Here is a 57,671-nt window from a genome sequence, read left to right on the forward strand (position 1 = left end):
CCAATGTCAGCCAGCTGACCGCGGGCGGCAACAACAGTTCGACGACGTTTTCAGGGGTGATCGGCGGCATCGGGTCGGTGGAGAAGGCCGGCACCGGTACCCTGACCCTCAGCGGGACGAACACGATCATCGGCGCCGTGACGATATCCGCCGGCACATTGGCGCTGTCCGGCGACTCGACGCTTCCGGACACGACGGAACTCACCCTGGCCACGGGGGCGACGCTGGAACTGGCGAATGGCTCACAGAGCGTGGTCAATCTGAACGGCACCGGAACGGTGAATCTCAACGCCAACACCCTGACAGTTGGCGCCAATAACGGCACCGGCATGTTTGCGGGTGCGATCACCGGCACGGGCGGCCTGACCAAGGTCGGCTCCCTCGCCCAGTTCCTCACCGGGACCAACACGTTCACCGGTCCCGTGCATGTGGCTGAGGGCAGGCTGTTCGCCCAGAACGGGTTGGCGATTGCCGATACCGTCGCGGTGACCGTCGATGCCGGGGCTGAGCTTGTCCTGTTCTATGGCCCGGAAACCATCGGTTCGCTTGCCGGTGCAGGCAATGTCGTGGCGGCGGGCGCGAATTCGGTGCTCACGACCGGTGGCGACAATACCAGCACCACCTTCTCCGGTACGCTTTCCGGGACCGGGGTAACGATCGGTTTGACCAAGTCCGGCACCGGCACGCTGACGCTCACAGGGAACAACACCTATACCGGCGGCACGACCATTTCCGGCGGCACGCTGTCCATTGGCGATGGCGGTCTGACGGGGGCGGTCGCAGGCAACATCGTCAACGACGCGGCGCTGGTGTTCAATCGTTCCAACGACATGACCTATGCGGGAGCGATCTCCGGCTCGGGGACGCTGCAGAAGCTCGGCGCGGGAACGCTGACGCTTTCCGGGGGCAGTAGCCACACGGGCATGACGACGGTATCGGCGGGCACGCTGAACCTGACGGGAAGCGTGCTGGGGGACGTGGAGGTCCTGTCCGGGGCGAATCTTGTCGGCGCGAGCACGGGCGGCGCCGGCGGCACGGTGAGCATCGGCGCGGACGGCACGCTCGTCGCGGAGGGCGGGGCGGCTTCGGCTTTCGCGGTGGGGGCGCTGGTTCTGGACGGCGGCTCTGTGTTCGCGGTGACATTGGCGGCGCCCTCGACCACGGGGGCGGTTCTGTCCAATGGCGACGTGACGCTGGACGGCACGCTGGAGGTGACGGCGGGCGCCGGCTTCACCTCGGGAACGTATCGTCTGATCGATTACGCGGGCGCGTTGACGGACAACGGGCTTTCGGTGACGTCGCCGGCGCATTCGCTCTATGCGGTCGACACCTCGACCGGCGGTCAGGTGAACCTCCAGGTCGCATTGGGCCAGTGGTGGAACGGCACGAACGTCACTGGCGGGTCGAGCGTGGCCGGCGGCACGGGAACGTGGAACGTCGCGGCTGGCACGAGCAACTGGACGAACGAGGCCGGGAGCGCGGCGGAGGCGTGGGGCCAGGGCGGGCTGGCGGTCTTCGCCGGCACGGCGGGGACGGTGACGGTGTCGGGGGCGACGGATCCGAGCGTCGCGGGCCTGGAATTCCTGGTCGACGGCTACAGGGTGGAAGGCGCTGGCGCGTCGAACGTGATCCAGTTGGTCTCGTTCGGGGGCGGCGTGGCCCCGGCGATTTCGGTGGCGGCCGAAAGCACCGCGACGCTCGATCTGGCGCTGGCCTCTACCCTCGGGCTTCAGAAGACCGGCGTCGGCACGCTGGTGCTGACGCAGGCCAACCCTTCGCTGGAGGGCGAAGTCACGGTGTCGGAAGGCACGCTGCGCTTCCAGGGCGCCGCGAGCGGCGCCGGCACCCTGACCGTCAAGTCCGGGGCGGAATTCATCGCGGCGTCGGGCGCGACGGGGGGCTTCGTCGGCGACCTGACGCTGGAGAGCGGTGGCGCGATGCGGATGGAGGCGGACGGGAATAGCCACCTGACCTTCGGCAGCCTGACCATGCAGGCATCGAGCGTGCTGACGGTGGGCCTGGGGGCGCCCTCCGCGACCGCAGCGCTGACGACGGCGGCGACCGGTGGGCAGACCGGCACCCTGACCCTGGCCGGCACGCTGAACCTGGCGCCGCGCGCCGGCTTCGGCTCCGGCACCTACCGGCTGTTCGACTATGGCGGGACGTTCACGGATAACGGCATTGCCCTCGGACCGGTGCCGCAATATTCCAAGGCGGTACTCGACACGGCGACGGCGGGCGAGGTCAACCTGCTGATGGCGGCGGCGCAGTGGTGGAACGGCTCCACCGTCGTCCTGGGCGGGGAGAGCGTGGTCGGCGGCGACGGCACCTGGAACGTCTCGGCCGCGACGACCAACTGGACCGATGCGGCCGGCGCGGCGGCCGATCGGTGGTCGCAGGGGAGTATCGCGATCTTCGCCGGAACGGCGGGGACGGGGACGGTGAGCGGGGCGACCGCCCCGCAGGTGGCGGGAATGTATTTCCTGACCTCGGGCTATGAGGTGACGGGCGGGGGAATCGCACTGTCCGGTTTCAATGGCGCGGCGCCGGCGATCACGGTGGGTGACGCGACGTCCGCGACGGCGGGCTTAAGCGCCGCCATCGGCTCGGCGCTGACCGGGACGGACGGGCTGGTAAAGGACGGGTCCGGCACGCTGACGCTGACGGGAAGCAACAGCCTCACCGGGGACACGGTGGTCGCGGCGGGATCGCTGGTCTTCGCCGGCGGCACGTCGACGGTGGCCAAGATCGACATCTCCCGCGCCCTCACCAGTACGGCGGGGCTGACAGTAACGGGGAGCGGGACAAGTCTCGATACCGGAGGCGCCGCGTTCAACGTCGGCTATGGAGGCACGGGAACGCTCACGGTTTCCGACGGGGCTCTCCTGTCCACGACAGGCGGGGCGACCATCGCATACCAGAATGGCTCGTCCGGCACCGCCACCGTGACCGGGACGGGAACGCATTGGAACCTGGGCAGCAGTTACATTTATATCGGCAATTACGGCACCGGCGAGATGACCGTGTCGGGCGGCGCGAGGGTGACTGCCGGCTCCGCCCTCGTCGGCTATGAGGCAGAGGGTGACGGGGCGTACGGCGCGTTGACGGTGACCGGCGCCGGCTCGACCTTCGATATCGGGGACGGCTATCTCGAAGTCGGCTATCACAATAGCGGCTCGGTCACCGTGTCCGCGGGGGGCACGCTCGTTTCCGGTGACGCCTATATCGGCCTCTATGGCGGCCATTACGGTTCCTACAGCGGCAGCGTGACGGTGACCGGCCCGGGGTCGAGCTGGACAGCCGGGGAGATCTATCTCGGCTACGAGTATGATGGCTCGACCGGCACGCTCACCGTCGCCGACGGCGCGCTGGTGACGGCGACGGGCGCCTATCTCGGTTATTACGACGCCTCGCAGGGCGAGATCACGGTGACCGGCGCCGGTTCGACGCTGGACTTGCATGGCGGGGACCTTTTCGCCAGCTATTATGGCAACGGCATCGTGACCGTTTCGGACGGCGGCACGATCCTGAGCGGTTCTGTCTATCTCGGCAACAATACCAATATGTCCGGTATCGCCACGGTGACCGGCGCGAACTCGAGCTGGAACCTCGGCACGAATGTGCTTCTGCTCGGCGAATATGAAAGTAACGGCACTCTTACGGTTTCGTCCGGCGGCGCGGTGATCGCGGGCCAGGTGGCGAAGGCGGGCGACGCGGGGACCGCCACGGTGACGCTGGGCGGCGGCACCCTGCGGGCTTCGAAGAGCGAGGCGGATTTCCTGTCCGGATTCGCGGCGGGTGACATCGTTCTTGCGGCCGGGGGTGGTCGGCTGGACAGCAACGGGTTCGATATTGGCGTTTCGAGCGTTCTGGACGGGGTCGGAGGCCTGACGAAGGACGGCCTTGGAACGCTGACGCTGACCGGTACCAACACCTATTCCGGCGGCACGACGGTCTTGGCCGGGACGCTTCAGATCGGTGATGGCGGGACGAGCGGCTCGGTGGCGGGGGCCATCGCGAACAGCGCGACGGTCGTGTTCAACCGCTCGGACGACGTGACGGCGTCCGGTGCGATCACCGGGAGCGGCTCGCTGGTGCAACAGGGGGCCGGCAAGCTGACGCTGACGAGGGCGAACAGCGCGGGTGCGGGCACCACGGTGGCCGGCGGGACGCTGGAGATCCTGAGCGGGGTGACGCTGGCGAGCAACATCGTGGTGCAGTCCGGCGCCACCTTGCAGGGCGAGACGAGCGGGACGGCCGGGGCGGCGGTCAACGGCACGGTGAGCGTGCTGGACGGCGGCACGCTGCGGGCGGCGCCCACCAGCACGGCGGGCGTGCATGGCCTGTCCATGACGTCGCTGACCCTGTCCAACAGCGCCAACCTAGACGTGATCCTGGGGGCGAGCACGGGGATCGGCGTGTACTCCGCCGGCAGCCTGACGCTGGACGGCATCCTCAACGTCACGAATGCGGGCGCCATGGCGCTCGGCGTCTACAGGCTCATCGACTACACGACGCTGACCGCGGACAACGGGCTGGTTCTGGGGACCACGCCCACCGACTTCGCCTACACCATCCAGGTGGTGCCGAACCAGGTGAACCTGTCTGTTCTGGCGAGCACCATGCTGTACTGGAACGGCTCGACCACCACGCCGGACGGCACCATCCACGGCGGCAGCGGTACGTGGTCGGCGAGCCCGTCGAACACCAACTGGCTCACGGAGCCGCTGAACCAGTCGCGGGCGTGGGACAGCACGTATGCGGTGTTCGCCGGCACGGCGGGCGACGTGACGGTGTCCGGAACGGTGTCCAACACCGGCATGCAGTTCATGGTGGACGGCTATACGGTCGATAGCGGCACGATCACGCTGGCGGCCATGTCCGACCAGACGCAGGTGCGTGTGGGCGACGGAAGCGCGCAGGGCGCCGGCTATGTGGCGACGATCGGCTCGGTGATCGACGGCATGACCGGCCTCGAGAAGACCGACCTCGGCACGCTGATCCTCACGGGTGCCAATACCTATACCGGCAACACGACGGTGACGCAGGGCCGGCTGCAGATCGGCAATGGCGGCACCACGGGCGTCATCCTCGGCGATGTGGCCGTGGCGGCGGGCGCGAGCCTCGCTTTCGATCGCAGCGACGTCCTGACGTTCGCGGGCGTGGTCTCGGGCGCCGGCTCCCTTGTCCAGGCCGGTTCGGGCACGCTGACGCTGACGGGGGCCAACACGTATACGGGCGGCACAACCATTTCCTCCGGCACGGTCCAGGTGGGCGATGGCGGCACCTCCGGGTCCCTCGCCGGCGACGTGCTGAACGACGGGGCCCTCATTTTCAACCGGTCGAACGCCAGCAGCTTCGCGGGAGCGATTTCGGGAACCGGCACGCTGGAGACGTCCGGCACGGGCACGTTGACCCTGTCCGGCACCAACAGCTTCACCGGGGCGACCACGGTCTCGGGCGGCACGCTGGCAATCATGGGCGGCGCGTCGCTGGCCGATGGCGCACGCCTGACCATCGCCTCCGGCGCCGCGCTGTCGCTGGTGGACGCGGACGAGACGGTGGGCTCGGTGACGGGCGCGGGCGACATCGCGCTCAACAGCCACTGCCTGACCACCGGCGGCGACGGGACAAGCTCCAGCTTCTCCGGCGCCATCTCCGGCTCCGGCTGCCTCAACAAGACGGGCGCGGGCACCATGACGCTCACCGGCACCAACACCTATACGGGCACGACGACGGTGTCGGACGGCGCGATCCAGGTGTCCACGGCGGGCGCGCTGGGCACGGGTCCGCTGGCCCTTGAGGGCGCCGGCGCCCTCGTGGCAAGCAACACCTTCACCTTCGCACGCAGCATCTCGCTGACGCCGGTCTCCGGCAGCGGCGGGGGGACCCTCTCCGTCGATCCCGCCAGGACGCTCACGGTGTCCGGGGTCATTTCCGGCAGCGGCGCGCTGACGAAGTCCGGCGCCGGCACGCTGGTGCTGAGCAGTGCGAACACCTTCTCCGGCGCCACCAACACGGATGCCGGGACGCTGCAGATCGGGGGCGGCGCCTCCCTCTCGGATACGGCACGCCTGACCATCGCCGGCAGCGCCTTCGTCAACCTCACCGATGCGGACGAGACGGTCGGCTCCCTCGCGGGCGCCGGGTCCGTGGGCCTCAACGGCCATTGCCTGACGGCGGGCGGCGACGGCACCAGTTCCACCTTCAGCGGCACCATGACGGGGCCGGGCTGCCTCACCAAGACCGGCTACGGCACGCTGACCCTGACCGGCGCGAACACCCTGACCGGCCCGACCACGGTGTCCGGTGGCGCTCTCCAGGTCTCCGCGGCCAGCGCGCTCGGCACGGGCGCTCTGGCCCTCCAGGAAGGCGGCACGCTGCGCGCCAGCGACACCTTCACCTACGCCTCCGCCATCTCGCTCACGCCCGTCTCCAGCGTCGGCGGCGGCACGTTCGAGGTGGATGACACCAGGACGCTGACCCTTACCGGGACGATCACCGGGACCGGTGCCCTCGACAAGACCGGCACGGGCACCCTCGTCATCTCCGGCGCGAACAGCGCCAGCGGGGCCACCACCGTGACGGCCGGCACCCTCATCGGCGAGGGCGGCAACGCGCTCGGCGATGCCAGCGCGGTCAGCGTCGCAACGGGCGCCACCCTGATCCTGCGCCCGAGCGGCACGGAGACGGTGGGCTCCATTGCTGGCGGGGGCACGATCACGCTCGACGGAGCGCGCCTTGCCACGGGGGCCGACAATACGTCCACGACCTTCTCGGGTGCGCTCGGCGGCACCGGGGGCCTCGACAAGACCGGCACCGGGACGCTCACGCTCAGCGGCGCCAATACCTATAGCGGCGATACCAACGTCAATGGCGGCACGCTGGCCGTGAACGGCAGCGTGGCGGGCGACATCTATGTGTATGACGCCGCGACACTGGCCGGCACGGGCTCGGTGACGCAGACGGTGCATGTCCTCTCCGGCGGCACGCTCGCGGGCGCGCAGCCTACCGGCCTCACCATGGGCGCGCTCGACATGCGGGCGGGCGCCAACATGAACGTCACCCTGGGATCTCCCACGGGCGGCGGCGTGTTCGCCGTGAACGGCAACGTGACGCTGGATGGCACGCTGAACGTGACGCAGTCGCCGGGCTTCGGCATCGGCATCTATCGCATCGCCAACTATACCGGGTCGCTCACCGACAACGGCATGGATGTGGGCACGCTGACGGGCGGGCTGCTCGGCGGTGTGCAGACCTCGGTGGCGGGGCAGGTGAACATGTTCGTGGACGATCCGAACAGCCCGATCCTGTTCTGGAACGGCACGAACACCACGCCGACGCAGGCGGTCCTGGGTGGCTCCGGCATCTGGACGGCGGGCAGCCAGACCAACTGGATCAACGCCTCCGGTACCATTTCGCGGGCGTGGAACAGCGGTTTCGCCGTGTTCCAGGCAACCCCCGGCACGGTCACGGTGGACAATGCCGATGGCCAGGTCTCGGCCTCCGGCATGCAGTTCGTGGATACGGGCTACGTGGTCGCCGGCGGGCAGATCCTGCTGACCGGTACCAGCCCCGCAACCATCCGGGTGGGCGACGGGACGAGCGCGGGGGCCTCGACCACCGCGCGGTTAGACAGCGTGCTCACCGGCTCGGTGGGGATCGACAAGGGCGACCTCGGTACCCTCGTGCTGACGGCGGCGAACACCTATACGGGCGGCACCACCATCTCGGACGGCACACTCCAGCTCGGCAATGGCGGAACCACCGGGTCGATCCTCGGCGATGTGGTCGACAACGGCACGCTTGCCTTCAATCATTCCGGCACCACCACCTTCAGCGGCGTGGTCTCGGGTAGCGGGTCCGTGGTGCAGGCCGGCACCGGCACCCTGGCCCTCACCGGCACAAACACCTATGCGGGTGGCACCAGCATCCGGCAGGGCACGCTGCAGGTGTCCTCCGAGCGGGCGCTGGGAACCGGCGGGCTCACCCTGAGCACGGCGGGAACGCTGCACGCGACCGGATCCTTTACGCTTGGCGGCGCAGTGGCGCTGGTGCAGCAGGGAAGCGGAACCGCGGGCACCGTGGAGGTGGATGCCTCCCAGACCCTCGCCCTCGCGGGCGTGATCTCGGGCGCCCATGGATTGACGAAGACCGGGACGGGCACCCTCGTCCTCACCGGGAACAATACCTATGCCGGCATCACCACGATCTCGGCCGGCACGCTGCAGATCGGCAATGGCGGCACCACCGGCTCGATCGCCGGCGATGTGGTGAACAATGCCAGCCTGGTGTTCAACCGCTCCGACACCTACGCCTTCACCGGCTCCATCACCGGCTCCGGCGCCGTGACCTTTACGGGTGGCGGGACGGTGGAATTCTCCTCGCCCTATACCGGCACGGTGGCGGTGGATGACAGCACGGTTCGCCTCCAGGCGGGCACCACCACGGCCTCCCCGTTCACGGTCAATTCCGGCGGCGTGCTCGGCGGCACGGCGACCATCGGCGGCCTGACGGTGAATGCCGGCGGCACCGCGGCGCCGGGTTATTCGCCCGGCACGTTGACGGTGAACGGTGCGGTCGCGTTCAACTCCGGCTCGATCTATGCCGTGGACGTGACGCCCGACGGGCAGCACGACCTCATCCTTTCCACCGGCACCGTGACGCTGTCCCCCGGGGCGAGCGTGCAGGTGGTAGCGGTGCCGGGGCGCTACAAGCCCAACAGCACCAACACCATCATCTCCACCACGGGCACGGTGAGCGGCACGTTCGGCTCCGTCACCTCCGACTACGCCTTCCTTAAGCCGACGCTTACCTATGACCAGCAGAACGTCTATCTCTCGCTGGTCTATACGGGCGCCGACTTCCTGGCATATGCGCAGACGCCGAACCAGGCGAACGTGGCCGTCCCCGCCCAGGCGCTGGGCGCGGGCAACCCGGTATACGATGCAATCTTCACCCTGCCCGACGGCTCGGTGGCCAATGCCTTCGACCAGCTCACGGGCGAGGTCTATGCCTCGGCGAGCACCGTCATCCAGCAGGAATCCATCTATCTGCGCGATGCGGTGGGCGCGCGGCTGCGCCAGTCCGTCACCGACGGATCCGGCGCGCTCGCCCAGGCCGCCCGGACGGCGGGGTCGGCCAATACGCTCCTCAGCCAGGACCTGACCCCCACCTTGTGGGTGCAGGGAACTGGAGGCTGGGGCAACAGCTTCGGCAACGGCAACGCGGCCACCATCTCCTCGTCCGTCGGCGGCTTCTTCGCCGGCCTGGACGTGGCGATCGCCGACAATGCCCGCGCCGGCATCGTCGCCGGCTTCAGCCGGACGCAGTTCGACGTGGATGCGCGCTCCTCGAACGGCTCCATGGACAATTACGACATCGGCTTCTACCTGGGCGCCCAGTATGGCCCGATCGGGCTGCGGGGCGGCGTGTCCTATGCCTGGCACGACGTGAATGTGGGACGCACGGTGGCTTTCCCCGGCTTCTCCGAAACCAACGATGCGGATTACACCGTGGGCACCGCGCAGGTGTTCGGGGAGGCGGGCTATCGCATCTCCATGGACGCCTATGAGTTGGAGCCGTTCGCGGGCCTCGCCTATGTGAACGTGTCGGGCGCCTCGTTCGCGGAAAGCGGGCTCGGTGGTTCCGCGCTCCAGGTGGATGTGGGCACTCAGAACACGCTCTACACCACGCTGGGCGTGCGGGCTGCCACTACCATCCAGGTGGGCGGCCATACGCTGACGCCGAGCATGACGCTGGGCTGGCAGCATGCGTTCGGCGACACCAACTCCGCCGCCAACATGATGTTCGCGGGTGGCGCGACGCCGTTCCAGATCCAGGGCGTGCCCATCGCCGAGGATACGGCCATCCTGGAAGCCGGATTCACCTATGCTCTGTCCGACATGGCGACCTTCAAGGTTAATTATACCGGCCAGATCGCTTCGGAAGCGAGCCAGAACGCGTTCACCGCACAGTTCTCGCTGAAGTTCTGATGGCCGCGCACGCTCGTCCGATCGGAGGTGGTTCCCGTCTCCGATCATCAAGAGGGGCAATACAGGCCCAACGGCGCCTGCCCAGCGGGCAGGATGGGTCCGGTCCCCTCTTCTGTGTCCATTTCTGTTTCGAGGTATCCAAAAGCAAAATGATGCGTTCATTTCCCCTGGGAGCGCCCCTCGGCGTCGCCCTCGCCGCCAGTGCGGTCCTGATGGTTGCCGGCTTGCTGGATATGCCCGCCCACGCGCAACAAACCCAACCGGCACCATCCGCCCGTCCCGCACCCGCGACCTCAACGGTGCCGGCGGCCGACACCTCCCAGCCGGGCGCCACCACAGCCACCTACCAGGACTGGCTGATGCGCTGCGTGGCGCAGGCGGACAAGGCGCGGACCTGCGAAGTGGTCCAGAATCTGCAGGTCCAGGGGCAGGGCGTAATCGCCAGCATCGCTGTCGGGCGCCCCGACCCGAAGGCGAGCATGAGCCTCGTTATCCAGCTGCCACAAGGCGTCTGGTTGCCCGCCGGGGTCAAGTTCCAGGTGAGCGAGAAGGCCAAGCCGCTGCAGTTGGACTACAAGCGCTGCGTGCAGTCCTGCATCGCAGAGGTCCAACTCGACGCGACATCCGTGCAGGCGCTGAAGTCCGCCACGGAGCCGGGCAGCTTCACGTTCGAGGACGGTGCGCGCAAGTCGGTGACCCTGCCGGTCTCGTTCAAGGGTTTCGGCCCCGCCCTCGATGCAAGTCTCAAGCCCTGAGCCTCAACCTCGAGTCTTGACTGCGCGCCGCTGTCGCCACTTCCGGCTGATAGCCCACAGATGCCTTGCCCATCAGAGAAAAGTTTCGCGATCATGTCCACAGCGACCGAGTCCCTCCCGACCCCCACCCCGCTCCCCCCCTTCTATCGCACCCCCGCGCTGCTGCGCTTTCCAGAGCATCGCCAGATCGGCATACGGGAGGTACCGAACTTCGGCTTCGCTGCCGACGCCCCGGCTCTTCCGCTGGTGATAGGCGAGTTTCTGCAGGCCCAGCGCAGCTATCCCATCGTGTTCTCCATGGATGCCGGTGCAGCACCCCTTGCCGTCACCAGCTTTGATGCTGGAAAGAACCTGTTCGTGGCGGCGGACGGGACCTGGGACAGTGGGCACTATGTTCCAAGCTATGTGCGACGCTACCCCTTCATCGGTATGACCGCCACGGAGGGCAGCACCACGATGCTCGGCCTCGACCTCTCCGCGCCCCATGTCAGCACCGATGCAGCGCGGGATGCAGCCCGCCCCCTGTTCGCGGAAGAGGGCGCCGCCACCGAGGCCGCCGCTGTCGCCATGGCCTTCTGCGACGCCTACGCCCGCGAGCACGAGCGCACCCGCGCGTTCTGCGAAGCCCTCGAAGCGTCCAAACTGCTCGCTGCTCGCGAGGCCCGCGTTACGCTCCCCGATGGAACTGAAAAGCTCGTGCACGGCTTCCGCCTCGTCGACGAAGCTGCCTTCCGCGCCCTCTCCGGCCCAACCTTAGAGACCTTCCATGCCTCGGGATGGACTGACCTCATCGTCCTCCACCTCGCATCTCAAAATACCTGGCAAACCCTCGCAACACGCGCAAACGCAAACAAAGAAAAAATACCCGATTGAAACAAACTTAACCAAACATCACACCCTTGGACGGGTCGATAAAATTCGTGCCGGACAGCCAAATCTTTGGTTCGTTCCTTACGAACGATCAGATCACCTACAAGGTCCGCCCGTATACGGCGCGGCGGTGACGGATTGTAGGGGCCTCTACAAGGCGACCGTGGCGGCCTAAACAGCTGCATCCCGCGTGGTCGGCAGCACGTGGCCGACCATGAAGGATCGGAGAGCGTTGCTTACCCGTTACTTAGTTGCAAAACGGGTGGCGACATCGGAGGATTTGCCGCAGTCCAATTTGTGACGCCTGCAAACGTGCCGTCCGGCGGCAATCCCCTGTCCGTTGAATGGCGTCAGATCTCCTGCCAAACCGTGCCAAATCGCGCGCCGCGCTACGGAAACGAGGCAGAGTTTATCTATCTCAAATCGCGCGCCGCGCTACAAATGCTTGGTGCTCGCGGCAGCCTCGATGCCATCGGAGGAAATCTCGATCAGGGGCCCGAAGGGGATTTTCGAGGAACATGGACGAAGGCTGCAGACGCGGACGCGCCGCTCGTCCTGATCATCCCCGGATCGGGCCCCACGGACCGGGACGGCAACAGCCCGCTGGGGATCGTCGCCGGCACCTACCGTCTTCTGGCCGAGGGTTGGCGCAGAAGGGGATTTCGGCGGTCCGCATCGACAAGCGAGGAATCGCGGCAAGCGCCGGTGCGGTTCGCGATGCCAATGCCGTTACGATCGACGATTATGTCAGCGACGCCCGAGCCTGGGTGGACGACATCCGGCGCCGGACCGGGACGTCATGCGTCTGGATCCTCGGACACAGCGAAGGCGGGCTCGTTGCCCTCGCAACCGCGCAGGAAAGCCCGGACATCTGCGGACTCATCCTCGTTGCAACGGCTGGCCGCCCCATGGGCGACGTGGTGAAGACGCAGCTTCGTGCCCAGCCTGCCAATGCGCCGCTGCTGCCTAAGGCCGACGCCGCAATCAATGCACTGGCGGCGGGCGAGCGCGTCGATGCAGACGCCGTGCCGCCCGCGCTGGCGCCGCTGTTTGCGCCGGCTATCCAAGGCTTTCTTATCAGCGCGTTCGCGCTGAACCTCGCGGACCTTGCCGGACGGGTGCAGAAGCCGGTCCTGATCCTGCAGGGCGACGGGGACATCCAGGTTGGCGTCCCCGATGCAACGGCGCTGAAGGCGGCGGCCCCGACCGCTGAACTTGCCGTGATTCCCGATGTGAACCACGTCCTCAAGGTGGTCTCGTCCGACGACGCCGCCGCGAACATCGCCACCTATGCCGACCCGGCCCTGCCCCTCGCACCGGGCATCATCGAGACGATCGCGGATTTCCTTGCACGGCAGACCGCCGCCGATCCGTTCTGATCGCACGCAGCCTTGGGGCAGGCTTGGGCCCGGCGGCAGCGGCGCCTGGCAGAAACGCAAATTGCCAGGCAGGATGGGCGTCGCCGTTAAAAGTCGATGTCGGCGTTCGCCGCCACGCGTATCGACGCTAGCGCGTATCGCGCCAGCCGCGCCCGAGCACGAAGCGTGCCATGACGGGCACGAGCACGAGCATCAGCAAAAAGCGCCCAAGCTGGTGGACCGCCACATAGGCCGGGTCGAGATCCATCATGAAGGCCAGCATGACCATCGCCTCGATGCCGCCGGGTGCGAAGGCGATCATCGTCTGTCCGAGCGGAATGGACAGGAGGTGCGAGGCCAGCATGGCCGTTGCCCCGGCAACGGCCAGCGCCACGACGAACGCGCCCAGCGAGGCCATCAGATTGCGCGCCACCTCGCGCGGGTGAATGCCCTGGAAACGCAGGGCGATATAGGTGCCGAGGATAATGAAGCCGCCCTCCATCATCCAGCGGGGCGGACGTCCGTGCACGACATCGGCGCCGTGCAGCGCGGCGCTGGCAAGAAAGGCGCCCACCAGCGCGCCGGCCGGCAGCTTCAGCCTCACTCCGATGAAGGCGCCGGCCAACCCTGCCAGGAACATGAGGGTCAGCTCGCCCGCGGGCGGCCCCTGCACCTGCGGCACCGCCGCATGGCCATGTCCGACCATCACGACGATGCTGGGCAGGATGGCGATCAGCAGGAAGACGCGCAGGCTTTGCGATTGCGCGACCCGGGCGACATCCCCACGCGCTTCCTGCATGATCGCAAGAACATAGGACAATGCGCCAGGTATGGCCGAGAAATACGCCGATTTGCGCTCCCAGTTCATGGCATGGACGAGATAGGCATAGACCGCCAGCGTCACGGCCACGGTGCCCAGTGCCATCAGGGCCAGGCTCAAGGGCCAGCTATGCGCCTTGGCAAGGGCATCGGGCGTTACGCCGGCGCCCATGGATACACCCAGGAAGGTGAACAGCAGGGTGACGGCCGGTGTCGGGATGCGCGCGCCGAACCCGCCGAAAAGGACCAGCAGGCCAGCGCCGACCATCGCCCCGGACAGCGACGCCGCCGGGACGCCGACCAGATGCGCGACACCCGCGCCGGACAGGGCTGCCAGGGCGATCAGGATCGCAGCCTGCCACCCGTCGCGCGGCAGCGCCACCTTTTCCGATCTGATCTCCTTGATGGACAAACCTGTCTCGATTCTCGTCTGCGTTGCCACGGGATTGTTGCCTGCCGAACAGGCTATATAACTGTTCCAGTTCCACAGGACTTCTCGTCTGGAGAAGGCCCCATCGCAAGGAAACAGGCCACGCATGAACCAGGGCTTCGATGCGGTGACGGCGCAACTGGTTCTGGCGCTGGCACGCGACGGCTCCATCGGACGTACCGCCGCCCGCGAGAATATCGCGCCCTCTGCCGTCAGCCGGCGCATTTCGGAGCTGGAGGCGCGCTTGGGCATAGCCCTGTTCGAACGGCTGCCGCAAGGCATGGTGCTGACCGCCGCGGGGCGCATCTACGCGGCCGGCTGTCGCCGCATCCTGCGCCGGATCCTGGACCTGGACGCCGAGATGCAGGCCATATCGCAGGGGCGCTCCGGGCTCCTGCGAATCGCCGCAACCACATCCGCCCTATCGGGTCGCGCCCCCGAGGTACTGGCGGAGTTTGCAAGGATGCATCCGGACATCCGGCTTGAACTGGAAGAGATGCCCGCCGTCACCAACCTTGCCGCGCTCGAGGACGCCCGCGTCGACATCGCCATATTGCCCGATAACCACGACATGTCGGCCTTCGATACCGAGCCGTTCGACGACGACAGGGTTTATGTCATCGCGCCGTCGGACCATGCCCTCGCCCCGACGCTCGTCGCCAGCCGGCCGGTGGCCTTTTCCGATATGCCGTTGGAGGAGATGGTCGGCTTCCACGAGCACGGAGCCCTCGACAGGCTGCTGACGGAGGCGGCGCGCAAACTGGGTCGAAACCTTGGAACGCGCATTCGCGCCGAAAGCTTTTCGGCCCTGGTGCGTCTGGTCGAGGCCGGGTTCGGCATCGGGTTCGTCCGGGCGACGGCCTTGCACCTTCTGGCCGGAACCGACGTCGCCGCCGCGCCGCTTTCCGACGCATGGGCGCGGCGCTTCCAGCTTCTCGCCTGCCGCCGCGCCAGCCAGCCCAACCCATCCGTCGAGGCCTTCCGGGAACTGGCGCGGCATGGCGCGCCGGTTCCCTGTACGGTTTGAGGCCGAGGGCCTGGAAATCCGCCGTCATCGGATCCGGCCCGATCCGTCCGCCGCCATCGTCCAGCCCGGCGATCCGCGCCATGTCCTCTTGCGTCAGTTCGAAGGAGAAGAGATCGAAATTCTCGGCGATGCGGCTTGCGGTCACCGACTTCGGTATGACGACGAAGCCGTTCTGGACATGCCAGCGCAAAATCACCTGTGCCGGCGTCCGGCCGAGGCGGCTTGCGATCTCCCCGATGGTCGCATCGTCCAGCATGGCGCCACGCCCGAGCGGGCTCCAGCTTCTCGCCTGCCGCCGCGCCAGCCAGCCCAACCCATCCGTCGAGGCCTTGCGGGAACTGGCGCGGCATTTCGCGCCGGTTCCCTGTACGGTTTAAGGCCGAGGCCCTAGAACTCCGCCGTCATCGGATCCGGCCCGATCCGCCCGCCGCCATCGTCCAGCCCGGCGATCCGCGCCATGTCCTCTTGCGTCAGTTCGAAGGAGAAGATGTCGAAATTCTCGGCGATGCGGCTTGCGGTCACCGACTTCGGTATGACGACGAAGCCGTTCTGGACATGCCAGCGCAAAATCACCTGTGCCGGCGTCCGGCCGAGGCGGCTTGCGATCTCCCCGATGGTCGCATCGTCCAGCATGGCGCCACGCCCGAGCGGGCTCCAGCTTTCGGTCAGGACGCCGCGCTCGGCGTCGGCCCTGGCCAACGCCGTCTGCTGGAAGCGCGGATGAAGCTCGATCTGGTTCAGCACCGGCGCGATACCGGTTTCGGCGATGATCCTGTCCAGGTGCTCCGCCGTGAAGTTGGAGACGCCGATGGACTTTACCTTGCCTTCCTCGCGCAGGCGGATCAGGGCGCGCCACGTATCGACATAGAGGTCGCGGCTCGGCGCGGGCCAATGGATCAGGTACAGGTCCACATAATCGAGCTTCAGCCGGGAAAGGCTTTCCTCGGCGGCCTTCAACGTCGCCTCGAAACCCTGGGCGTCGTTCCAGACCTTGGTGGTGATGAAGATGTCTTCGCGGGCGATGCCGCTGTCGCGCACGCCCTTGCCGACCCCTGCCTCGTTTCCATAGATCGCCGCGGTATCGACATGCCGGTAACCGGTCTCGATGGCGGTTCGAACGGCCGTGGCAGCAGCGTCGTCATCCGCCTTGAACACGCCAAGGCCGACCTGTGGAATACGCCGGCCGTCATTGAGTTCGAGATAGGTCTGGGAGGTCATGCGAATATCCGTTTCCTATGTCCCGGCCGGACAGGATGCCCCGGCCCCTGCCCCATAATTGGGTGCCGGGACGGCATTTCCAACCGCTTCGGGAACGCGTCGCTCGCTATTCCCGTTTCTCCCGCAGGTCTGAACAATCGGGGAAACGCCGTGTCGCCGCGCGCCAATTGGAAGGGATATCTCAAGATCGACGAGGTGGCCTGCCCCGTCGCCCTCTACACGGCGGCCTCCACATCGGACCGCATCGCCTTCCATACGATCAACCGGTCCACCGGCAATCGCGTCCGCCGCATCTTCGTGGACAGCGAGACCGAAAAGCCGGTCGAGCGCGACAACCAGGTGAAAGGGTACGAGACGGGGCCGGACGACTACATCGTCCTGACGCCGGAAGAAGTGGCGGCCGCCGTACCGGAAAGCGACAAGACGCTCGCCATCTCTTCCTTCGTACCCTGCAGCAGCATAGACGACGTCTATCTGGACAAGCCCTATTACATTGCGCCGTCCGAGCCGCATGCCGCGGAAAGCTTCGTGCTGATCCGCGACGCTCTGGCGAAGCGCAAGGTGGCGGCCCTGGCGGAGGCCGTCCTGTTCCGCCGCGTCCGAACCCTTCTCATCCGTCCGCATGGCGATGGCCTGATCGCCTCGACGCTGAACTTCGACTACGAGGTGCGCTCCGCCGCCGACGCGTTCGACAAGATCCCGGCCATGAAGATCAAGGGCGAGATGCTGGATCTCGCCCGCCACATCATCGAATCGAAGGCCGGGCGCTTCGAGCCGGATACGTTCGAGGACCGCTACGAGCAGGCACTCGCCGAACTGGTCAAGGCCAAGGCGGAAGGGCGCAAGCCCAAGGCCGTCAAACCCCGAAAGAGCGCCAAGGTCGTCGATCTGATGGAGGCTTTGCGTCAAAGCGCGGGCACGGCAGGCCGGAAGACGAAAGAAAAGCCGGCTAAGATCAAGAAGGCGAGCTGAAGCGCTACTTCTTCTTTCCCTTGTCGTCGAGGCTCTTGCGAAGGGCATCCATGATGCTGATGACGTTGCCGGCGGCCTCCGGCGCGGGGCTGGCCTTCTGTTTCCGGCCGGTCGTCCTGGATTTCCGCTTTTTACGACGCGTCTCGATCAGGTCGATCAGCTTGTCCTGTACCGGGTCCTCGACCATTGCCGGGTCCCAGTTGGTCATGCGGGCGTCCACGAGCTTCAGCATCATCCTGGACAAGGCGGCATCCGCCTTCGGTTTCCCGATCCCGGTGAAATAGTCTTTCTCCTCACGGACCTCGTCGCCATAGCGCAGGGTCCAGAGCACGATCCCCTTGTCGCGCGGCTCCAGCAGGACGGGGCGTTCGCGCCTGTACATCACAACGCGGGACAAGCCTGCCGTCCCGGTCGCCGCCATGGCCTCGCGGATGACGACGAACGCTTCTTCGCCAACCGGATCGCTCGGCATCACGTAATGCGGCCTGTCGAACCAGACCCATCCGACCGTATCGCGTTTGACGAAGCGCTCTATGTCGATGGTGCGGGTGCTTTCCAGCCCGACGGCGTCGATCTCTTCGTCTTCCAGCACGACGAAATCATCTTCACCACGTTGCCAGGCGCGCGCTTCGTCCTCTTCCTTCACGGCCTTGCCCGTCTCCGAGTCGACATAACGGCTGACGACGCGATTGCCGGTTTGCGCGTTGAGCGTGTGGAAGCGCACTTTCTCCTGGTCGGTGAGCGCCGGCATCATGGTGACGGGGCACGTCACCAGCGACAGTTTCAGATAGCCCTTCCAGAATGTGCGCGGCGCCATGATCGACCTTCTCCGAACCCCTCGGGAAACGGCAAGACGTCAGTCACGTTCCACGCCTCTATCATCCTGTCGTCCAGCTCAAGCCATAAAGGAGCCAATCTGACGCGTCGCTGCAACGACGGCAACGTATCGCGCGGCCTTGGCAATGGTGACGAGCAGGAGGAAGCTCCAGAGCGGTTCGCGCATGATGCCGGCGGCCAGCGTCAGCGGATCGCCGATCACCGGCACCCAGCTTGCCAGAAGCGACCAGCGCCCATAACGCGCATACCAGCCCTTCGCCCGCTCCATCTGCTTCGGCGACGCGGGAAACCAGCGCCGCCCTGCGAAACGCTCCACCTGCCGGCCGATTGCCCAGTTGACCAGCGATCCCAGCACGTTGCCGGCCGTCGCGACGCTGACGAGAAGGAAGGCCGCGTGCGTTCCCGACGCGACCAGCGTGGCCAGCACCGCCTCGGATTGCGCCGGCAGAAGCGTCGCCGCCACAAAGGCCGCCAGAAACAGTCCCGCCAATCCGGCCAAGCAACGACCCCGCGCAGCAACCCCCGGCATTGCCAAATGTTGCACGATAAACTACAAATCAATCGGCCCGATGGGGAGGTGGCTCTCCCACACCGGGCCTAACCATAACGCTCACAGCTAAGGAACAGGAGCATCATGGCTAATCCAGCCTCTAACATATTTCCTCCACCGTCTGCATCATTCCTTCCGCCTGCGAAGGGCTGATGCACGTCCGGTTCAAGACCGGCGAATGGAGGCATATCCCCGGACGTCTCGTCGAGACCGAAGACGGCTATCTCCTGCCGGTGGATGCATTCACGGGCATCGCCCATAGAATCGTTCCCGAAGACCTGCTGACCGTCGCACGCAAGCTGGTGAAAACCGCAAGTGAGCGCCGCTGGCAGCTCCGCCAGTCGCAACTCAACCGGATGCGGCTCGAGCTCGCAAGGGAGTGCATCCAGCACGCCCTCGCGGATTGGGAAGTGAACTACTATTAGAGGTTGGCGGTGGGGCGGTTTCGTCCGCGCTTCCGCCCCCTCGCCAAAGCGTACCGGCCGCGGATTTCGTCGGCCGTGGCGGCCCTTCTCCCAAGTGCGGCACGGCTCCGCGAAGCCGATGCCACCAAGACCCTGCTTGCCTGCTTGCCGCGATGGCGATCCGTAAGCCCCCCATCCACGATCTATCGAGCTTGCCGGCACGCCCGCCGGACGGGCCATGCAGGCCATTCGAACCTGCGTGCAAGGGCCGCTTGCGCCGGCCTTACCGGCTCAAGGGTTGACGCGGATATTGGGTAGGCCTACTATGCATCATAATAAATGCGTTCAAAATAATGAACGGTTGGGAGGATGCCAGGGGTGAGCGGGCGCGGAGCCGAACGGATACTCGATCTGGTCGAATGGATGGCCGGGCAGGTTGCGCCCGTCGGGCTCGCCGATGCCGCGCAGGCGATGGCTACCCCGAAAAGCTCCATGCTGCTGCTGTTGCGGATCCTGGTGGATCGCGGCTACGCCGAGCGCCTGCCCGATGGCCGCTACGCATTGGCCCGGCTGCCGGGTGAGATGGGGTCCACCGGCCGGGCCTGGGGCACATTGCTGCGCGTGGCGGAGCCAAGGCTGCGCGCCGCCGTGGACACCGTCCGTGAAACGGGTTTCGTCGCCGTGCTCGACGAGGGCAAGGTGCGCTATCTCAACAAGCTGCTGCCCGACCGCGAGATCCGCTATGACCGGGACATAACGGCGCCCCGCGCACCGCATCAGGTGGCCAGCGGCATCGCGCTGATGGCATGGATGCCGGCAGCCGAGCGCGAAGCCCTTATCGCCACGCTCGACGCGGACCCTGCGGCGCTGGAGGCCGACCTGGCCGCCTGCCGGGCAAACGGTTTCTTCTACAATGGCAAGGGCGTCGTCGAAGGGGCGGCCGGCGTCGCCGCGCCCGTCTTCGGAGCGGATGGCCGGGCCGTGGCCGCCATCAACATCTCCGGCCCCCGCGACAGGGTGGCCGCACAGATCGACAGCCTGTCGCAACAGGCCGTCCAGACGGCGGCGCGCGTGACGGAGGAGTTGCAGCGCCGCACCCATAACAAACGCATCCCGGGAGGAAACTGACAATGCGCATGTCCAGCATGATCGGCGGGCTCGCCCTCGTCGCGGCGCTCAACGGAGCGGCTCTCGCCCAGCCCGCGCTGCCCGATTATTATCCCGACACCTACGGCGAGATCGTCGAGGCGTCGCGTGGCGAAGGCGGCCTCGTCATCTATTCCAACATGGCCGACAACAACTGGCAGCCGATCATCGCCGGCTTCCGGGAAGCCTATCCGTGGATCAACGTCGAGACGCTGGACCTCGGTTCCGGCACCGTCCATTCGCGGTGGGAGGCCGAGGCCGGCAGCGGCTCGCGCACCGCCGACATCCTCGTATCGGGTGCCAACGACCGTTGGGCCAGCTACGGCAAGGATGGCCGCATGATGGCCTATGACAGTCCGGAATTCGCCCACCTGCCCGACTTCGCGAACCCCTATCCGGGCGTCGCCGTGCTTTCGGCGGACCCGCTCGTCATCACCTACAACGCGGCGCTCCTGCCGGAAGAGCAGCGTCCATCCGGCTTTGCCGCGCTGTCGGCCGCCGCCGTGGATGATAAAGGCACCTTCGACGGGCGCATCACCACCTACGATGCCGCGCGCAACTCGTTCGGCCTTGCCGCATGGTGGGCCTACATGAACGCCAAGGGAGAGGAAGGCTGGCAGCACCTGCGCGCCATCGGCCCGATGATCCGCGGCGAGACATCCGGCGGCCCGATGAACGAGAAGATCGCCACCGGCGAGTATGTCATCGGCGTCGCCGTCTCGGGCATCACCATCTTCCCCCGGCTGGAGCAGCCGGGCGGCGAAATCCTGGGCTTCGCCTTCCCCGATGACGGCACCATCGTGATGCTGCGCGGGCTCGGCATCCCCAAGCAGGCAGCAAACCCCAACTCGGCCAAGCTGTTCGTCGACTATGCCCTCAGCAATGCCGGCCAGACGCTGCTGGGCAAGGGCGGGCTGGTACCCTACCGCGACGATGTCGAGGAAAGCGAGGTGCGCTACACCTACCAGGGCATCGCCGAGCAGATCGGCGCCGACAACGTGATCGAGGCCGGCTTCGACCAGCGCCTGATCACCGAGGCGCCCGCCTTCGTCGAAAAGTGGAACGCCGCCCTGCAAGGGCGCTGACCGCAAGCGCCGGCGCCGCCGCACGGCGGCGCCCACGGCAGCCTGGGCGCAACACCGCCCACAACCCGGTGGAAACACGATGTCCCACAGTGCGCCAGCGCGGGCAAACGCCCCCGCGATAGACCGTTCGCGTCTGATTTTCTGGGGTGTATCCCTGCTGACGGCGGTGCTCGTCATCGGGCCCATCGCCCCGATCGCGGTGCAGGCTTTCCTTGCCGAGCCGCTCTACGCCGACGACAACACCTTCACGCTCACGAACTTCGTTCGCCTGCTGGGAGAAGCCGGCATCGGGCGCATCTTCCTGAACACGCTGTATTTCGCGATGCTCACCATGGGGATCGCGCAGGTGTTCGGCGCCGTCGCCGCCGTAATCATCGGGCGCACCAACCTGCCCGGCCGCACGTGGATGGGCGAATTGATGATCTGGCCGCTCTTCGTCAGCAACCTCGTCATCGCCTTCGGATGGTTCACCATGTACGGGCCGTCCGGCTATTTCTCGCTGGCCGTGCGCGGCTGGTTCGGCGGCGTGCCGTGGAACCTCTATTCGCTGACCGGCATGGGTATCGTGGCCGGGCTCAGCCAGGCTCCGTTGACCTACCTCATGTGCATCGGCGCCGTCACCAAGGCCGACCCGCAGCTTGAATCGGCGGCGCGCTCGGCCGGCGCCGGCCCGTTCCGCGCCTTGTGGTCCGTGACGGTGCCGATGATGCGGCCGGCGATCATCTACTCCGCCGTGCTCAACTTCGTCATCGGCATCGAGATGCTCGCCATTCCGCTGCTGTTCGGCGGCCCCAGCGGCATCATGACCATCACCACCTTCCTCTACGACAAGGGCATCAATGCCGCCGTGCAGCCCGATTACGGCATCGTCGGCGCGGCCGCGCTGATCCTGCTGGCGGTCGTCGCCTTCCTGGTGTGGCTGCAGGGGCGGCTGATGAAGGATTCCGGCCGTTTCGTCACCGTGCGCGGCAAGGCCAGCCGACCCCAGATCCTGGATCTCGGGCCGTGGCGCTGGTTCGCCTTCGCAATCGTCTTCGCCTACGTCTTCTTCACCATCATCGCGGTGTTCGGCGGCATCTTCATGCGCGCCAGCGTCACCTTCCTGACGCCGCTGATCCCGTTCTGGAAACTCGTCACGACCGCCAATTTCGAGCTGATCCTGACATCGAGCAATTATGTCCGCTCGATCGTCAATACGGTTCTCGTGTCCTTCTTCGGCGCCATCATCGGCACCTTCTTCATCGCCGTGGTAACGCTGATCGCGCGGCGTTCGGACTTTCGCTACGCCCGGCCGCTGGAGTATCTGGCGCTGTTCCCGCGCTCGCTGCCCGGTATCATCGCCGGCCTCGGCTTCTTCTATGCGCTCGTCTGGATTCCGGGTCTCGACGTCATACGCGGCACGATCTACGTGCTGATGATCGTCTTCATCCTGCGCTACATCCCGGTGGGCTTCGGGGCCATCGCGCCGGCCCTCTCGCAGATCGGCGACGAGCTCGACAGGGGCGCGCGCATATCCGGCGCGGACTGGTGGACCACCGTCACCCGCATCATCCTGCCGATCCTGAAGCCGGCGCTCTTCTCGTGCTTCGCGCTGCTCTTCATCCATTTCTTCAAGGAGTACGTCACGGCGGTCTTCCTGTACCAGCCGGGCTCCGAAATCATCGGCACGACCATGCTGCAGCTCGTGGCACAGGGCGATAACGGACCCGTCTCCGCCCTCGCAACCATCCAAGTCGTCATCACCGCGGCCTTCGTGATCCTCGCGCGCCGCGTCCTGGGAGCCCGGATCTATGGCTGACCTCGTCCTCGACCACCTCACCATCCGCTACGGCGGCGTCACCGCCGTCAACGACGTCTCTATCACCGTCCCCTCGGGCGAGTTCCTGACGCTGCTCGGGCCGTCGGGCTGCGGCAAATCCACCACGCTGTTCTCCATCGCGGGGTTGAACAAGGCCACGTCCGGCACGATCCGCATCGGCGACACGGTCCTGTTCGACGGCGAACGCGGCGTGGAGGTTGCGCCGGAGCGGCGCAATATCGGCCTCGTCTTCCAGAGCTACGCGCTGTGGCCGCACAAGACCGTGGCCGAAAACCTCGCCTTTCCGCTGCAATTGCGGCGCATCGGGCGGGCAGAGCGCGACGAGAAGATCGCCGAGGCGCTGGGCCTGGTGGAGATGACCCCCTACGCGGATCGCTACCCGTTCGAGCTGTCGGGCGGCCAGCAGCAGCGCGTGGCGCTGGCGCGCGCCCTCGTCTACCGTCCCGGCCTGCTGCTTCTGGACGAGCCCTTGTCCAACCTCGATGCCAAGCTGCGCGAACGCGCCCGCGTCTGGCTGCGCGAGTTGCAGGAGCGGCTGGGCGTCACCACGATCTACGTGACGCACGACCAGGCCGAGGCCCTGGCGGTCTCGGACCGGATCGCTGTGATGAGCACGGGCCGCATGCGGCAGCTCGGTACGCCGAACGAAATCTACGAGCGGCCGGCCGACGCCTTCGTCGCCGATTTCATCGGGTCTTCCAACTTCCTGTCGGGGCGCCTGCTGGGCAAGGATGCGGCCGGGGCCAGAGTGGCGCTGGCGGACGGCACGCAGATCAGCACCGGGGCCGGCGACGCGCACAGCGACGGCTCGCTCGTGGTGGCCGTGCGGCCGGAGAACATCGAGATCGTGCCCGGCCCGGCCGAAAACGGCTTTGCGGCCGAGGTGCGCTCCGGCACCTATCTCGGCTCGGTGTACCAGTACGAGCTTGCCGGTGCGGGAGAAACATTCCGCATCCAGACGACACGACCGGTCACTGAGGACCGCGTCTTCGTGCGCATTCCGCAGGCCGCCACAACCGTCTTCGCCGCCGGGCCGGAGGCTGCCTGACATGCCTGAGGCAAAACCGCCCCTCCGCTTCGATCCGGCCCGTACCGGGCCCATGCAGGGAATCCGCGTCGTCGATCTGTCGCGCCTCGTCGCCGGCAACATGCTGTCGCTGCAACTGGCCGATTTCGGCGCCGACGTCATCAAGGTGGAGCCCCCCGCCGGCGACCCCTTGCGCGATTGGCGCGATGACGGGCAATCGCTGCACTGGAAGACCTATGGTCGCAACAAGCGCTCCATCATGCTCAATTTGCGTGACGATACGCACAGGCATGCTCTGCTGGCCCTCCTGGATACGGCGGATGTCTTCATCGAAAACTTCCGCCCCGGCACGCTGGAGCGGATGGGCCTTGCGCCGGCGACCCTACTGGAGCGCAACCCCGATCTGATCGTGGTGCGCATCTCCGGCTTCGGCCAGACAGGCCCGTATGCGCAGTATCCGGGCTTCGGCACCCTGGTCGAAGCGATGAGCGGCTTTGCCGCCCGCACCGGCTTCCCGGACCGGGAGCCGGTCCTCCCGCCGCTTGCGCTGGCCGACATGATCGCCGGGCTGCAGGGCGCCCAGGCGGTTTCCACAGCACTCCTGGCCCGCCAGCGCGAGCTTGCCCGTGGACAGGTGATCGACCTTTCCCTGCTGGAGCCCATCTTTTCGGTGCTCGGGCCGGAAGCCGCCATCCACCGGGTGACGGGCAAGGTGAAGCAGCGGTCGGGCAGCGCCTCCAATACCGTCTCGCCGCGCAACGTCTATCGGTGCGGCGACGACAAGTATGTCGCCCTGTCGGGCTCCACGCAGGTCGTCGCCTTCCGGATACTCGAGATCATCGGCCGGCCGGATATGAAGTCCGACCCACGCTTCGCCACGAATGCCGACCGCGTGCGCCACCGCGACGAGATCGACGCCGCGCTCGGCGCCTGGTTTGCCACGCGTGACAGGGACGCGGCGCTGAAGGAGATGCGCGCCGCCGGGGCAACCGTCGGCCCGGTCTACGATATCGCCGATATCGCCGAAGACCCCCACTTCCACGAGCGCGAGATCGTGGTGGAAGTGGAGGATGCCGACAATGGCAGCCTGCCCATGCACAACATCGTGCCGCGCCTTTCCGAAACGCCCGGCGCATGGCGCCATCCGGCCCCGGCGCTGGGCGAGCATACGGAAGAGATCCTCGCCGAGCTGGGGTTGGAGCCGTTGCCGGCCGGTCGGGATGCGCACGTGCGGGAGGACAGGGAATGATCCGCTCTCTTCTCTACGTGCCCGCATCGAGCGAGCGTTTCATCGCGGGCGCACACAGGCGCGGCGCGGATGCGATCATCCTCGATCTCGAGGATGCCGTTGCCCCTAATGCCAAGGAAGCGGCGCGCGCCGGCCTTGCCGACGCGGTACCGGACGTCTCCAAAGGCGGCGCCAAGGCCTTCGTGCGCATCAATGCGGAGCGAGAGCTGATCTTCGACGATGCGGAGGCCGCATGCCGCGCCGGCGCATTCGGCCTTTATGTTCCCAAGGTAAGGGGCATGGACGTTCTGGCCGAGCTGGCCGACAGGCTCGCGCCGGTCGAAACCACGCTTGGCCGTGCGCCGCTGCGCTTCGTGCCGTTGCTGGAAGACCCGGGCGCCGTGCTGGATGCGCGGGCCATCGCAAGGGGACCGCGCGTGATGGCCCTGTCGACGGGGGGCGAGGATATCGCCACGGACATGGGCGCCGAACCGACGCCGGAGGTGCTGCGCCTGCCCAAGCTGCTCGTGCACATGGCAGCCAAGGCAGAACGGCTCCTGTCCTTCGGCCTTTTGCGCAGCGTCGCGGACTACGCCGACGAAACGGCCATGCGCGCAGCCGCACAGGAGGCGCGGCAGTTCGGCTTCGATGGCGCGAGTTGCATCCATCCGGCCATCGTCCCCATTCTCAACGCGGCCTTCGCGCCCACACAAGCCGACATCGCCTGGGCGCGCCGCGTCGTGGCGGCCAGCGAAGAAGCGGCCGGCCGCGATGTCGGGGCCTTCACGCTGGATGGGCGCTTCATCGACGCGCCCATCGTAACCCGAGCGCGCGCCGTCCTGGCGCGCATCCCGCAAGACAACGGAGCGCAAGCATGACGATGGGCAAACCGCGCACACGGCGCGTGCTGGTGACGCACAACAGCATCGCACCCAGTGCGGTGGCGCTGTTGAACGCGCACGACATCGACGTCTTCTTCTCGCCGCCCTACGATCCGCCCGAGGTCGTCGCCGCGCGCATGGCCGACCTTCAGCCGGACGCGCTGATGGTTCGGCAGGGGCGTATCGACGCCTCCGTCATCGGCGGTTCCGACCGGCTCAGGGTGATCGTGAAGCATGGCGTCGGCGTCGACAATGTCGATCTCGAAGCGGCGGCCGCCCGCAATATCCCCGTGCTGCGCTCTCTCGGCTCCAACGCGCTCGCGGTGGCCGAACACGCCATCGCCCTGATGGTCGCACTCTTGAAGCAGTTTCCAAGGCTCGATACCGCCGTCAAGGCAGGGGAATGGCCGAAGCCGAGTTTCATCGGCCGGGATATTGCCGGTGCCCGGCTGGGCCTCATCGGCTTCGGGGCCATCGGACGCGAGACCGCGCGTCTTGCCGGCGCGCTGGGCATGAGCGTCACCGTCTACGACCCACACGCAGCCGGCGGCGTCGAGGCCGCCGGCCTGGCCTCGACCGACAGTCTGGAAGCGCTCGTCGCCGACATCGACATCCTCAGCCTGCACTGCCCGCTGACGCGGGAAACGCGCGATATCGTGAATGCCGGCCTGATCGCGCGGATGGCGCCCCGGACGCTGATCGTCAACACCGCACGCGGCGGCCTCATCGACGAGGCGGCGCTTGCCGCCGCCCTGGCCGACGGGCGTATCGCCGGCGCCGGGCTCGACAGTTTCGCCAACGAGCCTCCCTCCGCGGACGGCCCGCTCTGGACCGCCCCGAACCTGATCGTCACGCCGCATGTCGGCGGCGTGACCGCAGGGTCGGCCGTTACCATGGCGGAGACGGCGGCCCGCCACATCATCAGCGTTCTCGACGGCAATCCGCCGGACGCACGCAGCCTCGCGCTGCCGGCCAGCCTGGCCGCCTGAACCGCATTCTCCCTACGGAAAGATATGCCCATGCCCTATGGATTCCGCATCAAGCAGAGCTGGACACGCGTCGATGACGCCATCGTGGCCGCCTTTCGCGAACTTCCCGCCGCCAATGTCAGCGATTCGATGCAGCGTTTGGCGGCGGCCGGACCGGCCATCCAGCCCATGCATGGCGATGCTGTCCTGTGCGGCCCGGCGCTGACCGTCCGCTGCCGGCCGGGCGACAACCTGATGATCCACAAGGCCATCGACATGGCCGAGCCAGGCGACGTGATCGTCGTCGATGCCGGCGGAGACCTCAGCAATTCCCTGATGGGAGAGCTGATGCTGGTCCATGCCATCCAGCGCGGCGTCGCCGGCTTCGTGCTGAACGGCGCGATCCGGGATTCGGCCGCCATCGCCGAGCGCGGCCTGCCCGTCTTCGCCTGCGGCGTGACCCATCGCGGACCATACCGCACCGGCCCCGGCGAAATCGGCTTTCCCATCGCGCTCGACGGCATGCCCATCGCCCCCGGAGACCTTGTCCTGGGGGATGCCGATGGCGTTGTCTGCGTACCGCGCGCCGATGCCGCGACCGTGCTGGAGGGAGCACGGAAGAAGAAGGCGGCGGAAGACCGGCAGATGCGCGACACGCTGGCCGGCACGCTGGACCGGAGCTGGGTCGACAAGGCACTCGAAGCAGCCGGCTGCGAGATGATCGCCTGACCGCAAGGTTGCATTTCCGCGCCTAACCGGGCGTCTATCCTGGCGCGGCGCCATAGAGCGGGCGCGCCCAAGTCTCGACACCTTGCTTCCCTATTGGTCGTTCTGTCTTCCTATCCTGGGGTAATGCGACCGTTGGTTGCCCTGCGTGTTCTTCTGATGGTCGTCGTTACGGCGATGTCGCTTCTCGGCCCGGTCGCCGCAGCCGAGCGGGCGGCCGAACGTGCCGGCAGCCATCAGCATCGCCCCGTCATCGACGTGGCAACCGATTTGGGCGACACATGGTCGGACGAGGCGCGGCTGTTCTACTGCCAGGTCGCTTCCAGCATCCTGCCGGATCATGTCCTGCCGCAGCGCGGCAGCGGCAGCCAACAGGATTTCCCGTGCTTCACCGAACGTGCCGTTTCCCGGCATGTGCCGCCCGGCGACAAGCCCCCCAGAGGCTCGCCCCTTCAGGCCACCCTTTCCTGAATGGACCGTCGAAGACCGCGGCGCCCCCCGGCACCGCGGCGTCGACGATGAAACGAGACACATCATGACAGATCGATCAACCGAAGGCCCGACCGGGCCCGGCAGGCTGACGCGACGCAGCCTCCTGGCCGGCGGCAGCGCCTTTCTGCTCAGCGGCTGCGTTACGGCGACCCCGGCACCGCCCTTGGCACCGGCGCCGCCGGCCCCACCGCCGCCCCCTGCGATACCCCTGATGTACCAGGCGCTGCCGAACGAGCGCTTCCCCGTCGAGGCCGTCGACGTTTCCGCCATTCCGCAACGTCTATGGCGGCAGGAGGTCGCCTTTCCCCATGCGGAAAGACCGGGCACCGTCGTCGTGGATACGCAGGCCAAGTATCTCTACCATGTCGGGCAGAACGGCATGGCGACGCGATACGGTATCGGCGTCGGCCGCGACGGCTTCGCCTGGGACGGCCGCGCCGTCATCGCATACAAGCGGGAGTGGCCGCGTTGGACGCCGCCGGACTCCATGGTGGCCCGCCAGCCCGAGCTGGAACCCTACAGCATCGCCAATGGCGGAATGGACCCGGGACCGCGTAACCCGCTGGGCGCGCGGGCGCTGTACATCCACCAGAATGGCGCGGATACGCTGTATCGACTGCACGGAACGTTCCAGCCATGGTCTATCGGCAAGGCTGTTTCATCCGGCTGCATCCGTCTTCTGAACCAGGATGTCATCCACCTGTACGTCACGGTCCGCGATGGCAGTCCGATCGTCGTGTATCAGGACGGACTGCCCGGCGCGCCTTTGGCAGAGGGCCGGTCAGAGGGCTTGGCGCCACCACCACCCGGCAACGCCTGAGCGGTGCCTACATCAGGGACCGGAGGCGCTGCAGCGCGGCGGAAAAGCCGTTGAGCGAGATGGATAGCGTCACCGGCTGGTTGTTCTCGGCGGCGATGGCAGTCCGATCGTCTATCAGGACGGACTGCCCGGCGCGCCTTTGGCAAAGGGCCGGCCAGAGGGCTTGGCGCCGCCACCACCCGGCAACGCCTGAGCGGTGCCTACATCAGGGACCGGAGGCGCTGCAGCGCGGCGGAAAAGCCGTTGAGCGAGTTGGATAGCGTCGCCGCCTGGTTGTTCCCGGCGGCGATGGCAGTCCGATCGTCGTGTATCAGGACGGACCGCCCGGCGCGCCTTTGGCAGAGGGCCGGCCAGAGGGCTTGGCGCCACCACCACCCGGCAACGCCTGCGGGGTGCCTACATCAGGGACCGGAGGCGCTGCAGCGCGGCGGAAAAGCCGTTGAGCGAGATGGATAGCGTTACCGGCTGGTTGTTCTCGGCGGCGATGGCGCCGAGCTCGAGCGTCTCTCCGCCGGCAAGGCGCTCGACGTCGCCGGCCGCCAGGGACAGCGGAACGATGCAGCCCGCGGGCAGGCAGGTACGGAAGGCGCGCTGACCACCCAGCGCGCCTCCATCCACCTTCAAACTGACGCCCTCGGCAAGGACAAGGCCGAACGGCATGGCCAGCGCGCCCCCGACGACGCCCTCGCCGCTGGGCGCGAGCTCGATGGCAACGATACGCTGGCGCGACTGCGTGTCGGACTGGCTCTGCGACAGGCTGCATGTCCTGCGGCCGCCCGGAAGCGCACACAGAACCGTCCAGTCGCCGAAACTTTCCTGCAGCGACGATGCGCCGCCCGGCAGCGTGTCGGCCTGCGGTGCTGCGGCGCCGTCCTGGGCCAGGGCCGGGAATGCCGGCATCAGCAGTGCGGCGGCAAGGCAAAGATTGCGGGCGACACGGCTAGGCAAGGGTAACTCCGGGCAATTGTCGAGGCCGGCCCCGATGTACCATCGCGGCCGACCGTTCGCAAAGTTCGAGGCTCAGGAGAGCGCCTGCGGGGAAGCCGCCGCGATCACCGATTGCCAGCTGAGCTGCGAGGCCAGATGAAGGATGACGAGGTGCAACCAGCCCTTCGCATGGAACTCGAGCACGACATCCTGCGGAAGTGCCCGCAGCGCGGCCTCGTCGACTACACGGAAACTGCTGATCTCGGCGACGATGTCGTCATCGTCGCGCCGGATCTGCGCATTGCGCTCGACCAGAAGCTTGTGCTCCAGCAGCGCGGCGCCGAACTCCTTGATCTGCCGATGCTCGACCGCGTAGTTCTCGCATAGGTCGATGGCGCGCTGGCTGACATCCGTCGGGTTGCCGGCATCGTCGAAGAGAGGAAGCGCGTCGACATCGGCGGCGGACGCCGTGATGCTGTCGCTCTGTTCGTCGAAGCCGAGCATGATTCGCTCCTCGCTCGACAGCGTAATGCCGATGAAAGGATAGCGCCGGATGTAGGCGGGCACGTAAAAGCCCTGCTTCCAGCGGCCATCCGCCTCGACGAAGAGGCTTTTGCCGGCCTCGATGCCCGTCACGACGACAGGCATCGCCGAGCCGTCATTGGTGAACACGATCGGATACTGGCGGCCAGCCGCGGCGAACTCGCTGGCGACGATGGGGATCGCGGTCGCACCGGCTGCAAAGGACGCGGTGGCGTCGCGCCGCAGCCCGAACCCGGCATGCGCATCCGAACGCAGAAGCGTGGGCTTGCGATAGAAGAGCGGCAGCAACGCTTCAGCGGCCGGCGCTTCGGTTGATTCTACAGTCGTATTCATGGGAACTCCGCAATTATAGATTCAATCGCTGATCAAAACATCTACTAAAAATTGTAGCTCAGGAGATCCTGAACCGAATTCTCGGCGATGATTTGACTGTATTTTCCTTTAAATGACAATTCAAGATGTATCCTGTCGTTGACGGTTCACCTTGTCCCGATGTCAATCGGCGCGCGACGTGGCCAACCGCGCGCGAATCACGCAGAGGTTGGCAAACACAATTCATTTTCACGTTATTATATTAATGTATAGGCAGTTTTCTACAAATTTCAGGTGCGGGGCCTGGCCCTGCGAAAGGCGGGCGAATAAGGCTGGAGGACCGTGCCGGTGATGTGTTGATGCTGCTGCAAGGCGCTGCGGTTACTCGGCGGATTTCCCCTATCGCCAGCGGGTTCGACCGCATTGGCCACGCCCCGTGCATTCAATGCAAGGATGACCGGCTGGAGGCTCCGGCCGCGTTCCGACAGGTTGTACTCAACCTTGGGCGGAACTTGCGCTTAGACGGTGCGGATCCCGAAGCCGTCCATCTCCAGTTCACGGAGCTGGTTGGTCAGCATGCGTGGCGTGACGTTCGACAGCCGGCAGCGGATATCGTTGAAGCGCAGCGTGCCTTGCAGCAGGTGCCACAGCACCATGGGCGACTTGAGATGCGCGCCATTCGCTACCAGGCCCCGCCCCCCATCACCGATGAAAACTTGCCGGTCGATGTGGATCCGCCGTGGTCGGCCCCTTCGGGCCGTCACCTGCTGGTCGAGATCAAGCTCATTTCCGTCAATCCGGTCGATACCGAGATCCGCGCCGGAAGCTTTGATCGATGACCCCGCCACGCTCGACATCAACCCGTTCGAGCGCAAGAGCGTGTCGGTGCATTGGGGAGTTGATGTTCACGCGCCCGATGTCCGGCACGGCGGATATTGCGGAACAGGGCGTGCTGCTGAACGATGTCTCGCGTCTGGTGGATGACGGCACGCTGGCCGGAGACTTCGGGCCGATCAACGCGACGAACCTGAAGCGCGCCTGCGCTGTGATCGAAAGCGGCAGGGCCAGGGCAAGATCGTCCTGGAGGGTTCGCCACCTGACAGGACAATGATCGAACGCGCCGGGTTCACCCCGCAAAGTGCGCACGACCTCTGAATAATCGGCGCTTCAAGCCATTGAAACAACCGCCAAAAAAGACAAAACCCGCAGCGGGCGCTACGGGTTTTCAATTTCAATGGTTGCGGGGGCAAGATCTAATCTTCACTTGCGCCCCGAGCAAGTAAAGATGGTTGCAGGTTCTGGCTATTCCGCCGGCGCCAGCATAACTCCATCATTCTTAGCTGAATTGGCGAAGCTAATCCATCCCGTGGTTGCCTCGCCCCAAGACGGCGCACTCTTTGCAGCAACGGCCTGACAGTCAGCTGCTAACTCACCCGTACAGTCTCATCAAAGGCCATGTCCCCTCTCCTATCAAGACGGCAGCTTCCGACAATCACTTTTTGAAAGCGGATGTTGAACGGCAACGGGCTGCTCGGTACCTCATTCCAAGGGCCGAACCTCCAGGCGCACCTCCGGGAAGTCCTCCATGGCTCCGTCAAGGAGCGGCGATGCGTTTCCCTTGAGATGGCGGTCGAGCGGCAGCAATTCCGCACCGCTGCGCATGACTTGCAGCGCCGTCATCTGGGCTGATCCGGAATAGACGAAGGCGCTCATCAACACGGCATTGAGTGCCGATAGCCGAGCCTCGGAGGCCAGGATGCCAAAGACAATCCCGTAAATCAGGACGCCCGGTAGCAGGCTGAATGCGCGAAAGAAACCATGCCGGAACCCGGCAGAGGTGAACGATGGCTGCGGTTCCATAGGCGGCTCCCTAACCCCTTAGCTGGTTAGTTGGACCCCACCTAACCGTTTTGACGGTTGCAATCCTCTCCAACACCACATAACTCGATGGAAGACGCCGAGAAGATCCATGCATACCGCTGCCCGATCCTATGCCAGTTCACCCCCAAAGCTGCTCGGCGGCGCGCTTTGCCTGGATTTCATCAACACGACCACGTGGCGCGGCAATCCGGAACGGATGGCGGAGCGTCTCCATCGCTATGGTGAACTGGTTCACTGGTCATTGGGCGCGCAAGCCCTGGATGGCGCTTGTGCGGAGCACCTGTTGCGCTCTGCTGCTGAACGGCCAGAGGCAGCAGAGGCATCCCTCTCAATCGGGCTCGCTCTACGCGCCGAACTCGAAGCGGCCTTCGATCCGGCGCGGAAAGAGCAGACCGCATTGCCCGTCACTCAATCGCTGGTGCAGGACCTGCTGACCATCGGGCGCCTCACGGGCGGCGGCCATGAGGCAAGCGTCTGGGGGCTGCCAGCATCAGATGCGGACTTGCGGTTTCCATTGCTGCCTATGGCAATCTCGGCACTGGACCTTGCCGTGTCGTCGCGCCGGCATCTGGTCTGCCGATGTGCCGATCCCGACTGCGGTTGGGTCTTCCTCGATGAGACCCGCAACCGATCGCGCCGGTGGTGCTCGATGAGCGATTGCGGCAACAGGGCCAAGGCGCGGGCTCACTACGCCAGGAGCCATGCAGCCCGCTCTTGAAACGTGCACGGCATGCTGCGGCATCATGGCAGGACGCGATCGAATCTCATCATTCTCGCTGCTATCCGGCGGTAGAAGTTTTGCGAAAGCGCAAGGGTTTCGTTTTCTCTCGAACGACAATGCCCTTCGCTTCCAGATCCAGGCGGACCGCTGCTAACCACCATCCGGCCTTTTCCCCTCGGGGGAACAGGTCTGCCGGGAGATTCGGCAAAAGTGCCGCCTTCGCCTCCGCCTCCGCCTCCGCCTCCGCCTCTGTCAGTCCGGGAGTTGAGTGAGGCAGAACGTCGAGAAAAGCCTGCCGCATCGCATGATATTTTCCCGATTCACCCGCACGAGGCGGCCAGGTGAACTGATGTTTTCAATCTCAATTTTGTCGTCAGGCATCGATCTTCTCCCCGACCTCAATCTTCGGATTCCCGAGATCGCTAATTCCGAGGGAGGTACAGTCAGTCGATCTGGGTAGGTCAACTGATCGTCGAGGTCCTGAGCGTAGGCCTGATACCAGCCATTGCCCTGCTCGGATCGCTGGCCGCCCTGATTTTCGACAGCCATTCATGAAGCCTCTTGCACCATTTTCACAGCTATGGATTGCTCGTACCTCCGTACAGGAGAAACGATATGACCTTTGAACTGTGGCTGGCCTTCGCGGCAGCATCTGCCGTGTTGCTGGCGATCCCCGGCCCGACGATATTGCTGGTAATTTCCTATGCGCTTGGGCACGGCAGGAAGGCAGCAGGCGCGACGGTTGGAGGCGTTGCACTTGGTGATTTCACCGCTATGACGGCCTCCATGCTTGGCCTTGGCGCGCTGCTTGCGACCTCTGCCACGCTGTTCACCGCGCTCAAATGGATTGGTGCCGCCTATCTGATCTATCTTGGGATCAAGCTCTGGCGGGCTCCCGTATCGATCGGCGAAGCCAGTCCGGATACCAAAGCCTTGCCGAGGGAACGCCCGCTCCGGATATTCCTTCATACCTACATAGTGACGGCCCTGAATCCGAAGAGCATCATCTTCTTCGTGGCCTTCCTGCCGCAATTCATGAACACCGCCCAGCCGATCCTTCCGCAGATGATCGTGTTCGAGGTGACATTCCTCGTACTGGCGACGCTGAATGCGGTCTTCTACGCATTTTTGGCCTCCATGGCGCGAAAATCAATCCGCAAGCCAAGTGTGCAGCGGGTCGTCAACCGCGTGGGCGGGTCGCTGATGATTGGCGCTGGCGTACTCGCTGCCAATTGGAAACGCTCCGCGGTTTGACGTAGTGTCGCTCGTTGAAAAGCCCGGAAAGTCCGATCCGCTCATAGTAGCGGATGGTGTGGGCCGACAGACCCGAACGCCTCGCCAGCTCGCCGATCTTCATGCGCGTCTTCTCTCGTTACGACGCGTGCAAGGCTACGGGTTAGAGCGCACTCCAAGTCAAGGAGAAAATGGTGCTTCTGTTGTTCCGACAAATGCGATGGTCGTATGGGCGTTGGAACGCTGCTCAGCCGGCCAACCGGCCGCTGAGGAAATCGATAAATGCCCTGAGCTGCTTCGGCATCTGTCTCGCACTGGGATGATACAAGTAGAAACCGCCGAACGGGGGTGTCCAGTCAGGGAGAAGCCGCAAGAGGCGACCGGCCTCGACGCGCGCACTTGCCTCCACGTCCAGCAAATAGGCAAGGCCCAGCCCTTGCTCGGCGGCATTCAGCATCACGGCGGTATCGTTGGCGATCAGCGGGCCTTCGACATCGACCTCAATGGCATCGCCCTCCTTCTCGAACTCCCAGCGATAGATTGCCCGTGCACCAGGCCAGCGGAAGCGGATGCAAGGAAATCGATACAAGTCAAGCGGACTTTCCGGCCTGCCTAGCCGCTCGATGAGCCCAGGGCTTGCGACCACCATGGACGCCCTTTGGCCGCCCATCCGAATCGCAACCATATCTCTTTCGAGGGTTTCTCCGAGTCGAATGCCTGCATCGAACCGCCCAGCGACAATGTCCGAGAAGGTGTCTTCTATCGTGATGTCGAGGGTCACGGCCGGATGGGCTTGGTGAAACGCTCCCAAATGCGGCGCCAGCAGATACATCGCAGCGACGCGCGAGAGATTGAGCCGCAGCGAGCCGACCGCCTCGGCACCTTCGGCGGTCAGTTCGGCCATGGCCTGGTCGAAGCCGGCGAAGAGGGGCACGATGTTGTTAAGCAGTGCTTGTCCTTGCTCGGTTAGGGCGACGCTCCGGGTCGTGCGATTGAGCAGCCGCACACCCAACCGGGCCTCAAACTCGCGCATACGCTGGCTCAATGCAGATGGCGAAATAGCCAGCGTCCTCGCAGCGGCGGAGAAGCTGCCGCGTTCCGCGATGGCGACGAACGCCTTGAGATCGGCAAACTCGCTCCCGCGCATTATGTATCATTCCCTTCAAGACTATATCATATAATAGAGCATTCTCTTCTCAAACGCAGCAAGCGATTTTCCTCACCAAGCCAACACCATGGACAACGGAGGAAGATTGCGATGCGAATTCTTGTCGTCGGGGCGTCCGGAACGATCGGACGTCCGCTTTGTGCGGAACTCGGGACGCGCCACGAGGTGATCGCCGCCGGCCGCTCGGGCCGCGACGTCTCGGTCGACATCACGTCGGCTGAAAGCATCGAGCAAATGTACGAGACAATTGGGCCTGTCGACGCCTGCATCTGCGTTGCCGCGTCTGGCGCACTGGACCGTTTTTCCAAACTGACCGACGCCGCCCTGCTCGAGAACATGCGCGGAAAACTCTTCGGCCAGATCAATCTCGTGCTGATCGGCCAGCGCCACCTTGCGGACAATGGCTCGTTCACCCTGACCAGCGGCATATTCGCCGACGAGGCGTGGCCGGGCGTCACCGGCGGCGCGGTCATCAGCGGCGGCCTGCACAGCTTTGTCCTGTCGGCCGCCATCGAACTGCCGCGCGGCCTGCACATCAATGCCGTGAGCCCGACGATGGTTGCCGACTCGACCGAAGATTTCGGCCACCTGTTTCCGGGCATGAAGCCGGTGTCGATGGATCGGCTGATCGGGGCCTATGTTGATTGTGTGGAAGGCGGCGGCACAGGTGGGATCGTCAAAGCATATGGAACGCTGATCCACCGGCGATCCGCGCGAGGCAGCGGCTAGCCATCCAGCTTTGCCGGCAAGCGATCGGTGAGAAAATCCACGACTGTCCGGACCGCGGGAAGCTGGCCGCGCCGGTGCGGGATGAGGATCGTCGTCGTTGCGCCTCCCGCGTACCAGTCGGGCAGAACCCGGCGGAGTTCTCCGCTTGCAATCGAAGGCGCGCAGAGCCCGTGCGGCAAGGAGGCGATGCCGAGCCCGGCTATCGCGGCCTGGCTGCCCTGATCGGTATTCATGACCCCGGGCGCGCCGAACCGGTGGATGGCCTCGTTCAGTGCCTCGACGCAGAAGTCCGCCTCAAGGGTGTTGGATATGCGCCAGGCCAGAACCTTGCGGGTGAACCAGTCCATGATGGCGACCAAATACAGGAACCCCCGCTGCATCGGGAGATATGCGAAGGCACGTCAAGCTTCATCAACTCGTTGACCAAACGTGGCGATACGCTGAAATGCCGTGCCGCCTCCCGGTGCCGATGGCCTTCATCCACAAGCGCCGCACCACGCTCTCGCAACGTCATCGGTACCGGCTTTCCCATCGCGGTTCTCTTTCAATCCGCAAGGAATTGAGCAAAATCCTCAACGGAAAGCCTTAATCTCGTCAGAGGCGACACGCTTTAGATCGGAAGACGGATCAACCGTCTCTGACGGCATTTACGAACGTTCAGTAGTTTACCAACCGATCGGATCACCTAAACGTCCCTATTGGTTGAGTCCTTCGACCTATTTGAGGGCGCCTCGGTGCTTTCATCTGGCCGTTGCCGTGCAGGACCTGAAAAAGATGGCCAAGTTCCACACCGCCAAGTAGCGGATCACGGCGATCCGAGGGCCAAGAACTCTATCGCGTCCTGAAGTCATGAGCGAAGCGGCTTCAACGCCCGTAGGCCGCGCTAACATAAACGCCCAGTATGATGGTGACTGGATATCAACATATAGGCGGGGAAGCGGCCCTGCCGCCTCCCCTCTATGGTTCATTCTACTTCGATTTGCGCCGCAACGTTTCGCTGAACTGCTCCATCCCGCTGAGGACCGCGCCTGCAAGGGCCTGTCCTCCCTTGTCCAGAAGTCCGTGAAGCTCGCTTATGGCGTGCGCGTGCGCGGCTTCGTCCTTCTCCGGCAGGGGCGGCAGGACATGGGCGTAGTATGTTTTGCCCAGAAGCCGGTGCAGCAGTCGCTCGCCGGGGAAGGGCTCGTTGTTGTTGAGCGCTCGCGCGCCTTTCAGGATGTTGCGGATGTCGTACTGGGTCGGGCTGATATCGGCCACCTGCTTTGGCAGGCCGAGCAGCGTGTAGACGCCGATCCGCGCGGTGCGAACCGAGCTTTCCATCGTGAAAATGACGTCGTTGCTGGTCTCCACGAACTGCCCGACCAGCGCGAGGTTCGCGCAGCCCTCAGGCACGACGCGCGGCCGGTCGCCGGCTGCGCGCGGCATGAACTGCGCCGTGATATAGGGCATCAGTGCGGTGCGCACCTTGGTGTTGGCCGCGATCTCGTCGAGCTGGTCCTCGATGCCCAGATGATAGCAGAGTTCGGCAAGGATTTCGCGCCCGGTGCAGGCGGGCATCGGCTTCTTGACGTGGTTGCCCTCCTTGTCCATCAGCAGTGCATAGACCCACAGCACCAGCACGTCGTCGGGCTGGTTCGGAAAATGCGGCTGACGGTTGCAGGTGAAGCTCAGCACCCAGTTCGAGTCGGTGAAGGTGATGACGCCCCCGGTGACGGTCTTGCCCGAATAGGGATCGTTGACCGAAACCTCCTTGAGCTTCTCGACAAGGGGCGAGGGCTTGCAGGTCAGGGTCGCCGATTCCCACATCGAACCGTCGATGTTACCGTAGAACTTCTCCGGCTTGCCGAACACAGGCGATTTCGCGGCGAGGTTCTTCCACAGGGCCCAGTCGCTGTCCTCGCCGGGCTCGGCCTTGCCGCGTTGCAGGACCGGAACGGTGTCCATGTCGCCGTAGGCCGTGCCCTCGGTCATCGAGCCGGTCAGCGCGACGACCACGTCGTCGGGGCCGAGCGCGATCGTTTCGTCCTTGCCGCCTACCTTGCAGCGGATTGCGGTGACGGTGCGCTTGTCCGCCTCCCCGATCATGTCGAGATCGTAGGCGCGGGTGTCGAACTGCACCTTCACTCCCTTTTCCTTCAACAGCCGGGTCAGCGGCACGACGAAACTGTCGTATTGATTGTATTTCGGGAAAACCAGCGCCGACATGTCCGTCAACCCGTCGATGGCGTCGAGAAAGCGGTGCATGTAGAGCTTCACTTCAAGCAGGCTCTGCCAGTTCTCGAAGGCGAACATCGACCGCCACAGATACCAGAAGTTGGTCTCAAGGAAGCTTTCGCTGAAATAGTCCTCAATGGCGATGTCGTCGAGTTCCTCCTTGCGCTTCAGGAGCAACTTCACGATCTCCCACTGGTGCGCCTTGCTAAGGCCGAGCGTCGAGAAATCGCGGATTTCGCCCTGCTTGTGCATCAGGCGCGCTTTCGACCAGTTCGGGTCGTTGTCGTTCACCAGCCGGTATTCGTCCAGCACGCTGTAGCCTTCCGGCAGTTCCAGCGCAGGGACGTCTTGGAACAGGTCCCAGAAGTTGTCGTAGTTCCAGTTCATCTCGCGACCGCCGCGGACGATGTAGCCCTCCTCGGCATTGCCGGCGCCGTCGAGCGAGCCACCGGCGATATCCATCGTGTCGAGGATGGTGATGTCCTCACCCTTCATCCGCCCGTCACGGATCATGTAGAAGGCTGCGGCGAGGCCGGCGATGCCGCTGCCGATGATCCAGGCCTTGCGTCCCTCGACCGGTGTCACAGGTAGCGGGCGGTTACGCATGTAAGGGCCCATGGTGTCGGGTGGCGGCAGCGTTTCCAAAGGTTCCTTCCGCCAGAAGGCCTGCCCGATATTGGCCTCTATCACAGGTGCGGATTTCGGGGCTTGCGGCAAGTCGGACATAATGTCTCCTTCCGTTGCTTGGGTTCTGGATGCCAGTCGAGCATCCGGAATTACAGATATCACATGTTATTCAGATAACATTTGATATGAGTCAATTCGTCGTTCGAAATCCCCGGCCGGTTGGTCCGCGACTCGAGGAAATTGCGTTTCCCAAGGGGACGGAACGGTGGGCGCGCAAAAGCTTGCGCCGGAGGGCAACCGGTGTGGTCGTTACCGTCAAACCCGAGGAAGCAGCGCACGGTGATGGCATGACGACAGGCGTGATGCCCGCCCCGCCCCGTAATGACGCGCGCGGCGTGGGGTTACCGCCCTATCAGTCGACCGTTTCGTAGGAATAGAAGCCTTCGCCGGATGCCCTACCTAGCTTGCCCTTGTCGATGTAGTTTTCCTTGAGCCAGGCAGCGATCTTGCGCGCGTTCTCGTCGCCGTTCGACAGGATGTTGTAGGGCGTGTTCAGGCCGACGATGTCGTAGATCTGGAACGGCCCCATCGGTGCGCCCGTCGCGATGCGCCAGACCTTGTCCACATCGTGAGGATCGGCATAACCACCCGCCGCAAGATTGGCGGCCGCATTGAGGAAGGGAACGAGAAGGGAATTGAGCACATAGCCGGCTTTCTCCTTGCGGATCGGAATCGGCACCATGCCGATATCGGCGGCAAAAGCGACGAGCGCGTCGAATATCGCCGGGGATGTGTCTTCGGTCCCCATGATCTCGGCGGTATTGAACTTCCAGATGCTGTTGGCGAAGTGCAACGCCAGAAAGCGGTCCGGCCTTCCGGTCGAATCCTTGATGTCGCTCGGCAGCAGGGTCGATGAGTTGGTGGCGAAGATCGTCTTCTCGGGAGCCAGCACGCCCAGCTTAGCATAGGTGTCCTGCTTGATCTTCAGAACCTCGGGGATCGCCTCGATCACCAGGTCCGCATCGGCCGCCGCTTGGGCGAGATCGGTGGTGAGGCGGATGCGTCCGGGGATGGCGGCGGCCTTGCCGCCCGCCGCATCCTTAACCTCGGCCTCGTAGGTTACGACAAGCCCCGCAAATCGCTGGCGCGCCTGATCGAGCGCTTCTTTTGAGATGTCGTAGGCCGTGACCTCGAAACCGCTCCAGGCGGTCTGAAACGCGATCTGGGCGCCGAGCACTCCCGTGCCGAGCACCGTCACCTTCCTGATATCCGTCATTACTGATCTCCCTTCGTTTCTTCATCGGAGCCGTCCCTGCGCCGGGGGTTGGATGTGGAGAGGGCGGCAAAATACCCATGGACGATCTGCCGGACCTGAGCGCGAAGATCCTCCATCGGATCGTGTTCCGGATGCGCGCCGGTGGAGGCTCGCGATATGACGAGATGCGTCACCGCGAATATGGAGCTACCGGCCAGACGCGCGGCGTCGGCGTCGGCTGGCAGGCCCTCGCGGATCGCCTGCCCGGTCAGTCGCGTGCAAATCGATTCCTGAAGGCCGGCGATCAGCGCCAGACCTTCCTGTCGATGGGGTTCGCCCGGCGCGCCGAACAACAGTTCGCGCTGATAGGCGCGACCGTTCTCCCTGCTGGTATCGGAGGCGAGCGCGACCATCGGCGAGATCAGCTTCATGATCGCGTCGACGAGATCGTCCGAATGGCGCGCGCGTTCGGCCCCGCGTTCGAGCGCGTGGCGCAACTTTTCATTGTAGATCAGCAGAAGAAGCTCGTTCTTCGTCGCTGCGTAACGAAACAGGGTGCCAACGGCGATGTCGGCCCGCTCCGATACCTCCTGCGTGGTCACGGCGTGGTATCCGCGTTCATCGAACAGCGCTGTCGCCGCATCGAAAATGCGCCGGCGCTTTTCCCACATGTTCCGGTCGCGACGCCCGGCGGGAGGCGATGAAAGTGCAGCGGCGGTCATAACGTTCCCGGCCTGTAAATGAGTGCATTCATTAATGAGTGTAGTCATTAATGAATGCAGGCGCAATATGCCCGCCCACAAGCTCCGAACGATGATTTCAAGAAATCTGCTCGCGGTTCGATCCCCTGCGATGTCGGCCTCGGGCCATGCGCGAGCGCGGAAATCCGACAGCGCGGTCGCAGATGCCGCTACCCTTTGCTCACCACCTTGAACACCAGAAGCAGATGCTCCTCGGCCGTCAACATCTCCTGCGGGTGTATCTGGAGCGTCGCACCCGACCACAGCGCCATCAGCATGGCGGCGAGCTGGTCGGCCGTGATCTTCGGGCTGAGCCCGTGGACCGCGATCAAGTTCTCGGTGACGCGGGTGAACTCGGCGCGATAGTAACGCTTCACTGGCTCGAAGCGGGCGGCGAATTCCGCATCGCGGCGCGCGTGCAGATGCAGTTCGACGATCATCAGCGACAGGGTCGGGTTGCGCGCCAGTTCGGCCATGCGAGACGCCATGCGTTGCAGGCTTGCGTCGAGTGAAAGACCTTTCGTTTCGTCGATGATGGACTGGAACTCCGCCGCCAGCGCCGCCGTGTGGTCCTCCACGAGCGCCAGCAGCAACTCCTCCTTGGTCGCGAAGTTCGAGTAGAACGCGCCCTGTGTGAAACCGGCGCGCTGGCAGATTCCGCGAATGGAAGCAGCGGCTATGCCGCCGGACGAGATGATGTGCAGGGCGGCCTTCTTGAGCTGCGCCTGCGTGGCCTGCTGCATTTGCCGGCGGGAGAGACGTTTTGGGGCGTCATCCATGAACCTCGTTCCGTTTTCCTGCGATTCCAATGCTTTCGCGGCGGATGAGTTCACATCGTGAATCGCCCGGAACCGTCAGTGCTACATTTTCGGACACGTTTCAGCAAAATTCCAGATATCGAATGAAACCTGAAATGTCCTCGCGCATTATCCTCCCATGCATCGAGGAAACGGTGCGCCGGGCGATCTGCCTTGCACGGCGCGCCTTCACCCAGACGAAGGGACCGCAGGTTTGTATATCCCCTATACGGCGGCGACCGAGAAGCTTCAGCCCGACGAGGACCGCATCGTCCGGGACATCGTGTCCCGTATGGCGGCGGCTCAGGCGCGGAACGCCGAGCATCACCGCCACGCCCACCGCGACGCGCACGCCAAGAGCCATGCGATCCTCAAGGGACGCATCAGCGTCCACGAAGGGCTCGCGCCCGAGCTTGCACAGGGGATATTCGTCGCCCCGCGCGAATACGAGGTCGTGGCCCGGCTTTCGTCGGCCCCCGGCGATATCCACAGCGACGACATTCCCGAACCGCGCGGCTTCGCGATCAAGATCATCGGCGTCGAGGGCGAGCGTCTCGTGCCCGGGCTTGGCGGCGCCAATCAGGACTTCCTGATGGTGAACTTTCCCGTCCTCGCCTTCGGGACAGTGCAGAAATACAAAAAGATGCTGACGCTTCTCGAACGCAGGGCAAGGTCGCCCGAAGCGGTCCAGAAGGCTTCGGCCGCCACCGCGCGCGGGGTGCAAAGGCTGGTGCGGGCCGTCGGCGCGACGCCGGACGCGACCTTGCAGGGACTGGCCCGCGACAGGGCGCATATGCTGGGCGAGACGTTTCATACACAGGCGGCGATCCGCTACGGCGATTTCGTCGCCAAGCTGTCGCTTGCGCCGCTGGACGAGGTCGCGGCGCTGGCAGGGCAGGAAATCGGCGACGGCTTTTCCGCCATGGGCGAGGCGGTCGCGGCGCATTTCGCGCGCGGCGGCGCAACCTACGAACTGCGCGCCCAGCTTCGCACCGATGCCGAAAACATGCCGGTCGAGGATGCCGCAATCCTGTGGGATCCCGAGGCCTCGCCGCATGTGCCGGTGGCGACGCTGCGGTTCAAGCCGCAGGACGTGCTGTCGCCGGCCCGGCGCGTACACGGCGACGACCATCTGGCCTTCAATCCCTGGAACGGCGTGGCTGCGCATCGTCCGCTGGGTTCGATCATGCGCGTGCGCAAGGCGGCCTATGAATCCTCTTCCGCGCAGCGTCACCGGCTGAATGCCGTGCCGCGCGCGGAGCCATCGGCGCTGGCCGATATTCCCGACTGACCGACACATTCGACCAAGCAGGAGACCCCACTCATGTCGAACGATACCAAAGACCCGCGTCTGGACGACGAGTCCCGGCTCGCCGAATTCCGCCGCATCGCCAGGGAGATCGCGGCGGACGCGCCGACGCTGGCCCAGATCAAGATCAACAGCCTGATCCGCGACCACAATCCGCTGTTCGAAGGCAGCTCGAAATCCGCAGGGCGCGCCGGGCGGCAGTCGGGCAATGTTTCGGAACTGACGGCGATCGCCGATCTCAAGCCCGGCGGAGCCGATCGCCTGCGCCGTCTCTTCAACCTGACGAACGGAAATTTCGATGGTGCACAAAGGGTCTCGACCCTGCACAACATGCGCTTCGTCTTTTTCGACAACGACACGCGTATCATCTTTGCCACCGCCTATGACGGCGACTGGGACACCTATATCAACGATTTCGCGACCAAGATCCCGGAACTGATGGACCTGCTCTTCGCCAATGTCGAGGGCTGGCCCGGCATCACCTCGCCCGAGGTGAAGGACTTCATCGCCGAACACCAGATCGACGCGGCAGGCTGGTTCGTGGCCAATCCGCAGGTCACGGTTGTCGACGTGCGCCGCTATCAGCGGATGGACAAGGCAGTCGCAGAATTCCTCGACGCCATGTCGGCCAATGCCGAAATGGACGCCACGACGCGCAAGGCACTTGCAAAGCTCTCCGAGGTCATCGCCGTTCCGCAGGGGGTCGATTACTGATGGGCATCCTTAAGCACCTGAAAGACCGTTTCCGTCGCGACCGGGTCACGCTCCAGCTTGACGATATCCAGGCTCTGATCCTGCGCTCGCGCCCCGAGCCCTATGTCGGCATTCATGCCATGCTGCATGTGGACGAGGCCGAGGGTGGGCGCGGCCTGATCGAACGGCTGGCTGAACACATCCCCTCGGCGCATGACTGGGCCGACGATCTCAGCGCCTGGACCGGCGTCGCGATCAGCCATGCGGGGCTGAAGGCCCTCGGTCTGCCCGAAGAGTCGCTTAACTCGTTCCCACTAGGCTTCCGGCAGGGCATGGCCGGGCGCGCGACCCAGCTTCATGATTTCGGCGAGAACGCGCCCGAAACATGGGAGCCCGCCTACAAGAACAACAACTGCCACATCGCGCTGACCATCTATGCCGCGGACAAACACGCGCTGGATGCCGCCGTGGAAAAGGCGATGGCCGAACTCGGCGCCTCGACCGGCGTCACGCTGGTGGGCACGCATGAGTTCGGCGCAGACGAGGATGCCGAAAACCCGTTCGGCTTCCGCGATTCCATCTCGCAGCCGACGGTCGCGGGCGCCGGGGTCGATCCGCAACCGGGGAAGGAGCGCGCAATCGCGGCGGGCGAGTTCGTCCTTGGCGAGAAGAGCGAGACCGGAGAGCCCGTCTCGATGCCTTCGCCCGATCCGCTCGGGCGCAACGGCTCCTTCGTCGTCCTGCGCAAATACGACAGCCGTGTCGGCGCCTTCAACGACTTCCTGCGCGCGCAGGCCGAAGATCCCGAAGCCCGGCACGCGCTGGCGGCGAAGATGTTCGGACGCTGGCGCTCCGGCGCGCCGTTGCCGCTCTCCCCGGACGGCGACGATGCGGATCTCGGCGCCGATCGCCTGCGTAACAACGATTTCGATTTCAACGACGACGTGAGGGGCTTCGTCTGCCCGCATTCCAGCCATATGCGCCGGATGAACCCGCGCGGCAGCGACCTGAGCATCCTGACGGACGAGAACATCCACCGCATCATCCGGCGATCGTCCACCTTCGGCCCGAAATGGACGCCAGATGTGATCGCGGCCGACGACCGGCCGGACGAGCGCGGCCTGTTCTTCATCTTCATCAGCGCGCGGGCCTATGACACGGTGGAGTTCCTGCAACAGGAGTGGATCAACCGCGGCAACTTCATCGACCTCGGTACCGAGCCAGATCCGATTGTCGGTCTGCATGAGGAGCCGGGCATGTTCACCATTCCGGCAGATCCGGTGCGCCGCCGCATCGACGGGGTGACGACCTTCAACCGTCTGCGTGGAGGCGAATACATGTTCATGCCTTCCCTCACCGCGTTGCGCTGGATCGGAAGCAGGGGCTGGGCGGCGTGACCAGCCGCCCTTAACCGTGGTTGTGGTCCGTGGCCTGATCCCGAAGCCCGCGCCTCTCGCAGGCGAGATGCAGCGCCGCAAGGGCGGCGGCGCCGTAGATGGCGGTCAGCGCCCAGAGCATCGCGACCTGGGTTAGCACGTCCTGCCAGGACGCCCCCATCTGGTTGACGCGGACCATGCCGGGAATGGCCGAGGTGCTGGGGACGGCAAGCGCGATCCGTTGCATCCAGTGCGGCAGCATCTCGACGGGCCAGGCCACGCCCGACAGGAAGAAGAGCGGGATGCCCATGGCCATCATGGCGAGGATCGCCCATTCGCGCACCGGCAGGACTGCGGCCAGCAGAAGCCCGAGGAACGCCGTCGACAGGATGAAGGGAATGCCGAGGATGACAAGATCGAGCAGGCCGCCGATCCGCGGCACGCCGAGAATGGCCGGCAGGAACACCAGATAGGCGAACATCCATATGCCGTAAAGCAGGCCGTAGGCCGCCGTTCTCGCGGTGACGGCGGTGAACGGCCGTTCGCTGTAGCGCGCGTTCGCCGCCCCGGTGTTGAGCAGCGCAACGCCCATCAGGAGGGTTTGCTGCAGGATGAGAACGACCGCGGCGGGGACGACATAGCTGGCATATCCGCCCTGGGGATTGAACAGGGGGACCGCCGTCACCGTCATGGGCTGGATGCCCGCCGAAGCCTGCGCCCCCCTGCCCTGCTGCACCATCCGCGCGGCGGCGATCTCCGCCCCCATCTGGCGGGTCGCCGAAGTCACGACGGTCATCGCCGAATTGTAGAGCAGGAAATAGCTCGCATCGCCATAGGCGGCCACGGGCGCGCTGCGCCCGGCCAGAAGGTCGCGCTCGAAGAATTCGGGGATCACCAGAATCGCGAAGGCCCGCCTTTCCTGAAGCGCGCGGCGCGCGGCCACCATGTCGGGCACCGAACCGGCGATCTCCACCGTGTCATGGGCGTCGATCCGGCGCAGCAGCTCCCGCGAGGTGGCGGAATTGTCCTGATCGACCACCACGACGGGCGCCTCGCGCACCACCTCGCCCAGATAGGGCTGAGGATAGAGCAGGCCGTAGACGACGATGGCCAGCACCATGACCGAAAAGGCGGCCCGGTCCGTGAAGATGGCGGCGAACGCGTCCCGGAACTCCGCGAGCCAGGTTCTCATGCCGCGGCCTCCATCTTCGGGGAGGCGCCGCGGGGCCGCCGGACGGCCAGCAGCAGCGCGGCGAGGCCCGCATAGGCCAGCACCGCCCAGCCCAGGACCCCCAGCGATGCCAGCGAGAGATCCACCGGCACGCCGCGCAGCATCTGGTCCACGCGCAGGTCCATATACCAGGTCAGCGGCAGCAGCGCGCTCCAGAACGTCGCGAAGCCGTGCATGGCGAGGCGCGGGAAACTGACCCCGATGAAGCCGAAGGCCGGCGCGGTGAAGATACCCGCCATGCCGAGCGCCATCGGAACCGTAGGAGATGCCAGGCCGAAGGCCACGCCCATCATCTGATAGGCGAGGATGAAGAGCAGTCCGCCAGCCAGATGGATCGGCAGGCTGCCGTTGAACGGCATGTCGTAGACCCGCAGCAGCAGCGCGTCGCCCACGGCGAGAACGGTGGCGAAGATGACGGTATAGGGCAGGAGCTTGCCCAGCATCGCCGGAACTACCCCGCCGCCGATCCGCGCCATGATCCGCAACCCGCCCGGCCTCGACCGTTCGAGCGCGATGGCGTTGGCGGTCGCCGCGCAGATGAAGATCTGGAGCGCGGCGGGCATCAGGGCGGCCAGAAGGAAATGGACATAGTCCAGGGTGGGATTGAAAAGCGGGCTTTGCTGCACCGGAATGGGGTTGACCGCCGCAGCGGCCTGATGAGCGGCCTCGCCCCGCGCGACGCGCATCGAGACCGCGATGCCCGCGTTCACATTGGCGAGCGCGGTCTGCACGCCGCGCGCCACGGCGCTGCCCGGGGTCATGAACTGGTTGTTGTAGAACAGCACGACCTCGGGCTGGCGCCCGGCGCGCAGGTCGCGCTCGAACTCCGCCGGGACCAGCACGACGCCGTAAGCCCGCCCGCTCAGGACCAGATGCCTCGCCTCGGACAGATCGAGCGGACGCCAGGCGACCGCGACCTCGGGCGCCACATCCACCGCCTGCACGATCTGGCGCGAAAGGCTGCTGCGGTCGAGATCGAGCACGGCCACCGGCAGATCCGTCGGCACGCCCGCCCGGAAGATCGAGGCCAGCACGAGAAAGATCAGCAGCGGAAAGGCCAGCACGAAAAAGGACAGGGCGGGACGGCGGGCGATGCGGCGCAGCTCGCGCCGGGCGGCCAGCGCGACTCCCGGCCGCATCGGCTTTTCAGCGGCCGGCATGGCCGGTCCGCCAGTCGATGATGGCGCTCATGCCCGGGCGCAGGCCCAGGGCCGGTTCGACCGGGCGGGCGCGGATGCGGAAGGTGCGCAGGTCGAAATCCCCCGTCGCCCGCGTCGCCCGCCAGTTGGCATAGGCGCCGAGCGCGCTGATCGAGGTAACGCGCAGTTCGACATCGCGCCCGCCGATGGCGGGAACCCGGGCGTGCAGCCGGTCGCCGACCGTCAGGCCGTCCAGCAGATCCTCGCGCAGGTTGAAGGTGAACCAGACATTGTCGAGATCGACGATGGACAGCAGCGGCGCCCCGGCGGCGGCGAGCGCCCCGACCTCGGCGACCCGGCTGACGACCTCGCCGGAGATCGGCGCGGAGATGGACAATTCGCCGACATCGGTACGGGTCTGATTGAGGGAGGCTTCGGCTTGCTGGACTTGAGCATCGGCGACCGCCCGCTCCTCGGAGCTCGCTCCGTCGATGGCCAGCGTCAGGTTCGCCTCGGCGGCGGCTACGGCGGCCTGCGCTGCGGAGAGCGAATTCTCGGCGCTGTCGAGCTGTTGCTGCGAGGCAGCCGAGCGCTCGGTCAGAACCGAGACGCGGTCATAACTTTGCCTGGCCAGAACGAGATCCGCCTCAGCCTTTTCGAGTTCGGCCCGGCGTGCGGCGATGACCTCCGGACGGGTGCTGTTGATCCGCGCGCGATCGGCGCGCGCAACCCCGGCCGCAGCTTCCGCTGAAGCGAGGCCGGCCATGAGCTGCGGGCTTTCGAGCTCAACCAGAAGCGTGCCCGCCTCGACGCGCTCGCCTTCGTTGACATGCACCGCGGCGATCTCGCCGGAGACCTTCGGCGCGATGTCGACTCGCGTCGCCTCCACCTCCCCCTGAACGAGGACGGCGGCGGGAGCCAGCGAGGCCCAGATCGACAGGGCCGCAATGCCTGCAAGGGCGACGACGGCGATGATGAGGGCGATTCTCGATTTCATGACGGTGGCATCCTTGACCCGATGCAGATAGATATCAATTGATATTTAGATGTCAAGCGGCATATAATTACGAAGGCACCGATCGGGAAGACGACCATGAAGCACGCCGACAGAAGGCAGATTACACGCGAGGCGCTGATTGCCGCAGCGACCGCAGAGATTTTCGAGAACGGGATTTCCGGCGCTTCACTGCGCCACATCACCGAGCGAGCGGGCTACACGCAAGGCGCATTCTATTCCAATTTTTCGACGCGGAACGCTCTCTTGGAGGCGGTGCTTGAAAAACTCATGCGGGGCCGGCTAGACCGGATGGAGGCCATTCTGCTTGGGGAAGGACCACTCGAAACCACCATCGAGCGGCTGGGCGAATGGCTGAAATCCATGCAGGACGATACGGCCGGCACGCTGGTGATGCTCGAATTCCAGGTCCACGCGCTAAGAGACACCGGGTTCGCAACGAACTATAATCGATGGCGCGCTGCCCAGCATGCTCTCATTGCCCACGCAATAGAAACGATTCGAAAGCACCATGGCGTGGAGACAAAACTGCCACCGATGCTGATGTCGCTAGGATTCTCTGCCCTTTGGTCTGGCTTCGCGCTGCAGGGGCGGCTTCCCGAGGACATCGAGGTCGACGATTTGATTGGGTCGTTCATGCGGGCGTTGGTCTGAATGTAATATCGGTCGGAACAGGATGGACCGGCGAGGCTGATTAATTTCCTAGCGCATCAGCCATCTATGCGAAGAAGGTCGCGGTGCTCGCCGGCGCGCTGGATCGGCCCGACGAACGGCCGCAGGCGGCCGAAGCTTTGCGGATGCTGATCGAGAAGATCGTGCTGACGCCGGGGCCCGAACGCGGGGGGCTCTACGCCACTCTGCATGGTGATCTGGCGACGATCCTCGAATAGACGGAGCGGCAAGTCATTGGAAAGACGTCTAAAAACGAAAAAACCGCAGCGGATGCTACGCGAATGTCTGAATCGGTGGTTGCGGGAGGGCGCACCCATCATAACTTGCTGTTTCGGGCCGCCGCATAGCAACCTTGCCAAGGTTGGAGTCAAGGGTTCGAATCCCTTCGCTCTCTTCAGATTTCTAAAGGAAATCAAAGGATTGAGTAAGGGCCATCTTCGGGTGGCCCTTCCCTTTTTGGGCTTGGCCAACACCTGGTCAACACGAATGACGCCTGAGCAGGCAGGACGGGATGATCGCCTGAACACCAGCCGGACGATGCCTCGGCGAGCCGAACTGATTCGAGTCCGTCTCCAATGCGCATTGCCCAACTGGCTCGGGCAGACAAGTGGACCCGCGTATCGTTTCAGGCCGGGCGAGTTCCTTCACCGCGACCAGCAACAGCCCGATGGACAGGAGGGCCGGAATGACGGGTACACTGCCGCCATGCCAGCGTTTTGTTTCGGCGCTGGGCTGGAGATGCCCATAAGGATCAGGGCGAGAACGGCGTTTTTGCCGGCGCGATTCCAAGTCTCGAAGACGTCCGACTCTTGGCTCAGGTAAGATGAGGTACATCACAGGCGCCCAATCCCCGAACGATATCGAGCGCGCTCAAGTTCGATCCTTAAGGCTGCCTTAAGCCTCGTATAGAAATGCGACCTGGAACCTCGGGTGATAACCATGCGCGTGCTGATAGTCGAAGATGATGCCGTCCTCAGAGACGGATTGACGGTGGGCCTTTCGATTGGCGGCTTCACCGCCGATGCGGTCAAAACCTGCGAAGAAGCCGGCGCAGCTCTCACGAACCATGAGTTCGATGCGCTGGTGCTTGACCTGATGCTTCCCGACGGTTCCGGCCTCGACGTGCTGAAATCCCTGCGGGAACGGCAGGACGCCACGCCCGTCCTCCTCCTGACTGCGCGTGATCAGGTCGCCGACCGGATTCACGGACTGGATGCGGGGGCCGACGACTATCTCGGCAAGCCGTTCGACCTCGACGAGGTCGCGGCGCGGCTGCGCGCGCTCGTCCGCCGTGCCGCTGGCCGGCCGCAGGCGCTTATCGAATGGCGCGGCCTGCGGCTCGATCCTGCAAACCAGAATGTCGAACACCAAGGCGAACCCATCCGCCTGTCGCGGCGCGAATACTCGATTTTGCATGCCCTCATGATCCATCCCGGCCGGATCCTGTCGCGGAGCCAGATCGAGGAGAAGCTTTACGGCTGGCAGGAGGAGGTCGAGAGCAATGCTGTCGAGGTCCACATCCATCATCTTCGCGGCAAGCTGGGACCGGGCATGATCCAGACCGTCCGTGGGATCGGCTATCGCCTCGGAGACGAACCGTGATGCCGTCGATCTCCAAACGGCTGTTCCTGATCCTCGCCCTGACCACCGGTCTCGTCTGGCTGTCGGCGGTCGTCTGGATTTTCCTTTCCACGCGCGCGGAGGTGGAACGGGTTCTCGACGCGCGGCTGATGGAAGCCGGCCGGATGGTTTCCTCATTGATCGTCAGCCAGGAGATCGCCATCGATCCGACGCAAACGATCACGTCCGATCTGCCGGTGCGCGGCCACAGCGCCTATGACCGCCAGCTTTCGTGCCAGATCTGGTCGCTGCAGGGGACATTGATCGGGCGATCGGATGCGGCGCCCGATCAAGCAATGTCGGAGCACACCGACGGGATCTCCGAAACCGTGATAAATGGTGAGCGGTGGCGGGTTTATGCAATCACCAATACCGAGCGCGGTGTTCGCGTTCTGGTCGGCGACAATCTGAGTATCCGTAACGGGTTGGTGAACGACGTCATCCGCGGTCTTCTCCTGCCGGTCCTGCTGATGTTGCCGGTTCTTGCTGTCCTGATCTGGCTCAGCGTCAGGCGCGGCCTTGAGCCGCTAAGGAAGATCGCAGGCGACCTGGAAGCACGACCCGCCTCCGACCTCAGCCCGATCGAGGACGTGCAGACCGCGAAGGAGATTGCGCCGGTCTTGCAGTCGCTCAACGGATTGTTTGCACGCGTGGCCGGGCTTCGGGAACGCGAGCGCAACTTCACCGCCTTTGCCGCCCACGAACTGCGCACGCCGTTGGCCGGCCTCAAGACGCAGGCGCAGGTCGCGCTTGCAAGCGGCGATGGCACGATCCGCGAGCAGGCATTGCGTCAGATCATGGTTGGCGTAGACCGCACCGGCCGGCTCGTTCGGCAATTGCTGGATATGTCGGCGGTTGAGGCGCTCGACCAGGGCGAGCGTAGTGGGAAGGTATGGCCCGGGAGTATACTGAGAGCGCTCGCGGACGAATTAGCAGATCCGACCAGGGGCGTTGCGGTCGAGGTTTCCCCTGATCTTGACCGCATCGAGCTGGACATCGAGCCGGATCTGTTCGCTCTTGCTGCCCGGAATCTGATGGAGAACGCTGTGAACCATTCGCCGCCCGGAGGCGTCGTCAGGTGTCGTGTGGCCGGCCCCGCCGAAGAGGGCCAGATGATCATCGAGGATGATGGTCCCGGTATCCCCGAGGAGGAGTTGGCCCGCGTCACCGAACGCTTCTTTCGCGGCCGCAACAAAGTACCGGTCGGCAGCGGTCTCGGTCTCGCGATCGTCGAACTGGCGCTCGGGCGGAGTGGTTGGCACCTACGACTTCAGAATCGCGATTGCGGAGGGCTGCAAGCGGTGATGGCGAACGCCGCGTGACCCGTTGCACATACATGGTGCGGGGCGCAGCCAACTCATCTTCAAGAAGATGGAGTGCCAGCAGGATGCGCCAACGCAGGGAGTGATCTTCTCGCCGCGCGACGAAGCTATCCCACCAAAAGATGCCCCATAGCCGGATCTGCTATCACAACCAGCGGGCTCCCGTCGCGAACGTTGTCGGCGAGGTGGATGACATCCTGATTGATCATCCGGATGCATCCTGATGAAACGGCCTGGCCGATGGTCCAGAATTCCGGGTTTCCGTGGATGCGATAGATCGTGTCCCGGTTTCCTTCATGAATGTAGAGGGCGCGTGCTCCAAGTGGATTTTTCAGCCCCGGGTCCATGCCGCCATTGGCGATTGAGTAGGGCTCTAACTCGGGTTGGCGCGCAACCATTTCATCGGGAGGTGTCCAGCGCGGCCATTCCCGCTTGTATGCGATATGACGCCCTCGACCAGCCCACGAAAAACCGTCCCTGCCGACACCCACACCGTATCGGGTTGCGCGGCCGTGAGGCTGAACGTGGTAGAGGTAACGGTTTGGCGTATCGACGATGACGATTCCGGCTCGTTCATCGGTTGGATAGTCGACTTCCGTCCGCCACCATTTCGGATCGACCTTGGAAACGTCGACTTCCGGGATCGGGAAGCGCTCGTTCGGCAGTGCGTAGTACATCGGGGGCGTCGGCGGCGGAGGAGGCATCGAGACCGGCTGCGCGACTTGCGGTGTTTGCCTCGTGGAAACGCATCCGGCGAGAGTCATTGCGCTGGCGCCAATGAGGAAAGCGCGTCGCGCGATTGCGGGTGTCGGTAGCTTGCTCACGTTTCGTACGCTCTCTGCTTTGCGATCAATCAGGCCGCACAGCACGATGCCCATCTTAAGAGCAGCTTAAGGTAAGCGCGGCCGAAGATAGCGAAGCGGCGGGGACTTCAGGCGCCGGCCTGCGGCTCAAGTGATCCGGCCGAACAGGTTTTCGATTGGGTGGGGGCACTTTGTTGGAAACGCGGGCTTGCGTCGCAGGCGAGGAGCACTTTTCCGCCCTTAAGCGGGCCTTAAGGAACGCCCGCTTTGCCGCCGGTCCTGTGAAGGAGACGAGGATGCGGACGCGACTTTTAAGAAACAACGCCGTAGCGTCCGCGGAAGGTGTTGGATGCGGCATCGATGCTGATGCTCGACGCAAGAATGACCAATGGACCCGCCGCGAGCTTCTGCTCGGGGGCCTGGTGGTGCCGGTAGGATTGTTGGCGACTCCCAGCGGGATGGCCGCCGCCAATCCGGCTGCAATGGTCACGGACGTCGCTTCCTACCGGGAGAGACTGGAGCAGATCGCACGAACACATAGCTTCGCGCTCATCGACATCCGTGCGGATTGGTGCGCGGTGTGCCACCGCATTGAGCGGGAAATCCTCGCCCACCCTGCTGTGCTGCAACACCTTGAGGCTGTCCCTCTCGTCAAGGTGGACGTCACGGCGATGGACGAGGGAAACCGCCAGCTCCTCTCCCACCTTCGAGCGAGCGGCCCGCCGACATTCTTCGTCGTGGATGCAGCCACCGGACAGGAATACAACGGCACCCGTTCGGTCGGACCGTTCAGCAGGCGCGATCTCATGCGGCGGTTGCGGCCGTTCACCCGATAGTCCGGAGTCAGGATAAACTGCCGTCGCATCTTCGGCTCAATGCGGTCCTTAAGACTGTCTTAAGCTCGGGAGAGTGCGCTCGCTTCAATATCCATGATCTGGAGCTTTGAGACCATGCACGATCGGCGCCTCTGCACACGTAGACCTCATCCTTTCGCTATGGGTAGGCCGCCGTTCCGCGGTGCATTGAGTCGGCGGACCTTGCTCTCGGGCCTGGCGGCGCTCGCTGCCGCCGGCTTTGCCATGCCCGTGCGTGCCGACGACATGTCAGCCGAGATGATCCTGAACGACCCGGAGGCGCCGGTCGGCGGCAACCCGAACGGCGACCTGACGATCGTCTCGTTCTTTGACTATAACTGTCCTTTCTGCAAGCGCACCGTCGAGCCGCTGAATACGGTGCTGGAATCGGACGGCAATGTGCGTCACGTCTACAAGGACTGGCCGATCCTCGCGCAGTCTTCGGTCTATGGCGCAAAGCTGGCGTTGGCGGCCGGGTATCAGAACCGCTACGAGGAAGCCTATCTGGCGTTGATGGGTATCGAAGGGTCGCGGGTGCCAGAAGAGCAGATGCGACAGGCATTGGAAGGTGCCGGCTTCGACACGGCGGGTCTCGAGACCGAAGCCAACCGCCGCGACGCCGAGATCACCGCCTTGCTTCAGCGCAATAACGCGCAGGCCGAGGGGCTCGGTCTGCGTGGCACGCCCGTGTTTCTGATCGGTCGGTTTCTCGTCGCCTCCGCCCTCGACGAGGACGGCTTCCGCCAGGTTGTCGCAGACGCTCGCGAAGCGTCTTGATGCATCCCGATCGCGATCATCCGAGTAATTTCATGTCCTCAATGCCCATACTCCGCCTCCTTGCTGGCCTGTTCTTCGTCTTCCTGTCGCTGCCCGCCGCGGCGCAACAGGAGGATCTCCTGCAAGCCGAGGAAGCCTTCCGTTTCTCGGTTGAGCGGAATGCGGATCAGCAGATCCAACTCCGGTGGGAAATCGAGGAAGGCTATTACCTCTATCGCGATCATCTGGAAGCGAAGGATGCCGCGACCGGCGAGCCGATCCCGCTGTCGACTGGACCGGGCGTCGTGGAGACAGAGGATGCCAACTTCGGTCCTTCGGAGGTCTATTATCTTGAAGCGGTGGCACGTCTCGGCACTGAAGCGCCCGGGCAGGTCGCAGTCACCTATCAGGGCTGCAAGAAGGATTCGATCTGCTATCCGCCGCTGACCCTGACGGTCAACACGGCAAACCTTCAGGTTTCCGAACCCGTTGTCGGCTTTGGCATAGGTCCAACTCCGGCCGCCCCTGCCGGAGGGACGGGAAACGGCGGCTTCAGCCTGGCTGAGGACACGCAGGACGGCGGCATGGTCGGCTCGCTTCTCGCCAGCGGCGGTGCGATCTGGGTGATCGTGAGTTTCCTCGCCTTCGGGCTGTTGCTCGCCTTCACGCCCTGCGTGCTGCCCATGTATCCGATCCTGAGCGCGACCCTGGCGCGCGAGGGCGAGGCATTGACGGCCCGGCGCGGCTTCATCCTGTCTTTGGCCTATGTGCTGGCAATGGCCGCAGCGTTTGGCCTGCTTGGCGTGGTTGCCGCGTGGTCCGGCCAAAACCTCCAGATGGTGCTGCAATCGCCCTACGCCATTGGCGCCGTCGCAGCGCTGTTCGTCGTGCTGGCGACGGCGATGTTCGGCCTGTTCGAACTGCAACTGCCGACCACCTGGGTCAGCCGGATGGCAGGGGTACAGGCCGGCACGCGCGGCTCGGTGGGCGGAGCCGCCGGAATGGGCTTCCTTTCCGCGCTGATCGTCGGTCCCTGCGTCACCGCGCCGCTCGCCGCGGCACTTCTCTATATCGCACATACGGGCGATGCCTGGATCGGCGCGAGTGCGCTGTTTGCCCTCGGGCTCGGCCAAGGCATTCCGCTGATCGCCTTTGGCACGATGGGGAGCCGCGCTCTGCCGCGTGCGGGGGCGTGGATGGTGCAGGTCAAATACGCGTTCGGCTTCGTCTTTCTCGGCGCGGCGATCTGGATGGTCTCCCGAATCCTGCCGCCGCAAGTGACGCTGGCGCTTTGGGCGGGCCTCCTCTTGATTGTTGCGGTCTTCATCGGCGTCGCTGATCGGCTCCTGGCCGATGCGGGTGCCTGGCCACGTTTCCGCAAAGCCGCCGGACTTGGGGTTTCCCTCGGCGGCGTCATCCTGGCGATCGGGGCGGCGTCGGGCGGGACCGACCCGCTACGTCCGCTCGCCCACTTCGTCATGACCGGTTCGGGCCAGCAGATCGCCCAGTCCGAGATGACATTCATCGAGGCAAACTCGACGCCGCAGGTCGAGCAAGCGATTGCCTCTGCCAACGGACGTCCGACATTGGTCTATTTCACGGCCGACTGGTGCGTCATCTGCAAGACGATCGAACGCGACGTCTTTTCGAGCACGGAAATCGTTGCCGCACTGAACGACTTCCAGCGTGTCAAGGTGGATCTGACCGGACTGGATGAGGCCAGTCAGGGTCTGATGCGCGATCTTGCTGTGGTCGGCCCACCGACCATGATCTTCTTCAACCGAAATGCCTCGGAGGCAAACGGCTCCCGCCTCATCGGCGATGTGACAACCGATACGTTGCTGACATCGGTCTCTCAGGCGAGGCAGTGAGATGAACGCAGTCGCCATCGGGCCTTTCGTCTTCGCACCCGACCGCTTCGCCGCGATCCTCGCCATCGCCGCCTTTCTCCTGCTGAGCGAGATCCTCGCCCGCAAGGTCGATCAGCGCTTTTCGTCCTGGGCCTGGGGCGCGACCGTCGCTTTCGTGGTCGGCGCGCGCGTCGGGCACGTCATCCAGCACGCGAGCAGTTTCCTCGCCGAGCCGCTGCGCGTATTCTACATGTGGCAGGGCGGCTTCATGATCGAAGCCGGCATTGCGCTGGCGTTCGCCTACACGTTCTTTCGCTTCCGGCGCGAATTGCGGCTCACATTGTGGACGGCCCTGCCGAGCGCCGCTGCGGCCTATGTCGCGTTCTTCGTACTGCAGCTCAGCGCCGGCGTGCCGGCGACACCGCTGCCGACCGGAGACATCTACCGCACGCTGGCC

Annotated in this window: 47 protein-coding genes, 1 tRNA gene and 5 pseudogenes (2 of these 53 running past the window's edge); 33 read left to right on the top strand and 20 right to left on the bottom strand. The window is 65.0% G+C overall.

Annotated elements, in window-relative coordinates:
* The 4 genes from IGS74_RS20380 to IGS74_RS00305 all read left to right on the top strand — a co-directional run.
* Nucleotides 1-9,995 carry the 3' portion of an autotransporter-associated beta strand repeat-containing protein gene (locus IGS74_RS20380; RefSeq protein WP_192388647.1) on the top strand. 2,629 nt of this gene lie to the left of the window's left edge, so the window shows 9,995 of its 12,624 coding nt (coding positions 2,630-12,624); the start codon falls outside the window, past its left edge; its stop codon occupies nucleotides 9,993-9,995.
* Between the two features lie 152 nt (nucleotides 9,996-10,147).
* Nucleotides 10,148-10,750 (top strand): invasion associated locus B family protein, encoded by a 603-nt coding sequence (locus tag IGS74_RS00295; RefSeq protein WP_246722796.1) that lies wholly within the window; start codon nucleotides 10,148-10,150, stop codon nucleotides 10,748-10,750.
* 93 nt (nucleotides 10,751-10,843) lie between these two features.
* Nucleotides 10,844-11,623, top strand: coding sequence for a SapC family protein (locus IGS74_RS00300; protein ID WP_192388649.1), 780 nt, complete (start codon nucleotides 10,844-10,846; stop codon nucleotides 11,621-11,623).
* 641 nt (nucleotides 11,624-12,264) lie between these two features.
* The gene (locus IGS74_RS00305) at nucleotides 12,265-12,999 is read left to right on the top strand and encodes an alpha/beta fold hydrolase (RefSeq protein ID WP_206688202.1); all 735 of its coding nucleotides are present in this window, start codon (nucleotides 12,265-12,267) and stop codon (nucleotides 12,997-12,999) included.
* A 127-nt stretch (nucleotides 13,000-13,126) separates the two neighbouring features.
* Here the strand turns inward: IGS74_RS00305 and IGS74_RS00310 are convergent, their stop codons facing one another.
* Nucleotides 13,127-14,239: an AbrB family transcriptional regulator gene (locus tag IGS74_RS00310; RefSeq protein ID WP_192388651.1), complete on the bottom strand. Its 1,113-nt coding sequence runs from the start codon at nucleotides 14,237-14,239 to the stop codon at nucleotides 13,127-13,129.
* A gap of 94 nt (nucleotides 14,240-14,333) precedes the next feature.
* Here IGS74_RS00310 and IGS74_RS00315 point away from each other — a divergent pair, with 94 nt between their 5' ends.
* Entirely contained in the window at nucleotides 14,334-15,254 is a 921-nt protein-coding gene (locus IGS74_RS00315; RefSeq protein WP_192388653.1) for a LysR substrate-binding domain-containing protein, read from the top strand.
* A gap of 13 nt (nucleotides 15,255-15,267) precedes the next feature.
* Here IGS74_RS00315 and IGS74_RS00320 read toward each other — a convergent pair.
* Both IGS74_RS00320 and IGS74_RS00325 read right to left on the bottom strand, forming a co-directional pair.
* Nucleotides 15,268-15,537: pseudogene (locus IGS74_RS00320) on the bottom strand (aldo/keto reductase); the annotation flags it as partial.
* 104 nt (nucleotides 15,538-15,641) lie between these two features.
* Nucleotides 15,642-16,472 carry an aldo/keto reductase gene (locus IGS74_RS00325; protein WP_192388655.1) on the bottom strand — a complete coding sequence of 277 codons (831 nt, stop codon included), beginning with the start codon at nucleotides 16,470-16,472 and terminating at the stop codon, nucleotides 15,642-15,644.
* Nucleotides 16,473-16,622: 150 nt separating this feature from the next.
* On the opposite strand from IGS74_RS00325, the gene IGS74_RS00330 reads away from it, so the two are divergent.
* Nucleotides 16,623-17,444 (top strand): Ku protein, encoded by an 822-nt coding sequence (locus IGS74_RS00330; RefSeq protein ID WP_192388657.1) that lies wholly within the window; start codon nucleotides 16,623-16,625, stop codon nucleotides 17,442-17,444.
* Between the two features lie 4 nt (nucleotides 17,445-17,448).
* Here IGS74_RS00330 and IGS74_RS00335 read toward each other — a convergent pair whose 3' ends face one another.
* On the bottom strand, nucleotides 17,449-18,261 hold the full coding sequence (locus tag IGS74_RS00335) for a Ku protein (RefSeq protein WP_192388659.1): 813 nt from the start codon (nucleotides 18,259-18,261) through the stop codon (nucleotides 17,449-17,451).
* 78 nt (nucleotides 18,262-18,339) lie between these two features.
* On the bottom strand, nucleotides 18,340-18,780 hold the full coding sequence (locus IGS74_RS00340) for a YqaA family protein (protein ID WP_246722799.1): 441 nt from the start codon (nucleotides 18,778-18,780) through the stop codon (nucleotides 18,340-18,342).
* Nucleotides 18,781-18,983: 203 nt separating this feature from the next.
* Here IGS74_RS00340 and IGS74_RS00345 point away from each other — a divergent pair, with 203 nt between their 5' ends.
* From IGS74_RS00345 to IGS74_RS00395, 11 genes are all read left to right on the top strand, one after another.
* The gene (locus IGS74_RS00345; RefSeq protein ID WP_039188680.1) at nucleotides 18,984-19,256 is read left to right on the top strand and encodes a hypothetical protein; all 273 of its coding nucleotides are present in this window, start codon (nucleotides 18,984-18,986) and stop codon (nucleotides 19,254-19,256) included.
* 357 nt (nucleotides 19,257-19,613) lie between these two features.
* Nucleotides 19,614-20,363, top strand: coding sequence for an IclR family transcriptional regulator C-terminal domain-containing protein (locus IGS74_RS00350; RefSeq protein WP_192388662.1), 750 nt, complete (start codon nucleotides 19,614-19,616; stop codon nucleotides 20,361-20,363).
* Between the two features lie 2 nt (nucleotides 20,364-20,365).
* Nucleotides 20,366-21,466 (top strand): extracellular solute-binding protein, encoded by a 1,101-nt coding sequence (locus tag IGS74_RS00355; RefSeq protein ID WP_039194818.1) that lies wholly within the window; start codon nucleotides 20,366-20,368, stop codon nucleotides 21,464-21,466.
* 79 nt (nucleotides 21,467-21,545) lie between these two features.
* Nucleotides 21,546-23,264, top strand: coding sequence for an iron ABC transporter permease (locus tag IGS74_RS00360; protein WP_039194817.1), 1,719 nt, complete (start codon nucleotides 21,546-21,548; stop codon nucleotides 23,262-23,264).
* Nucleotides 23,257-24,333 carry an ABC transporter ATP-binding protein gene (locus IGS74_RS00365; protein WP_192388664.1) on the top strand — a complete coding sequence of 359 codons (1,077 nt, stop codon included), beginning with the start codon at nucleotides 23,257-23,259 and terminating at the stop codon, nucleotides 24,331-24,333. The genes IGS74_RS00360 and IGS74_RS00365 overlap by 8 nt, the downstream gene beginning before the upstream one ends.
* Before the next feature lies 1 nt (nucleotide 24,334).
* Complete coding sequence (locus IGS74_RS00370) at nucleotides 24,335-25,561, top strand: CoA transferase (RefSeq protein WP_192388666.1); 1,227 nt, start codon at nucleotides 24,335-24,337, stop codon at nucleotides 25,559-25,561.
* Nucleotides 25,558-26,418 carry a CoA ester lyase gene (locus IGS74_RS00375; protein ID WP_192388668.1) on the top strand — a complete coding sequence of 287 codons (861 nt, stop codon included), beginning with the start codon at nucleotides 25,558-25,560 and terminating at the stop codon, nucleotides 26,416-26,418. The genes IGS74_RS00370 and IGS74_RS00375 overlap by 4 nt, the downstream gene beginning before the upstream one ends.
* Nucleotides 26,415-27,410, top strand: coding sequence for a hydroxyacid dehydrogenase (locus tag IGS74_RS00380; protein WP_192388670.1), 996 nt, complete (start codon nucleotides 26,415-26,417; stop codon nucleotides 27,408-27,410). The genes IGS74_RS00375 and IGS74_RS00380 overlap by 4 nt, the downstream gene beginning before the upstream one ends.
* A 30-nt stretch (nucleotides 27,411-27,440) precedes the next feature.
* Nucleotides 27,441-28,118, top strand: coding sequence for an RraA family protein (locus IGS74_RS00385; RefSeq protein WP_082016237.1), 678 nt, complete (start codon nucleotides 27,441-27,443; stop codon nucleotides 28,116-28,118).
* Between the two features lie 132 nt (nucleotides 28,119-28,250).
* Nucleotides 28,251-28,586, top strand: coding sequence for a hypothetical protein (locus IGS74_RS00390; RefSeq protein ID WP_192388672.1), 336 nt, complete (start codon nucleotides 28,251-28,253; stop codon nucleotides 28,584-28,586).
* 64 nt (nucleotides 28,587-28,650) lie between these two features.
* Nucleotides 28,651-29,427 carry a L,D-transpeptidase gene (locus tag IGS74_RS00395; protein WP_192388674.1) on the top strand — a complete coding sequence of 259 codons (777 nt, stop codon included), beginning with the start codon at nucleotides 28,651-28,653 and terminating at the stop codon, nucleotides 29,425-29,427.
* A 396-nt stretch (nucleotides 29,428-29,823) separates the two neighbouring features.
* Here the strand turns inward: IGS74_RS00395 and IGS74_RS00400 are convergent, their stop codons facing one another.
* From IGS74_RS00400 to IGS74_RS00410, 3 genes and pseudogenes are all read right to left on the bottom strand, one after another.
* On the bottom strand, nucleotides 29,824-30,375 hold the full coding sequence (locus IGS74_RS00400; RefSeq protein ID WP_192388676.1) for an invasion associated locus B family protein: 552 nt from the start codon (nucleotides 30,373-30,375) through the stop codon (nucleotides 29,824-29,826).
* 72 nt (nucleotides 30,376-30,447) lie between these two features.
* The gene (locus IGS74_RS00405; RefSeq protein ID WP_192388678.1) at nucleotides 30,448-31,230 is read right to left on the bottom strand and encodes a SapC family protein; all 783 of its coding nucleotides are present in this window, start codon (nucleotides 31,228-31,230) and stop codon (nucleotides 30,448-30,450) included.
* A gap of 269 nt (nucleotides 31,231-31,499) precedes the next feature.
* Nucleotides 31,500-31,865 (bottom strand): annotated as a pseudogene (locus IGS74_RS00410) (winged helix-turn-helix transcriptional regulator); the annotation flags it as partial.
* Nucleotides 31,866-32,025: 160 nt separating this feature from the next.
* On the opposite strand from IGS74_RS00410, the pseudogene IGS74_RS20150 reads away from it, so the two are divergent.
* Nucleotides 32,026-32,364: pseudogene (locus IGS74_RS20150) on the top strand (hypothetical protein); the annotation flags it as partial.
* Between the two features lie 384 nt (nucleotides 32,365-32,748).
* Here the strand turns inward: IGS74_RS20150 and IGS74_RS00425 are convergent.
* Nucleotides 32,749-33,069, bottom strand: coding sequence for an AzlC family ABC transporter permease (locus IGS74_RS00425; RefSeq protein WP_052194948.1), 321 nt, complete (start codon nucleotides 33,067-33,069; stop codon nucleotides 32,749-32,751).
* 109 nt (nucleotides 33,070-33,178) lie between these two features.
* On the opposite strand from IGS74_RS00425, the gene IGS74_RS00430 reads away from it, so the two are divergent.
* A complete protein-coding gene (locus tag IGS74_RS00430) occupies nucleotides 33,179-33,808 on the top strand; it encodes a CGNR zinc finger domain-containing protein (RefSeq protein WP_060609261.1) in 630 nt (209 codons plus the stop codon).
* A gap of 618 nt (nucleotides 33,809-34,426) precedes the next feature.
* Nucleotides 34,427-35,065 (top strand): LysE family translocator, encoded by a 639-nt coding sequence (locus IGS74_RS00435; protein ID WP_039194794.1) that lies wholly within the window; start codon nucleotides 34,427-34,429, stop codon nucleotides 35,063-35,065.
* 28 nt (nucleotides 35,066-35,093) lie between these two features.
* On the opposite strand, the pseudogene IGS74_RS00440 reads toward IGS74_RS00435, so the two are convergent.
* Together IGS74_RS00440 and IGS74_RS00445 are read right to left on the bottom strand one after the other, a co-directional pair.
* A pseudogene (locus IGS74_RS00440) lies at nucleotides 35,094-35,168 on the bottom strand (MerR family DNA-binding transcriptional regulator); the annotation flags it as partial.
* A gap of 123 nt (nucleotides 35,169-35,291) precedes the next feature.
* Complete coding sequence (locus tag IGS74_RS00445) at nucleotides 35,292-36,191, bottom strand: LysR family transcriptional regulator (RefSeq protein ID WP_039194793.1); 900 nt, start codon at nucleotides 36,189-36,191, stop codon at nucleotides 35,292-35,294.
* 111 nt (nucleotides 36,192-36,302) lie between these two features.
* Between IGS74_RS00445 and IGS74_RS00450 the strand changes: the two genes are divergently transcribed.
* Nucleotides 36,303-36,941 (top strand): short chain dehydrogenase, encoded by a 639-nt coding sequence (locus IGS74_RS00450; protein ID WP_052194947.1) that lies wholly within the window; start codon nucleotides 36,303-36,305, stop codon nucleotides 36,939-36,941.
* Here IGS74_RS00450 and IGS74_RS20155 read toward each other — a convergent pair.
* The 5 genes and pseudogenes from IGS74_RS20155 to IGS74_RS00480 form a co-directional block, all read right to left on the bottom strand.
* A pseudogene (locus tag IGS74_RS20155) lies at nucleotides 36,938-37,330 on the bottom strand (DDE-type integrase/transposase/recombinase); the annotation flags it as partial. The gene IGS74_RS00450 and the pseudogene IGS74_RS20155 overlap by 4 nt on opposite strands.
* Nucleotides 37,331-37,910: 580 nt before the next feature.
* Nucleotides 37,911-39,881, bottom strand: a complete 1,971-nt coding sequence (locus tag IGS74_RS00465; protein WP_039194791.1) for an oleate hydratase — start codon at nucleotides 39,879-39,881, stop codon at nucleotides 37,911-37,913.
* A gap of 313 nt (nucleotides 39,882-40,194) precedes the next feature.
* Entirely contained in the window at nucleotides 40,195-41,058 is an 864-nt protein-coding gene (locus IGS74_RS00470) for a 3-hydroxyacyl-CoA dehydrogenase (protein ID WP_039194790.1), read from the bottom strand.
* Nucleotides 41,058-41,825, bottom strand: a complete 768-nt coding sequence (locus IGS74_RS00475) for a TetR/AcrR family transcriptional regulator (protein ID WP_197057542.1) — start codon at nucleotides 41,823-41,825, stop codon at nucleotides 41,058-41,060. Before IGS74_RS00475 ends, IGS74_RS00470 begins: the two co-directional genes overlap by 1 nt.
* Nucleotides 41,826-41,947: 122 nt before the next feature.
* The gene (locus tag IGS74_RS00480; protein ID WP_039194913.1) at nucleotides 41,948-42,556 is read right to left on the bottom strand and encodes a TetR/AcrR family transcriptional regulator; all 609 of its coding nucleotides are present in this window, start codon (nucleotides 42,554-42,556) and stop codon (nucleotides 41,948-41,950) included.
* 232 nt (nucleotides 42,557-42,788) lie between these two features.
* Here IGS74_RS00480 and IGS74_RS00485 point away from each other — a divergent pair, with 232 nt between their 5' ends.
* The 3 genes from IGS74_RS00485 to IGS74_RS00495 are packed head-to-tail and all read left to right on the top strand — an operon-like array spanning nucleotide 42,789 to nucleotide 45,973.
* Entirely contained in the window at nucleotides 42,789-43,865 is a 1,077-nt protein-coding gene (locus IGS74_RS00485; protein WP_192388684.1) for a catalase family protein, read from the top strand.
* Nucleotides 43,866-43,898: 33 nt separating this feature from the next.
* On the top strand, nucleotides 43,899-44,597 hold the full coding sequence (locus IGS74_RS00490; RefSeq protein ID WP_039194789.1) for a hypothetical protein: 699 nt from the start codon (nucleotides 43,899-43,901) through the stop codon (nucleotides 44,595-44,597).
* On the top strand, nucleotides 44,597-45,973 hold the full coding sequence (locus IGS74_RS00495) for a Dyp-type peroxidase (protein ID WP_039194788.1): 1,377 nt from the start codon (nucleotides 44,597-44,599) through the stop codon (nucleotides 45,971-45,973). The genes IGS74_RS00490 and IGS74_RS00495 overlap by 1 nt, the downstream gene beginning before the upstream one ends.
* Nucleotides 45,974-45,983: 10 nt before the next feature.
* On the opposite strand, the gene IGS74_RS00500 is transcribed toward IGS74_RS00495, so the two are convergent.
* From IGS74_RS00500 to IGS74_RS00510, 3 genes are read right to left on the bottom strand one after another with little or no spacing between them, the layout of a single operon-like run.
* Nucleotides 45,984-47,144: an ABC transporter permease gene (locus IGS74_RS00500; protein WP_052194944.1), complete on the bottom strand. Its 1,161-nt coding sequence runs from the start codon at nucleotides 47,142-47,144 to the stop codon at nucleotides 45,984-45,986.
* Nucleotides 47,141-48,343 (bottom strand): ABC transporter permease, encoded by a 1,203-nt coding sequence (locus IGS74_RS00505; protein WP_039194787.1) that lies wholly within the window; start codon nucleotides 48,341-48,343, stop codon nucleotides 47,141-47,143. The genes IGS74_RS00500 and IGS74_RS00505 overlap by 4 nt, the downstream gene beginning before the upstream one ends.
* Nucleotides 48,330-49,319 (bottom strand): efflux RND transporter periplasmic adaptor subunit, encoded by a 990-nt coding sequence (locus IGS74_RS00510; protein WP_039194785.1) that lies wholly within the window; start codon nucleotides 49,317-49,319, stop codon nucleotides 48,330-48,332. The genes IGS74_RS00505 and IGS74_RS00510 overlap by 14 nt, the downstream gene beginning before the upstream one ends.
* Before the next feature lie 96 nt (nucleotides 49,320-49,415).
* Between IGS74_RS00510 and IGS74_RS00515 the strand changes: the two genes are divergently transcribed.
* The 5 genes from IGS74_RS00515 (at nucleotide 49,416) to IGS74_RS00535 (ending at nucleotide 52,951) form a co-directional block, all read left to right on the top strand.
* Nucleotides 49,416-49,991 carry a TetR/AcrR family transcriptional regulator gene (locus tag IGS74_RS00515; protein WP_039194784.1) on the top strand — a complete coding sequence of 192 codons (576 nt, stop codon included), beginning with the start codon at nucleotides 49,416-49,418 and terminating at the stop codon, nucleotides 49,989-49,991.
* 83 nt (nucleotides 49,992-50,074) lie between these two features.
* Nucleotides 50,075-50,227, top strand: a complete 153-nt coding sequence (locus tag IGS74_RS00520) for a hypothetical protein (protein ID WP_156122388.1) — start codon at nucleotides 50,075-50,077, stop codon at nucleotides 50,225-50,227.
* Nucleotides 50,228-50,312: 85 nt separating this feature from the next.
* A tRNA-OTHER gene (locus IGS74_RS00525) sits at nucleotides 50,313-50,403 on the top strand.
* Between the two features lie 545 nt (nucleotides 50,404-50,948).
* Nucleotides 50,949-51,611 (top strand): response regulator transcription factor, encoded by a 663-nt coding sequence (locus tag IGS74_RS00530; RefSeq protein WP_012092695.1) that lies wholly within the window; start codon nucleotides 50,949-50,951, stop codon nucleotides 51,609-51,611.
* On the top strand, nucleotides 51,611-52,951 hold the full coding sequence (locus IGS74_RS00535) for an ATP-binding protein (protein ID WP_012092694.1): 1,341 nt from the start codon (nucleotides 51,611-51,613) through the stop codon (nucleotides 52,949-52,951). The genes IGS74_RS00530 and IGS74_RS00535 overlap by 1 nt, the downstream gene beginning before the upstream one ends.
* Before the next feature lie 107 nt (nucleotides 52,952-53,058).
* Here the strand turns inward: IGS74_RS00535 and IGS74_RS00540 are convergent, their stop codons facing one another.
* Nucleotides 53,059-53,715, bottom strand: a complete 657-nt coding sequence (locus IGS74_RS00540) for a L,D-transpeptidase (protein WP_109707754.1) — start codon at nucleotides 53,713-53,715, stop codon at nucleotides 53,059-53,061.
* A gap of 335 nt (nucleotides 53,716-54,050) precedes the next feature.
* Between IGS74_RS00540 and IGS74_RS00545 the strand changes: the two genes are divergently transcribed.
* The 4 genes from IGS74_RS00545 to IGS74_RS00560 all read left to right on the top strand — a co-directional run.
* Nucleotides 54,051-54,590: a thioredoxin family protein gene (locus IGS74_RS00545; RefSeq protein ID WP_012092692.1), complete on the top strand. Its 540-nt coding sequence runs from the start codon at nucleotides 54,051-54,053 to the stop codon at nucleotides 54,588-54,590.
* 186 nt (nucleotides 54,591-54,776) lie between these two features.
* Nucleotides 54,777-55,385 carry a DsbA family protein gene (locus IGS74_RS00550; protein WP_037092232.1) on the top strand — a complete coding sequence of 203 codons (609 nt, stop codon included), beginning with the start codon at nucleotides 54,777-54,779 and terminating at the stop codon, nucleotides 55,383-55,385.
* 32 nt (nucleotides 55,386-55,417) lie between these two features.
* On the top strand, nucleotides 55,418-57,235 hold the full coding sequence (gene dsbD, locus IGS74_RS00555; RefSeq protein ID WP_034658536.1) for a protein-disulfide reductase DsbD: 1,818 nt from the start codon (nucleotides 55,418-55,420) through the stop codon (nucleotides 57,233-57,235).
* Between the two features lies 1 nt (nucleotide 57,236).
* A protein-coding gene (locus IGS74_RS00560) for a TlpA disulfide reductase family protein (protein ID WP_012092689.1) crosses the window boundary here: on the top strand, nucleotides 57,237-57,671 show its 5' portion. It continues 366 nt past the right edge of the window; 435 of the gene's 801 nt are visible here — the first part of the coding sequence; its start codon is at nucleotides 57,237-57,239; its stop codon lies beyond the right edge, outside the window.

The sequence above is a fragment of the Aureimonas sp. OT7 genome, assembly GCF_014844055.1.
GTDB classification, from domain to species: domain Bacteria; phylum Pseudomonadota; class Alphaproteobacteria; order Rhizobiales; family Rhizobiaceae; genus Aureimonas; species Aureimonas altamirensis_A.

What these genes read in the sequence shown, in the direction of transcription:
- IGS74_RS00295 (WP_246722796.1), top strand. Translation starts at nt 10,148, where the DNA reads ATGCGTTCATTTCCCCTGGGAGCGCCCCTCGGCGTCGCCCTCGCCGCC.
- IGS74_RS00300 (WP_192388649.1), top strand. Translation starts at nt 10,844, where the DNA reads ATGTCCACAGCGACCGAGTCCCTCCCGACCCCCACCCCGCTCCCCCCC.
- IGS74_RS00315 (WP_192388653.1), top strand. Translation starts at nt 14,334, where the DNA reads ATGAACCAGGGCTTCGATGCGGTGACGGCGCAACTGGTTCTGGCGCTG.
- IGS74_RS00325 (WP_192388655.1), bottom strand. Translation starts at nt 16,472, where the DNA reads ATGACCTCCCAGACCTATCTCGAACTCAATGACGGCCGGCGTATTCCA.
- IGS74_RS00335 (WP_192388659.1), bottom strand. Translation starts at nt 18,261, where the DNA reads ATGGCGCCGCGCACATTCTGGAAGGGCTATCTGAAACTGTCGCTGGTG.
- IGS74_RS00345 (WP_039188680.1), top strand. Translation starts at nt 18,984, where the DNA reads ATGCACGTCCGGTTCAAGACCGGCGAATGGAGGCATATCCCCGGACGT.
- IGS74_RS00355 (WP_039194818.1), top strand. Translation starts at nt 20,366, where the DNA reads ATGCGCATGTCCAGCATGATCGGCGGGCTCGCCCTCGTCGCGGCGCTC.
- IGS74_RS00360 (WP_039194817.1), top strand. Translation starts at nt 21,546, where the DNA reads ATGTCCCACAGTGCGCCAGCGCGGGCAAACGCCCCCGCGATAGACCGT.
- IGS74_RS00365 (WP_192388664.1), top strand. Translation starts at nt 23,257, where the DNA reads ATGGCTGACCTCGTCCTCGACCACCTCACCATCCGCTACGGCGGCGTC.
- IGS74_RS00370 (WP_192388666.1), top strand. Translation starts at nt 24,335, where the DNA reads ATGCCTGAGGCAAAACCGCCCCTCCGCTTCGATCCGGCCCGTACCGGG.
- IGS74_RS00375 (WP_192388668.1), top strand. Translation starts at nt 25,558, where the DNA reads ATGATCCGCTCTCTTCTCTACGTGCCCGCATCGAGCGAGCGTTTCATC.
- IGS74_RS00380 (WP_192388670.1), top strand. Translation starts at nt 26,415, where the DNA reads ATGACGATGGGCAAACCGCGCACACGGCGCGTGCTGGTGACGCACAAC.
- IGS74_RS00385 (WP_082016237.1), top strand. Translation starts at nt 27,441, where the DNA reads ATGCCCTATGGATTCCGCATCAAGCAGAGCTGGACACGCGTCGATGAC.
- IGS74_RS00395 (WP_192388674.1), top strand. Translation starts at nt 28,651, where the DNA reads ATGACAGATCGATCAACCGAAGGCCCGACCGGGCCCGGCAGGCTGACG.
- IGS74_RS00405 (WP_192388678.1), bottom strand. Translation starts at nt 31,230, where the DNA reads ATGAATACGACTGTAGAATCAACCGAAGCGCCGGCCGCTGAAGCGTTG.
- IGS74_RS00425 (WP_052194948.1), bottom strand. Translation starts at nt 33,069, where the DNA reads ATGGAACCGCAGCCATCGTTCACCTCTGCCGGGTTCCGGCATGGTTTC.
- IGS74_RS00430 (WP_060609261.1), top strand. Translation starts at nt 33,179, where the DNA reads ATGCATACCGCTGCCCGATCCTATGCCAGTTCACCCCCAAAGCTGCTC.
- IGS74_RS00435 (WP_039194794.1), top strand. Translation starts at nt 34,427, where the DNA reads ATGACCTTTGAACTGTGGCTGGCCTTCGCGGCAGCATCTGCCGTGTTG.
- IGS74_RS00445 (WP_039194793.1), bottom strand. Translation starts at nt 36,191, where the DNA reads ATGCGCGGGAGCGAGTTTGCCGATCTCAAGGCGTTCGTCGCCATCGCG.
- IGS74_RS00450 (WP_052194947.1), top strand. Translation starts at nt 36,303, where the DNA reads ATGCGAATTCTTGTCGTCGGGGCGTCCGGAACGATCGGACGTCCGCTT.
- IGS74_RS00465 (WP_039194791.1), bottom strand. Translation starts at nt 39,881, where the DNA reads ATGTCCGACTTGCCGCAAGCCCCGAAATCCGCACCTGTGATAGAGGCC.
- IGS74_RS00470 (WP_039194790.1), bottom strand. Translation starts at nt 41,058, where the DNA reads ATGACGGATATCAGGAAGGTGACGGTGCTCGGCACGGGAGTGCTCGGC.
- IGS74_RS00480 (WP_039194913.1), bottom strand. Translation starts at nt 42,556, where the DNA reads ATGGATGACGCCCCAAAACGTCTCTCCCGCCGGCAAATGCAGCAGGCC.
- IGS74_RS00490 (WP_039194789.1), top strand. Translation starts at nt 43,899, where the DNA reads ATGTCGAACGATACCAAAGACCCGCGTCTGGACGACGAGTCCCGGCTC.
- IGS74_RS00495 (WP_039194788.1), top strand. Translation starts at nt 44,597, where the DNA reads ATGGGCATCCTTAAGCACCTGAAAGACCGTTTCCGTCGCGACCGGGTC.
- IGS74_RS00500 (WP_052194944.1), bottom strand. Translation starts at nt 47,144, where the DNA reads ATGAGAACCTGGCTCGCGGAGTTCCGGGACGCGTTCGCCGCCATCTTC.
- IGS74_RS00505 (WP_039194787.1), bottom strand. Translation starts at nt 48,343, where the DNA reads ATGCCGGCCGCTGAAAAGCCGATGCGGCCGGGAGTCGCGCTGGCCGCC.
- IGS74_RS00510 (WP_039194785.1), bottom strand. Translation starts at nt 49,319, where the DNA reads ATGAAATCGAGAATCGCCCTCATCATCGCCGTCGTCGCCCTTGCAGGC.
- IGS74_RS00515 (WP_039194784.1), top strand. Translation starts at nt 49,416, where the DNA reads ATGAAGCACGCCGACAGAAGGCAGATTACACGCGAGGCGCTGATTGCC.
- IGS74_RS00530 (WP_012092695.1), top strand. Translation starts at nt 50,949, where the DNA reads ATGCGCGTGCTGATAGTCGAAGATGATGCCGTCCTCAGAGACGGATTG.
- IGS74_RS00535 (WP_012092694.1), top strand. Translation starts at nt 51,611, where the DNA reads ATGCCGTCGATCTCCAAACGGCTGTTCCTGATCCTCGCCCTGACCACC.
- IGS74_RS00540 (WP_109707754.1), bottom strand. Translation starts at nt 53,715, where the DNA reads ATGACTCTCGCCGGATGCGTTTCCACGAGGCAAACACCGCAAGTCGCG.
- IGS74_RS00545 (WP_012092692.1), top strand. Translation starts at nt 54,051, where the DNA reads ATGCGGACGCGACTTTTAAGAAACAACGCCGTAGCGTCCGCGGAAGGT.
- dsbD (WP_034658536.1), top strand. Translation starts at nt 55,418, where the DNA reads ATGTCCTCAATGCCCATACTCCGCCTCCTTGCTGGCCTGTTCTTCGTC.